Origin of the sequence: Desulfotruncus arcticus DSM 17038 (assembly GCF_900113335.1) — a bacterium.
Lineage (GTDB): Bacteria > Bacillota > Desulfotomaculia > Desulfotomaculales > Desulfallaceae > Desulfotruncus > Desulfotruncus arcticus.
Genome location: NZ_FOOX01000019.1, coordinates 1 through 57,671, shown reverse-complemented (window position 1 = coordinate 57,671; position 57,671 = coordinate 1). Strand labels below are relative to the sequence as shown.

The window sequence follows — 57,671 nt, the reverse complement described above, 5'->3', positions numbered from 1 at the left end:
TTATTAGTATTTGGCAGGGATCTCAATTATATTCAATAATCCAGCTAGAAGTAAAATATTCAGCTTCGTTTAAATAGCTGGTAAAGCTCTGGCATTTATTCCTTTAGTAAATACAACTGTTTATCTGCCATGCCGTAAAACATAGGTACCACCAGGATTTTAGGATACCTTAGCCTTAATCTTTTAGCTTCGCTGATTACAAAATCCACTTCGTTTCCAATCTCAAACATAGGGACAAAATGTGTAAAGTGTTCTTCCGCCCGCTCCAAATCCCAGCCGGCATTCTCTACCAAGCCTTGGACGAATTTTTCTTTTTTGGACATTAGGTTGACCATGCCACAATTATCGTGACCTATTAGCGCTATGGCCTTTACCCCGCCAATGGCAATGGCGTAGGATAATTTAAACTCACTGTACCTTAAATTACCTCCACCCGTACGTAATATGTAGGCAAAATTATCTGGAATATTCAGGTGTTTCCGATAATCCATACACATACCAATTAACAATTCCGCATGCTTGTATTTATCAAAGGAATATTCTAAATTATGATAGCCAAGTAAACTTTCAATGGGAGTACCCCGGTACTCCTCCAAAATACTGTCCCGGGAAGTCACCGGTATCAGGTGTTCCAAGGGTAATTCATTTTTATTGTGCCTTAATTCACTTTTATCGGCATAATTCATTCCCTTTATCCCCTTCCTTGATAATTTAACGATATTAATCCAATTGTGGCAACTCACCTTATTATCCATGGTTGTGACATTTTGTACTAAGTACGTTATTCGACGGCACTCCAATCTAATCCTGCATGAAGATATTTTTTTGTCACTACTGGTTAATTTTTTTTAAATGTTTGTCAAGGACAACATCTGCTTAATCATAGGACTATAGTCCCATCCATTTAAGAATTAAGTCCCATTGTTCCTGAAACTTGAGTCCCATATACTAAAATCGAACCATTTTTAATCCTTGAAAAGGGGTCCATTGAATGAAAATAGTTAATTACACCGAATTGGCGGTAAAGAATATCCTTAATGAGTTGTTTGAAAATTTTAGCGCCAAACCTAATTATTGCGACTGCCAGCTTTGTAAATCCAGAGCGGCGGCAATGGCACTGAACGACCTGCGCCCGCGTTACGTGACCTCGGACGCGGAATTGATGGCCGCCAAGGCCAGTTTCCAATCTCCGTCTGAAAATGCTGCCCTGGTGGCCATTGTTATGGACGCCATTCGCAAGGTTTTAAACGAACCAAAACATAATTTCAAACCGCTGACGCTGGAATAAACACCGCACCTGAGCCATGCTGTTTTATTGAAACCAGGATTTCGCATACTTTGTAGTAATCGGATAGTAGTAGTACTCCCCCGACAGGCTTTTAACAATCGCCACAACAGCAAAAATCGCATAGATAATTCCCAGTATGGCCAGCGGTATAACCAGAAGCAATCCAATCAACAGCAAGCACGAAATTCCCACCACCAGGCCAAGTATTATAGAAATAATGTGCATTGCCAGCGCCTCTCTGGCGTGGTGGTTGACATATTCGTCTTCTTTTCTAAATAGATATATTACCAGCGGAATAATAATCGGCATTCCAATAAACAGTGAACCATGACAAAGAGCGCTAAGCAGCTTGCTTTCTGATGAAACCATTGAACACCTCTTTTGTTATAAGTAAAAAATTAAACACACTAATAAGTAAAGCCACCCGGTTAAAAAATTAACACCGGGCTGTATTTTTTTAACCACCTCCTGCGGCTTTGGTAGTCAGGCATAACAGCTTCAACCTGTTCCCAAAATTGTTTTGAATGGTCGCGCTTTTTCAAATGACATAATTCATGCACAATAACATAATCAATAACTTCGGGTGGAGCCATAACCAGATTGCAATTAAGATTAATATTGCCGCTGCCGGTACAACTGCCCCAGCAAGTTTTCTGCATCTTTATCTTAACTCCGGTAGGATTGACCCCCATAAATCTGGCATAGTTTTGAATTCTTGGCATTATAATATTATTAGCACATAGCCGGTACCATTCCAGCAAAATCCTGCGAGTCTCATCCGCTTTTTCGGCTCCGGTAAGACCGGTTTGGCACGGGACTAGCATTTCCCCGTTCAAAAGCTTAATTGCACCAACCCCCTCGGTCACCTTAAGCGAGTATCTTCGGCCCAGGAAAAAAAAATTATCACCATCACCAAAGGTCCGGGGTAACGGGCATCCGGCCAATTCCGACAGTAAATCAAGCTGTCTGAAGATCCAATCGGCTTTTGATTTTAGAATATGCTTTAAGTTATATGTATGACAATGTCCGGGAACCGTAACCAACACACCTGAGCAAGCACAAACAGTTATTCGGATTGTTTTAGCCCGGCTGCTTTTGATGACGGTAAAAACAACTTCACGGTTACCTATATTCAACTTGGGCAAAAAATCACCAACTTAAAAATCAAGCCCCAAACAGGAAACTTAATTAAGAATAGCGGTATGGCAGGAAAAAAACTGGTTTTTGTCTAATATAATTATATCATTCATTTTGAAGAGAGGGATATTTTTTGCAGGAACTTGTATATTTGAATGGCTGGACAGGCACATTTGATGAAGCGACAATATCTGTCAATGATCGCGGTTTCAACTTTGGAGACGGTATTTATGAAGTCGTGCGGGTTTATGAGAGCCGATTATTTGCCATGGACGACCACCTTGATCGCTTGGAACGGAGCGCCAAGGCAATTGACCTGGATCTCCCCTGGCAAAAACAGGAACTAACTGCCATTACCGAAGAACTACTGGCCGAAAGCGGGATCAGTGAGGCCATGGTATACATCCAGGTGTCCAGGGGGACTGCTCATAGAAATCACATTTACAACGAAGAAATCAAACCCAATATCCTGGTTACGGTAAGATCGGTGCCGGAGCGTTCACCGGCAATGTATCAAAATGGAGTAAAGTTAATTACTCAACCGGAATTCAGATGGCAAATGTGCCATGTTAAATCAATTTCGCTGCTCGGCAATGTTCTGGCCAAAAACAGGGCCCACCGCGCCGGCGCGGCAGAAGCTGTTTTTGTTCATCCGGACGGAACGGTAACCGAGTGTTCCGCCAGCAACATTTTTATTTATTCAAACGGCCAATTGCTCACCCACCCTGCGGACAACAAAATTCTGGCGGGCATAACCCGCAAGCATGTGCTCGCAGCGGCTGAGTCACTAAACCTACCATTTGCCGAGAAACCTTTTAAAATCAATGAGCTGATGAAGGCGGAAGAGGTTTTCTTTACCGGTACTATAGTTGAGCTTGTACCTGTGGTTGAAGTGGACGGGCAGTCCGTTGCAGGAGGCAAACCGGGACCTGTAACCGCAAAACTACATCAGGAATTTACCTCCCTGAGAAAATAAAAAAAACCTAAAAAATGGGGAGGCTTTATATTAAACAGTTTAAAGGGGGGATACATAACCAGCACGGCTGAAGCTTCAGCCATATTGCCAGTGATTCCGGTAGTACCGGGGCCTGACCCCGCACACACCTACCGCAAGGAGTCAGTGGCAGGTAACCGGGGTCAGCCCTCCCTGCACACTCCAGACTCCTGAGTAACTCCAAAAATAATAGGAGGTTATGAAAGAGTGAAACTATTCAAACGCGGTTTTTTGGTTTTAGCTATTTTTTCTCTTTTGGCAATGCTTTTGACCGGCTGCGGCGCCAAGCAGCAGGCCGGGGAAAACAATGAGCAAAGCGAGCAGGCTGAAAAAGTGTTTGTTAATATCGCAACCGGCGGTACCGCCGGCGTTTATTACCCCCTGGGCGGCGCTATGGCTGAAATACTGAACAAAAACATTGATGGGGTTAATGCCACGGCCCAAAGCACAGGAGCATCCGTAGCCAATATCAACATGTTAAAAGACGGCAGCGTACAAATGGCTTTTGTGCAAAATGACATCGCCTATTATGCCGCTAACGGCACCGAAATGTTTAAGGACCAAAAAGTCGAAGGATTAAAGGGCCTTGCCACTCTCTATCCGGAAACTATACAGATTGTGACTCTGGACAAAACCGGCATTAATAGTATCGCCGACCTTAAAGGTAAAAGAGTTGCCGTAGGCGCAGCGGGAAGCGGCACCGAGGCCAACGCCCGACAGATTTTAAACGCCTCGGACATCACCTATGATGATATTACCGTTCAGTATCTTTCCTTTGCCGAAGCGGCGAGCAACCTTAAAGACGGCAATGTGGACGCGGCATTTGTTACTGCCGGTTTCCCGACTGCAGCCATCCAGGATATTGCGGCACAGCATAACGTGGTTTTATTACCTGTGCCTGGTGATGTTGCTGATAAGCTAATGCAGGATTATTCATTCTATACCAAGGTTACTATTCCCGCCGGAACCTATCCCAAACAGGACAGTGACGTGGAAGCTGTATCCGTAATGTCCATGCTGGCGGTAACCGACGCGATGGATGAGCAGTTGGCTTATAATATTGCCAAAGCCATCTACAGCAACCTCGACGCGCTAAAAGCAGCGCACTCGGTGGGCGCTATGATAACCAAAGAAAAAGCTCAGGAAGGTATGTCTATTCCTCTGCATCCCGGCGCCGAAAAATTTTTTAACGAATAAATTCAACTAGCTTATTAGGAGGTGACCGGGTTCCGGAATCTCCGGAACCCGGTTTTATGAAAAATAAAAATAGGCAGCGAACCCGGACGGTTTTTGTAATTACAGCATTGATTTTTTTAGCATTATTGTTCCTGGTAAAGCTGCCGTTTTTGGTTATCCAGAACCAAAGTGGAAAAAACATTCTAACCTTTTCCACTTTAACAAACAAATCTTTTAGCTATAATTATATTCATTCAGTGCAAAAGACACCTTGCGCTGAAAACTTTATCGTATCCAACAACCGGCTTGTGCTTACTTCTACTGTTTATAAATCCCTCGGCGTGGGGCTGCCTTTTTCTCCGGACGATGGTAAGCTAATGAACGACAACGGAAATTTCGTTTTAACCGGATTAAACAGATCTTACCGGGAAATTAATTTCAGGGCCATGCCGGTCGCAGCGCAGGAGCTAATTGTAAAGGGCAAGGAATATCAACTAAACGATTATTTTGCACCGGGAGCTTTAATTAGTGTAAAAATAACAAATTATACTCCGGTGCAAATATTACTGGCAAAAATCTAGACTATAACGGTAGATGGTCCTCCGGTCGAGTGCAGGCACTGTTTACCATAGAAAGGAGGTACCTCTTGGCAGACAATAAAGTAAATCCAAATAACGAATCAATTGACTTGCAAGAATTTATGGCCAAGTACGACCGGGAGTCGGATTACCGACGTCTTAAAGGCGTAATGGCGCGGGTTATCGCCGCCATTGCCATCACCTTTTCCATATTTCAGCTTTACACAGCTTTATTGGGTATTTTGGACGCTCACATCCAGCGTGCCATACACCTATCCTTTGCCCTGGCGCTTGTTTACCTGCTTTACCCAACCCGTAAAAAGTGGCCCCGGGACAAGCTGCACTGGTTTGACTGTTTGCTGGCCATTACAGCGGCAGCCACTCCAATATACATTGTTTACTTTTATAAGGAACTGGTGCTCAGGGCCGGCACGGTTACCACCGCCGACATGGTAGTTGGCATACTGGGCGTCTTCTTAGTTATGGAGGCTGCCAGGCGGGTGGTGGGCTGGCCTATTGTTATCGTAGCCAGTTTATTTCTGGCCTATGCCTTTGCCGGGCCTATCATCCCGGGCATCCTGGCGCACCAGGGCGTTGACACACCGCATTTGGTGGGCCACCTGTTCTTTACTACCGAAGGTATTTTTGGAATCCCCCTGGGAGTTTCCTCAACCTTTATTTTTCTGTTTATCCTTTTCGGAGCCTACCTCGAAAAGACCGGATTGGGCAAGTTTTTTATTGACCTTGCCAATGCAGTGGCCGGGTGGGCCAGCGGCGGGCCGGCCAAGGTGGCCGTACTTTCCAGCGGCTTGATGGGTACTGTTTCAGGCAGTTCTGTAGCTAACGTGGCGGGAACCGGAAGTTTTACCATTCCCATGATGAAAAGCCTTGGCTACAAACCTGAATTCGCGGGCGCTGTTGAGGCGACCGCTTCCACCGGCGGCCAGTTGATGCCGCCGATTATGGGTGCCGCAGCCTTTTTAATGGCTGAATTCGTGGGTATTCCTTACATTGCAATTGTAAAGGCAGCAATCATACCGGCTCTTCTTTACTTCACCGGCATTTGGATCGGTGTGCACCTGGAAGCCAAAAAGAATGGCCTTAAAGGTATTCCCAGGGAGCAACTGCCTAAAATAGGCAGAATCATCATGGAACGCGGACATCTGGCCATTCCGCTAATAGTAATCGTATACCTATTGGTAACCGGGTACACCCCAATGAGGGCGGCCCTTTGGGCCATTCTGCTGGCCATTCTGGCTTCAATGCTGCGCAAGTCCACCCGCATTTCAGCCTATGACGTAGTTAAAGGTTTGGAAAACGGCGCCCGCAGCGCTCTGGGTGTGATTATTGCCTGCGCCACAGCCGGTATTATTATTGGCGTGGTAACCAAAACCGGTCTGGGCCTCAAACTGGCCTCGGCCCTGATCGATCTGGCCCACGGTCAATTACTGCCCACGCTATTCTTTACCATGATATCCTCAATTCTACTCGGCATGGGAGTGCCTACTACAGCAAACTATGTTATTACTTCAACCATTGCCGCTCCGGCGATAATTCAGCTGGGCGTTCCCATTCTGGCGGCTCATTTGTTTGCCTTTTATTTTGGAATTGTGGCAGATGTTACTCCGCCTGTGGCTCTGGCGGCATTTGCCGGGTCCGGCATAGCCCGGGGCAACCCCATGAAAACAGGGGTCAATGCTTTTAAACTGGCCATAGCAGCCTTTCTGGTCCCGTACATTTTTGTGTATTCCCCCGGCTTGCTGATGATTGATACGACAGTCCCCATGATCCTGCTGATAACAGCCACGGCCCTGGTTGGAATGGTGGGGATCGGGTCTGCAGTTTCAGGTTATTTGATTACAACAACCAAATGGTATGACCGGATAATGCTTTTTGCCGGCGGTTTGATGCTGATAAAACCTGGCAGCGTCACAGACCTGATTGGATTAGGCTTGCTTGTCGGTGCTTATCTGCTGCAAGTAATGAGAAAACGGCATAATAAGAAGTTTTCAGTACCAAATAATTTAACTCAGTAAACGGATAGTTTATTAAAGATAAGCATAGCGGGGAAAGGTGAGAGCCTGCCCCGCTATGCTTTTTTAGTAATGCGCTATAGCCATGACAGAAAAAAAAGCCCCCTGATCGAGGACTCAGTATAATTATAAAGAAGACTTGGTTCAGATGGGGTTTTGACCCCAACTGAACCTTAGTCGCACTTATTTCGAGATTACAGGCTGTGCGGAGATCAATTAAATTACCTTATCTCAAAGTTCCAGCCATTAACTCCTATTCCTTTGAAACTGTTGCCAGCCTCATCTTCAATAATACCTCTGGGAATAATAACACTATATTCACCGTCTGCCAAAGCTTTGTCAAATTTAATAACCAATTCATCATCCTTTAGCTCAATATCATCTGGAGTTACTTCATTGTTATCATTGAAAATTGTTATCTTATCTGCATAATCTTCATCATCGTCGGCCCATTGCACATTCTCGTCAAATCTGGCAGTGAGCTCATAAACACTTCCGACAACAACATCATTGTCCCTGGGGTCCAAACCTCTCGAACCATCAATTTTCGGGGCAGTATTATCTTCATCCTCAGCAGTGGTGAAATTCCAATCGCTGTCGTCAATACCTTCAAAACTATTTCCGTCTTTGTCTTCAATGATGTTACGAGGTATATAAACGGTATATTCGCAATCAGTTTCCAGTCCATCAGCTAAATAAATGATCAGTTTCTTGCCGGTTATGTCTACATCCTTAATTTCCACTGTTTGATCATCGGTTTCGTTGGTAATTTCAATCTTGGATTCCACGTCACTTTCGGATTTGACAGCCTGGATATTTTCATCAAAATTTGCCACTAATTGCTTCAGGCCGATTTCAACATCCTTTGCACCGTCCTTGGGGCTTAATCCTGCAATTTCCGGTGCGTTACTATCTTCCTCAAAGGTACTAAAGTTCCAATCGCTGGCTCGAAGGCCTCCAAAATTATTTCCGTCTTCGTCTTCAATGATGCCGGACCGAATATAAACGGTATATTCGCAATCAGCTTCCAGCCCATCAGCTAAATAAATGGTCAGTTTCTTGCCGGTTATGTCTACATCCTTAATTTCCACTGTTTGATCATCGGTTTCGTTGGTAATTTCAATTTTAGATTCCACGTCACTTTCGGATTTGACGGCCTGGATATTTTCATCAAAAGTTGCCACGAGTTGCTTCAGGCCAATTTCAGCATCCTTTGCGCCATCTTTGGGGCTTAATCCTGCAATTTCCGGTGCATCACTGTCCTCATCTTCATCGTCATTGTTGTTTTCCCCATCTTGTGCCGATACAACAATAGCTTTGCGGGTTGGATTAAGCACTAACGTTACATAGTCGCCTTCTTCAATGTCATCCAAATCCGCTGCTTCACCGTCTACAAAAATGGCGGCGTCATCAGCAACCTGAATCATCATCTCGCCGGCATTAGCAGTTAACATAATATAAGCGGGGTCGCTGGGAAGAACGTCCTTAACTTCGCCACTAATATAACCAAATTTGTTATTTAGTGAAAACACGCTCTGGCACTTAAACAGCATCGAGGCAATCTCAGATCTTTTAACCGTATTCAGCGGGCCGAATATATTTCCGGGATAGCCGTTAATAACCTTGTTTTGGGCCATAAAAGCCACGTATTTCTTGGCGTAACCGGGAATTTTACCGGAGTCGGCAAAGGTTAGATTAGCTGCGGAAACATCATCGTTTTGAGCTCGTCCGAGCCAAACCGCCACCTCGTATCTTAAAGCGGGTTTGCTGAAATCAAGCTCCTCTGCTTCCTCCTCAGTAATTATCCCTTTGTCGATGGCCAGGGCCACTGTATCCTTAGCCCAATCCGGGCAATCTGCAGCGGCTTTAAGTGCTGCCTTGCTGGGGTCTCCCCCTTCCAAACCAAGTGCCCTCATCAACATAACCAGGCTCTCACTCCGGCTGACTTCACTTTGCGGGTAATAGTTACCATCGGCGTAACCTTTGATAATTCCTTCCTTTTGCAATGCCGTTACCGGTTCGACGGCCCAGTGGTTCCTGACGTCGTTCATCATCTGAAAATTAATCTTTTTGGCCTGGCCCGGCGGGGTCTTTTTCTGCTTGGCCAGGGCATCAGGAGGGGCGGTTAACACCGACAGTGACAGCACCGCCACCATTAGGACTCCTCCACAAAAATACTTAAACTTACCTTTCAAAAACATCACTCCCCTGTGTTTTTTGGCGCGGTTTTAACCGTCAATTTTAGGTACGCAGGAGACCCGTATTTTGGCAGGTCGCCAGGGGTAACCAATCATTATTTTTTTGAATAGTTTTAATCAGATGGACGAAGAACCCCTTTTCCAACTTGCTTCTAGGAGGTGAATCCGAATACACCCGCCTTTAATACAAGCGGGTGTCAACGGAAAAGGAGTTGATATATTTGTCCGGTCAAGAGTCAACAGCTTCCTGGCGGGATATAATCTCGTTTCCCCTGGGAGGGAGACAGTCTAAGCCAAGGGATTGCGGTTTGACAATGGTTATTGACAAAGGTATGGGAATCGGTGAAACGAGAGATCTGCTGCAAATAAACTATGAGCACATAGATTTTATCAAGCTTGGCTTTGGAACACCGGCGCTATATGCAGCAGGCACCCTGGAGGAAAAGATTCAACTGGCGCGATCTTACGATATTGAGATATATCCCGGGGGTACCTTCATGGAAGTAGCCATTATGCAGAATAAAACGAGAGAATTCCTATGTAAGTGCAAGTCCCTTGGTTTTACGGCCGTTGAAATAAGCGACGGTACAGTTTTTATCAGCCAGGAGGTGAGAGAACAAGCAATTTTCATGGCGGCGGAAATGGGTTTTAGAGTTTTAACCGAGGTCGGCAAAAAAAACAACGGACCCGAATTATCAGTGCATACACTGGCCACCCAGGCTATGAGGGATCTGGAAAAAGGCTCTTACAAAGTAATCCTGGAGGGCAGAGAATGCGGGATAAACGTTGGCCTGTACGACCAAAACGGGCAGATGGCGAGAAAAGATTTAAAGGTACTGCTGGAGTATATAGACGACCCGGCGCTGATTATCTGGGAAGCACCGCTTAAAAACCAGCAGCAAGACCTGATTGAAAAGTTCGGACCTAATGTCAACCTGGGTAATATCCAACCACAGGAAGTCCTGGCAGTAGAAGCCCTCAGAGTGGGCCTGCGGGCAGATACCCTGCAATTTGTAGCCAATCTTGAGGATATGAACATATAAATACCTGTAATTGGTAATACGCAAATCGGTGGTGGCATATATTAACATATAATAACTACTCAGGAGTCAGAATGAAAGAACTCTACTGAATTCTGACTCCTGAATTCTAATTTAAGCGAGGCGAGAGGAATGAACGGAGTTCTCATCTTGGTCGCTCTGCTTCTCATAGGAATCATTGCCCGCTCCAATTTAATTGCCACCGCCGCCTGCGTATTGCTGATAATTAAATTCGCTAACTTAAATTTTATTTTACCCTTGCTGGAAAAAAGAGGCCTCGAAGTGGGCCTGTTGTTTTTGTTACTGGCTATACTGGTACCTGTAGCAAAAGGCGAGATTAGCGAAAAGGACCTTTTAATGACTTTCACTTCGTTACCTGGTGTGCTGGCGCTAATCGGGGGAGCACTGGCAACACATTTAAATGGAGAAGGACTGAAGCTGCTGCAGATAGATCCTGAATTAATTTTCGGGCTGCTGATAGGATCTGTATTCGGCATTGTCTTTTTGGGCGGCATCCCGGTTGGCCCGCTGATGGCAGCTGGCCTGACTGCATTATTTTTGGAAACAATACACCTGTTCAAGTGATCCGGCAAGGTCTAAGGATTTAAGTATCTCCAACAGCACACCGGGAAGCGGCGCTTTAAATTCCAGGTAACGAGTCTCACGAGGGTGTATAAACCCCAGCAGATAAGCGTGTAAAAACTGGCCTGCCAGATCGAAATGGGGCCGTGCCGGACCGTAACGCGCATCGCCCGCCAACGGGTGGCCAATATGTGCTAAATGCACCCTGATCTGGTGTGTGCGGCCAGTCTCCAGGCGCAGCTCCAAAAAAGTGTAATCGCCTGCTCTGCCCAGGACCCTGTAATGGGTAATGGCATTTTTTGAGTTACGACTGGTGACAGCCATCTTTTTTCTATCCCTGGGGTCACGGCCTATGGGTGCGTTAATAATACCCTGATCAAATTGCATCGAACCGTGGGCCAAAGCAAGATAACCCCGGGCGACGGTATGCTCCTTCAATTGATCCGCCAGACGCTCATGGGCCAGGTCATTCTTGGCTGCCATCAAAAGTCCTGAGGTATCTTTGTCAATGCGATGGACAATGCCCGGCCTGAGCACCCCGTTGATGCCTGAGAGATCACGGCAATGATAAAGTAAAGCATTCACCATAGTGCCGTAAAAGTTGCCTTCCGCCGGGTGCACAACCATGCCTCTGGGCTTGTTAATTACTATCACATCTAAATCCTCATAGTAAATGTCCAGTTGAATTTGTTCCGGCAGCACCTGAAGCTCCGTGGGTGGCGGTATTTCCACCGCGATCTCGTCGCCTTCCTTTAAGCGGTAATTGGCCCGAGCTTCTATACCATTGACTTTAACCAATCCCTCACCGATTAATTTTTGAATATATGAACGGCTTAAATTATTACCGGAAGAAGTTACGTAAACATCTAATCGCTGGCCCGCCCTGTTGTTGTCAACATGGTAAATCTCATTATTCCGCACCAGAATCAATCCTTTGCTTTTCCTCTTTATCATTTCGCCAGACATCCAGTATCAGCAGCAGTGCGCCAATAACAATGGCTGTGTCAGCCAGGTTAAAAACCGGCCAAACCCGGAAGTCTAAAAAATCTATCACCCGGCCAATGCGAATCCGGTCAATCAGATTGCCAATAGCGCCGCCGGATATTAAACCCAGCGCTGTGTGGGCCCAAACCCACTCCCCGGGCAAATACCTGTATCCAACCATTATCCCTATTACTACAATAATTGATACCAAGATAAAAAATTCTGTTTTATTGGCCAGCAACCCAAAAGCAGCTCCGGGATTCAAAACATATGTTATAAAAAAAACCGGAGACAGCACCGCAATGGACTGCCCCTGTGCCATGGTGGACGTTATCACGTATTTGGAAATCTGATCAGCCAAAAGTGTTAATATACCGAACGCCACAAACCGCAAAACCGTTATCCCTCCCCAAAGTAACAACTACATGATATAATACCACATGTTACAGGCTAAAAAACCACCGATCAGGTAAAAAGGAGTGGATCTGTTGTTTTACTGGATTCCCGCTATAGCCTGGATGGCTTTTATCTATTACCTGTCTGGAAGGACAGGAGCGGAACTTGGTTCTATTTTCCCTTTTATTGAAGATTTCAACCCGGGCCATATACTGGCCTATTTCATCCTGGCTTGGCTTGTTTTATGGCCTTTACGGATAAATAACTTCTCCCGCCCTTACCTTGCAGCATTTCTTCTATGCCTGTTTTACGGCATCAGCGACGAAATTCACCAGCATTTTATACCGACCCGAACCCCGGATGTATATGATCTGCTCAGGGATCTATCGGGTGCGTCAATAGCCCTTATGATCAATTATTTCTTAGTTGCTAGAAAGAATGGAGAACATGAGAGTGAATAGTTGTATTAATTAACATTCTAAGTTTTCGCAATTTTAAAATTATTAGAAAAGAAGGAATTTCTGAAAATTAAGAAGAATAATTAAGCAATTAATCAGACAAATACACCTAAAAGGAGGGCTATTTTGTTATGCGGGACGTGGTAATAGTCGCGGGTACCCGTACCCCGATTGGTGATTTTGGTGGTTCACTGCGGACGGTAACGGCCGGCAAACTGGCTGTGGTAGCGATAAAAGAAGTAATTAAAAGGGCTGGAATTGAAGCGGGAGAGATCGATGATGTCATCCTGGGTTGCTGTGTGCAGAGCAGTGAGGAGCCGAACGTAGGGCGTACAGCAGCGCTTATGGCCGGCTTGCCGGACAGTGTTACCGGCATGACCATACAAAGGCAATGTGCATCCGGTCTTCAGGCCATTATTTCCGGGTGCCAGCAAATACAGACCGGCGACTCGGAAATCGTCCTGGCCGGTGGTACCGAAAGCATGAGCACCGCTCCTTTTTTACTTAAAAAAGCCCGCTGGGGTATGCGCCTGCAGCACGGGCAAATAACCGATGCGTTATGGGAAACCTTAACTGACCCTATCCATGGCATCTTGATGGGTGAAACGGCAGAACGGCTGGCAGAAAAATATGGAATATCCAGGGAAGAGCAGGATATCATCGCTTTCCGCAGTCATCAAAACGCTTTAAACGCCATTAATAAAGGCTACTTCGCGGAAGAAATAGTCCCGGTGCCGGTGCCCCAACGCAAGGGTGACCCGGTACTGGTGAACAGGGATGAGCACCCCAGGGACGACGTAAACCTGGCCAAGCTTTCCAAGCTGCCTCCCGCTTTTAGAAAAAATGGCACGGTAACAGCGGGTAACGCCTCGGGTCTTAATGATGCCGCAGCGGCAGTTATCATAATGTCCGAAGAAAAGGCACGTCAGAAGGGACTTAAACCGCTGGCCCGAATAGTCAGCCACGCCAGAGCGGGAGTTGAACCCGACCTCATGGGCTACGGTCCGGTGCCGGCCATAAAGAAGGCTCTCCAAAGAGCCAACCTTACGCTGGCTGATATTGACCTGATTGAACTAAATGAAGCTTTTGCCGCCCAATATTTAGCCTGCGAAAAGCTGCTGGATTTAAACCGGGAGCAAGTTAACGTCAACGGCAGCGGAGTCGGGCTTGGCCACCCGGTTGGCTGCACCGGCACCAGGATCACAGTCACCTTACTGCATGAAATGGTCAGGCGCAACGCTCATTACGGACTGGCCTCCCTTTGCGTTGGCGGAGGTATGGGCGTTGCCCTGATCGTAGAAAGGGAGGTATAAACTATGTCAATAAAAATTATCGGAGTTATTGGGGCTGGCACCATGGGCGCCGGGATCGCCCAGGTTTCGGCAGCTGCCGGTTATGATGTGGTTATGAGAGATGTCACCGAAGAATTCGTTAATCGCGGCAGGTCCGTAATTGAAAAAAACCTGGCCCGCAGTGTCAGCAAACAAAAAATGAGCCAGGAACAGGCAGATGCTTTAATAGGCAGGATCAAGTGCACAACCAAATTAGACGATCTGGCTGAATGCGACTTTGTTATCGAAGCTATTATTGAAAAAATGGCATTGAAAAAAGAACTCTACAGCGAGCTGGATAAAATCTGTAAGCCCGAAACAATCTTTGCCTCCAATACCTCCGGTTTAAGTGTTACGGAAATGGCTGCGGTAACAACCAGGCCCGGTAAATTCATCGGCATGCATTTCTTTAACCCGGTACCGGTTATGAAACTGGTTGAAATCATTAGGGCTGCGGAGACAGACGATGAAACAGCAGCGGTTACCCGGGAACTGGTCCGCAAAATGGGCAAAGAGCCGATAATGGTTAACGAAGCGCCATTGTTCGCCGTCAACCGCATTCTTGTACCAATGCTTAACGAAGCCATGTTTGTCTTAATGGAAGGGGTAGCCTCAGCAGAAGATATTGACAAGGGCATGCAACTGGGCGCCAACCATCCCATTGGCCCCCTGGCTTTGTCAGATCTGATCGGCCTGGACACCCTGCTGATGGTTTGCGACACATTGTATAATGAAACCGGCGATTCAAAATACCGCCCTTGCCCCCTGCTGCGTAAACTGGTCAGGGCGGGACACTTAGGCAGAAAAACCGGCCGTGGTTTTTATAAGTATTAAGTCAGGAGTCAGGAGACAGGAGTCAGGAGTAATTAATGAGAGAACGGTTTATCGTCTCGAAGTGTTTTAGAATTCTGACTACTGAATTCTGAATACAATTTAATTTATTAGTTATATCCAGGAGGGAAGATAAATGGAGGACAATCAAAGGCTAAACCCTCAAGAGAATGATTTTTCCCCGGTTGCCAGCCACAGGTTTGCTATGCGACAGTTGGAAAATGCTTTGTATGAGCATTCCGATGTTGAAGAGGTGGCAGCGTTTTTCATTCCCGAGGAAAAAGGTCACGAGACACTTGTAGCATTTATCGTACCACGTGATGATGATTTAACTGAAGAGGCGATCATGCAATTTTTAACCCAAAGCGGGCAATTGGAACAGGAAAACTTGCCCGGAGCTGTAAAATTTGTTCCCAGAATTCCCAAGTCGCCAAGCGGAAAAGTACTTAAGCTTAGACTACTGGAAGATATCTGTACCTGATTACTCACTTCCCTAAAGTCCGGTTAAAAAAACCTGCGAAAAATCGCAGGTTTTTTAATTTTTAATGATTACCCGGGCAAAATATAAAGGACCGGGGGGTGTAAATTGTCCCGGCCTAAATATATGCAAAGTCTGCGGCCAACCACAGACTAAGGAGAGTTAGCCTTGGAGACTGCATGCGTGCTTTGTAACTCCTTGGAGACCATCGCCATTGAGTGCCATTGTGGCTCAATTATGCGGGATAGCGGTCCGGTAGCGGATTATAGCGGTCCTTACAGCCCTTATTTTAACATGAGCTTTGAAAATAATTGCTGCTATCACCTTTTTACTTGTCCCGCATGCGGCTGTGACCGTGTTATAGCTATTCCACTTGTTGCCCTCTAAGGTAATATTAAACTGTGGAATATCGGTCTATTATTGCCTCTATCTTTCACCTAAAAACATTTCCGGCATAATATAAATATAAAGTTGTTGGTGAAAGGGGGACAATAATAATTGTCTAATGGAATAACTAAAAATCCCTACATCCTGTTCTTAATCTTTATTCTGTTAATTCTTAGTACTGATAAGAGCGCCGATGAAAAACTCGGTTTTCTCAGAGGCATTGTTGATCAAACGTCCCGGTCTTTAAGCACGCTAAGGGAAGGCATTAATTCCATGCAAATGAGCTTTGAGCATGCTCATGCGCTGTTTACGGGTTCTGCCGAAAAAACAGGTGAAACCGAATAAGTATTATCCATGAATAAGAGCCGGCAGACACTTGGTACACACCCAGATGCTTTTACCTTCCCTACGGCAGGGCAAAACCGGCACCTGGTCTTCGTTACGACCGCAATTAAAACATACCTGGGGAAGATAGCTCCCCGGGTTTTGTTTTACCTGCTCCTCAACTGCACTTTCGTCAAAATCAGGCGCTTCTCTGGTTTCAACACTCAGTGCACCCTGTGGACAGGTCCCAATGCAAAAGCCCGCGCCATCGCATAAAGCTTCATTTTTCACCTTGGCCTTGCCGTTTTCAATAGTAATAGCTCCTTCCACACAGGGGCTTACGCAAACCCCACAGCCGTTACATTTTTCTTCGTCTATTTTTACTATTTGTCTTCTGGCCATCTGAATCACCTCACAAATATTTTGCACTTTAATTATATGTAATATTGGAGGAATTTAAAGTTAGCCATCTCGCAGCATAAGTGTGATTTTAATCACGCTCGCAGGAAATAATTAAGCACTTTCAGTACGGCTTCAATTACGTCTTCTGCGTCATTGTCGGTCATTGCCGGGTAAAGCGGCAAGGTTAAAAGTTTGTGATAAAGGTCTTCGGCCTTGGGGCACAGACTGGTGTCCAGCGTGCAAATGTCAGGGTGGCCGATCCATAAATAATATGGATGCAGAAACACAGGCAAGTAGTGCACACCCACCTCAATATTTTCAGTTTGCAAAGCGTCGAATATTTCCCTTCGTGATACCTTTAAATATTCCGTGCGCAAAGCCATAACGTAATAATGCCAGGTCGAACGTCCGCGGCTGTTTTGTTCCGGCAGGAATATGGCAGGATGACCGGAAAACGCCCGGTTGTACCTGCCCGCAATATTGGCGCGCCTGCCAATAAATCCATCAGCTCTGCTTAGTTGAGAAACACCCAGCGCCGCCTGCATCCCGGTCATACGGTAATTATAGCCCCGGTCCTGCATTTCCACAGTCCAGGGACCTTCCGGCTTAACTTGCCTTTGGGAATCATAAATCATCCCGTTTTCCCGGAACATGGTCAGCCATTGGTAAAGTTCTTCCGAATCAGTTGTCACCATCCCACCTTCCCCGGTATAACAATTCTGCGGTGAGCTAAAACTAAAAACAGTAAGGTCACTAATAGAACCGATCTTTTGGCCTTCATATTCACCACCCAAAGCATGGGCGGCATCTTCTATGATAACAAGATCCTTCGCCCGGGCCAGTTCCTGCAGTGCGTCCAGTTGGCACGGATTACCGGCGTAATGCACAGGTATCAGCGCTTTGGTGCGGTCACTAATCTTCATTGCAACCATCTCGGGATCTATATTAAAGGTAGCGGGATCTATATCAGCGAAGGTATGTATCCCCCCCTGGTAAAGAATACAGTTTGAAGTTGACGGGTGAGTAAGGGGTGATGTAATTACCTCTTCCATATGCCCCACGGCGGCGGACATCAGGGCAATGTGCAGCCCGGCTGCACCGGAAGAAACCGCCACAGCGTACCTGGCGCCGGTATATGCAGTCATTGCCTGCTCAAACAGGGAAACCGCTTCACCGCTGCCAAGTTTTCCACCACGCAGGACTTCCGTTACTGCGTTTATGTCATTATCGTTTAATACTGATTTGGCCATGGGCAGCACTTTTTCCCTTACCGGCCGTCCTCCTGCTACTGCTGGCTTATTTTTCATTATATTGGCTTTTTTCAGCCGTTCCCCCCCAAAACTTTAATATATTCTAACAAAGGCAAATATTTTTATGTTTAAGGTAATGCTAATACTATATAAGCATAATTATTTTAGTTATAATCATCGGGAGCATTATATTATGATCAAAAAATATTTATTTATCGCTTTCGCTTTAGCCGGCTCCCTTCTTTTCATGAGTATTTTCGGCAGCTTTAAATTAAATATTGACGCGCTGCAATTCAGGGTAGCCGTCCAAGCCTATGGAGGAGGTTACACCGAAGTGGCAATCCCTCCGCTAGGCACTGTTCGCGCTAAAACCCATGCTACCCCGGTACTGATAAATATACGCCTGGATAATATCGATCCCGAAGCTTTAAAGAATTTGCTGGGTGAGCTTCCGGAACGAAATGAGCTGATACAGCGCGGCAAAACCGCCCTAAAAAAGGCGGCTGTTTTGTTTGTTTTAAAACTGTTTTTTCTGGCGGTAATAGGCGGCGCCTTTGGTGTATATATCTTCCGCCCGGGAACCCCAAAAAAATACGCCGCCGGATGTCTGGCCGGACTGCTGCTGGCGGCCTCCCTGATGACCGGAACCTATTATTCGTATAATACAGAAGCTTTCCGAAATCCACAATACCAGGGTGTATTGCGGATGGCACCCTGGATGGTAAATTTGGCCCAGGAGACCGTTGGGAAATTGGAAACCCTTAGCGAGCAAATGAAACATATCGCCTCAAATCTTAACACACTTTATGCGCGAGTTGAAAGTCTTCAGCCCCCTGACGGGCATGAGTTTGACTTTCAAATACTACATATCTCGGATTTGCATAATAACCCGGCCGGGATTGATTTCGCGCTAAGGATAGCTGAATTATTTAAGGTTGATATGATCATTGATACCGGCGACATCAGTGACTTCGGCACCCCCCTGGAAGCAGTGCTGCTGGACCGTCTAACCCGGGTTAAAGTTCCTTATCTATTTATTGCAGGCAATCATGATTCACCAACTATTGTGGAAAAAATGGCATCACTGCCCCAGGTCAGAGTTATTAACGGGCTAATCAGAATCAACGGCATTTTATTTTATGGCGCCCCTGACCCGGCTTCGTCAAGCACCTCTGTCATTCCACCGGACCTCAGCGCCATCCCCCGCTTTTCCAGACAAATTGAAGCGAAACTGGAGCAGGTGCCCGGCGGAGTCGATATATTATTGCTGCATAATAACAGGATGGCTTATTCCCTTGCCGGAAAGGCGCCCCTGATACTATTCGGGCACAACCACCAGCTAGCGGTAGAACAAGTTCAGGGCAGCATCATGGTCGATGCCGGAAGCACCGGTGCAGCCGGTTTAAGAGGCCTTCAGGCCTTTAAAGTTCCTTACTCGGTGGCACTGTTGCGGCTAAAGCAAACAGAAAACGGAAGGCCGGTAACAATTTCTGTGGATTCCATCTCCGTTGGTAATCTGGAACAAGGATTTACCCTGGAACGCGAAGTATTTAATCAAGACAGCACCAGTGAACAGCAGCAATAAATAATACGTCTCAACTATTCAGCATCTATAACTACATAAGAGCCAGGAGTCAGAATAATAGAACCATGTTAAGGCATTCTGACTCCTGAATTAAAGCTTGTCCATCCATGTTTGATTTATTGTTCCATTTTTTGCTATTGCACCGCTGTAAAACCTATTCAGCTGCCATCCATCACTTACCGGATGGAGATACTTTTCACCGTATACGTCACGCACGTCAAAGTAAAAAATTCTGGTGTGTCCGAGCATAACCAGTATGTCCTTCCCGGGGTATGCGGCAGCGGCTTCAAGGGCTACCTGCTTGCTTTGCTCAACGGCCTGCTTTAATATGTCGTCATTTAAACCAGCCACCCAATTTAAATATTTTAAGTTGTCAATAGCACCAAAAAGATACATCAGTTCCGGCCCTTCACCGGCATAGGTCTGCTGCTCCCGTACGAAATATCTGACATGGTAATCCGAGGATATTATCTGTCCGTATTTATCATTTAGATTTGCTTCAAGTTCCCGGTATGAGGGGGAACTGTCTGTAAATGGCATAATCTGGTTGCCGTTAATCAAACCATTAATGGAAGTGTCAATAAAATACGCCCTGAATATAAGGGTTGCTACCTCCGCCCTGGTGATACCACCATTTGGCCCGAAATCTCCGCCGGGATACCCCCTGACCAGATTGTTTTGCAGTGCCCAAGCTATTGGCAGTCTGCTATCATCGTTAATTTTGTCGTAATCTCTGAAATTTTCCTGCAAGAGCCGGGGATCGGCCTGGTGATAATCCGCTTTTACAGCCTTAACCAGCGCAGTTACAACATCCTGCCTGCTGGCATTATCGTTCGGCCTGAACAAAACCTGACCATTGGTTTGCGTTATGCCGGGGAAATACTGTTGAACCGCTTCCGCGGCAGGGCCAAACCATGCGCCCGCCGGCACATCCGGGTATACACCTTGTAGTTTTTGTGGTTTTAAGCCGGCAACAGCTGCCAGCATAACGGCAAATTCGGGTCTTGTAACCGCTTGATCGGGTTTAAAGGTCCCATCCGGGTAACCGCTGAAAATCCCATGACCGGCTAAGTTGCTGACAGGCTTATAAGCCCAGTGTCCAGTACCCAGATCGGAAAAGACATTTTTATGATCTGCCTGATCGGATGTGTTCGCTAATGCAGGTAAACAAAGAGTGGAAAATTGATATGTAACTGCAAGCAATAAAGTCATTAAAAAAGATAGCGCCCTCTTTTTCAATAACGTCACCTCCCTAAATACATTTAATTAAATTGACGTATGAGAACCAAATTTTGTTTCAATTTTTTAGTCGATTGATTGTACTATATCATGAAATACATGTCCAGATTGCAGGTATTTATCGATAAAACCAGAAACAATATATAACTAACAGGAGTCAGAATTCAGGAGTTAGAATGAGAGAACGGTTTATTATCCCGAGGTGCTCTGAATTCTGAATACCTAATAGTAACAATAATCTTCAAATTTATAATACCAAAGGGAAGGTTACTATAATAGCATTTGAATAACATTTGTATACCTTCTCCAAATTTTATAAGGAGAGTGATTTGATTGCCCATCGCACAAAAAATAGAAGGTTTTTTATCCTCTTCCTCCTGGATTCGCCGCATGTTCGAGGAGGGTGAGAAACTACGCAAAATTTATGGTGCAGATAAGGTTTACGATTTTACTCTGGGTAACCCGGACGTTGAGCCACCTGAATCGTTTCACCGTGAATTACTTGAAATCGCCGGTAAACCGGTCCCGGGAATGCACAGGTACATGAGCAACGCGGGATACGTTGAAACGAGACAGGCAATTGCCGGTGTTCTTGCTGAAGAAACCGGCAAAGCCGTTACCCCCGAGCATATCATTATGACTTGCGGCGCCGGCGGCGGATTGAACGTTGTGTTGAAAACGCTGCTTAATCCCGGGGAAGAAGTGGTTGTTCCAACCCCGTATTTTGTCGAATACCGGTTTTACGCAGACAATCACGGAGGTAAAATAAAAGAAGTTGCCAGCGGGAATGACTTTCAGCCTGATCTGGCTGCCCTGGATAACGCTATCGGGCCGCAAACCAGAGTTGTGCTGATCAACTCACCCAACAACCCGACCGGTGTTGTCTATTCTGCTGAAACCCTGGCTGCCATAGGCAGATTGTTGGATAAAAAAGAAAAAGAGCTGGGGGCTCCCATCTACCTGATTTCCGACGAGCCTTACGCTAAAATTGTTTACGACGGGATTACCGTGCCCAGCGTTTTCAATTATATCAAAAATTCAATCATTGTAACTTCTCACAGCAAGGACCTGGCCCTGCCGGGCGAACGAATCGGCTACATCGCCATTAATCCGGATATTCAAGATGCCCCACTTCTTTTTGAAGGCTTTGTGTTTTGCAACCGAACCCTGGGGTTTGTCAACGCTCCGGCATTAATCCAACGACTGGTGACTCCCCTGCAGAGGGAACGGGTTGATGTAAATGAATATCGTGCCAAAAGAGACCTTTTATACAATCATCTTACAGGGCTTGGCTTTGATGTTGTAAAACCCATGGGCGCATTTTACCTGTTCCCCCGCTGCCCCATTGAAGATGATGTGGAATTTGTCCGCACTGCTCAAAAATACAACCTGCTGCTGGTACCCGGCAGCGGTTTCGGAAAACGCGGTTACTTCAGACTTTCTTACTGTATGAACATGCAAATTATCCGCAATTCACTGCCGGCATTCGAGCAGCTGGCTGCTGATTATACCCTTGAAGCTTAAAAACCATACTTTTTCTTCTTGGTCGTCAAATTATTGGGTGGGGTCTTATAAGGATTTTCCCGCAGGGCCTCACCCTCTTTGTCTTTGTCCCACAGCCCTTGCGGTGATTCCTCTTGCACCAGCTCATGTTTATAAGTCTTTTTATTATCTTTCATTATTCATATCCCTCCTTGATGATGATATCTTATTGTTCCTTCAGTTTTAACAATCCATACCACAATAAAAAAGCGCGCGTCACTTTGAGGTCAGGCTTACACCCCCGACCGCTTAAAAAATAAACCCCGGTTTAATGCCGGGGTTTTGCTGGCTGGTTGATATTAATCTTCCTCTTCAGTTAACATAATGACTTTTTCATTCATGTGCATATTCAGCTGTTGCAGCACCCTTTCCAGTGAATCAGCATCCTTTAAAGTAAAACCGTTTTCCCACCGTTCTATGAGGTACTTAATAAAATCAAGGTACCCGGTTATCATAGTTAATGTATACAGGTCCTTGAATCGGTTGTTTGCTTCCGGCTGACACCTGTTTTCAGGGCTATTCTTGTGCGAAAGCGTAAAGTTGGATAAAGTCTCATTGTCCCTGGTCCAGGTAAGTATTCCTTCATGGACAAAGATTTCCTCTCCGCAAACGTCGCAAATGAACCTGGACATTGGCATCCTCCCCTCAGAATAAAAGACATGATAGCTTAACTATGATATAATATATCACAACATCAACAAGGTAACTAGAACCTATAAATGCATGATGTAAACTTTTTTTCCTGTTAATTTTCCGGAGGTAATAATGAGATCCTGGTATATTGAAGACGCCGGGGGTGGCTGTAGAGCTTTTTCTGAAGTTCTGGTGCTTGTTAGCGAAGATCCGTGTTTAATTTATCAACGCTTAATGCCCTTGACCTGGAACAATGACATAACCTTTGAGGAAATGGCCCGCCTGATAGTGGTGGAAATGATGATAGAAGCTGAAGCGTCCCATAATGATTACTTTTATGTTTGCTCCGGAAACATTTTTTACGGGCTGCATAAATGGCTCACCGAAAACGGCTATAACTGGGAAACGACTAAAATGGACGGTCTGGCCCACGATGTAGCGGAAAGCGCATTTCAAAAACAGCTTTTATTAGCCGGCTTTCCTGCAGGTATTAAACTGGAAGAGCGAAATTACAGGGATTTTTATCGAACGGTTGAATCATGGATTAAGGAGGATCCCACCCGAAAGCGTTTCTTTAAGGATATGACTGTTCGGCGCAAGCCGGAGCAATTCCGTTACATATTGAAGGGGAATTCCAGTCACACCCGTAAATGTGCAAAATGTCAGAAAAAGATTTCCGCTTTCAGTCCCATTGTACAATATAGATGCCGTGAAAACGGCAAGAAAAAAAACCGCTATTACCATCCCGAATGTTCACCGTACAAACCGCATAAGAATAAGCTGGAGGAAGCCCACTTTTTATGGATGGGCAGCGTGGTTTCGGGAGTAGTGCTGCCGCTCAGAAAAGCTGCACCCTGCAGTGTATGCGGGCTGGAATTACTGCCGGGCACCAGAGCAGTACACGCAGGCAACGGTAAAAAGGTAATTTGTGGACACATTGAATGTTTTAACTATGTTAACAAAGAAGAATTAAACGGTTAGGATTAATGCCGGACCAAAATTAAGATAATCGGCGCTGGCAAGGTAAAAGTTAACGCCCCAGGCCCGGTCGGGCAGTCGATACCTGCAAGCCCGGGCATGAAGATGGCCATAGATCACGGTATCTACTTCATATTTTTGAAACAACTCAATGAAACCTGAATAGTCATGTTTCTCATTGGTAGGCATATAATGCATCATCGCAATTTTCCGGCCGGAACCCGCACTTTGCAGTGAATTTTCCATTCTAAGCAATTCCCGGCGGTATATTTTTTCGTCCTCCTCTTTAAAAAAAGAACCGCCGGGACAAAGCCATCCCCGGGTTCCGCAAATATTAACCCCGTTTTTAATTTCCACATGATCGTTTTGGATCATGGACATATTGGGTGGTACTGCCGACCTAATCCGGGAAATACTCTGCCACCAGTAATCATGGTTACCCTGGACGCAGATTATTCTTCCCGGCAGCAACCCCATGTAACTCAAATCGGCTTGAGCTTCCTCCAGGCGCATTGCCCAGGATATGTCGCCCGGCACCAATACCACATCTTGATCGGAAACATTTCGCGTCCAGTTTTCATAAATTATTTTAGCGTGCAGATGCCAGCTAGGCTCTATATCTTCCATCGGTTTGTATTCCTCATAATTTTCCCAGTTTAATACGTTTACCTCATGTTTAAATGACAGGTGTAAATCACCTATGGCAAATATATTCAATATATACCCTCCTGAATAAACTATAAAGAAGACTTGGTTCAGGTGGGGTTTTGATCCTACCTGAACCTTAGTCGCACTTATTTCGAGTTTATCGCCGCTTAACTCCCGCTGTAGAGGCGGGAGTCTTAGCGGCGGTTAATGAGATAACTCACCTGTAAGGTGGTGACTGATTTGAACGAGTATAAACTAATCACGGTAGTGCAAACCAAGGAATATGTTTATATTCGTATCTTTGTTAACGAAACACTGGTTAACCCGGAAGGTCTGATCAAATTAAAACATAGCGAATTGGACCAGTTGTTTCGGGACTTGTTTAAGGGCTCAAAGGGAAAGTGCATTCGACTTAAATACATCAACACCTAACTTGTTTATCTTCGCACAGCCTGTAAAACCCCGCCCGAACCAAGTCTTATTTATTGTTTCGACCGACAGGATATTTATTCCTGCCCTGCCCGGATATTGGTTTATACACTACTTAGGAGACAGGAGTCAGAATTCAGGAGTCAGAATGAGAGAATGGTTTATCGCCTCAAGGTATTAAGAATTCTGACTGCTGAATTCTAAGTACCTAAATATAAATAATAAATACTTGTTAAATTCATCAGGCACAAAAAAACCTCCCGCTATCCGGAAGGTTTCTGGCATTATTCTGACTCCTGACTTCTGTCTCCTGATTAGTTACAATGTCTTTTTATATACTCGATGTGTTTTGATGACAGTTCCGCCCATCAATGGCCTGATAACTTTGGTTTTCACATCTTGATTGCTGGAGGCCACCTGTGATGCCTCACCCCTGGTATAGCCAAGTTTGCGGCAGCTTTTATATAATTCACTTAAAATTGCTTTGGGTATTCCCTTTAGCCTGAACTCAGGAACAACGCCACCTATAGCCAGCCTTATATACCCATCCTTGCCCTGCTTTGGCCTCACGTAAGGTATGGAAATTAACATGGCGGCCGGTTTGCCTTTGACTTCAGCTATCAGGAAACAGCCCGGCGGGACATGAGTTGACATGCCCATCAAAAAGCCTTGTGCTTCCTGTAAAGTCATGGGGATGTAGCCAAATATATCAGACATGGCACGATTGTTAATTTCTTGCACAATCTTGGCTTCTCTAATAAACCGGGCATAGTTTATAGGTCTAATCACTAATCCCGGCAAATCAATTTTCCTGGTTAGTTTTTCAGGGAGCACCTCCGGAAGCTCCCACTTAAAGGAATCCAGTTCGTGTATTTGTTCTACCCCCGCAGCTTCTATAATTTTTTGATAATACGGCGGGTTATAAGGTATTTCCTCACGCGTCTCATGTTCAAAACCTTTAATCATTATGCCAACTTGCTGATTTGAGTTTAATGTAGCAGGACCAATCATTTCTGTTTGGCCTTGCTCTTTTAGCCAACCTGCAGCCGCGTCGATAAGAGCCCGGGCAGCATCAACACTATCTATACACTCGAAGCACCCCCAAAATCCTTCCCAGTTGCGCGGATTTAAAGTATCTATGGTTGCGCTTATCCTCCCAACAGGCCTACCATCAAAAATGGCCACAAAATTGGCGTATTTTAAATGCTGCAAAGTTGGATTAGACATAGGATCAAATCGCATTGCTGTATTAAAGCTGTTAACAGCAGACGGTACCGATTCCTTACCATAGACAAGTGAGGGAACACTTAAAAAAGCCCGTTTTTCGGCCAAGCTTGCCACTTTTTTAATTTCGGGTTTCATACCTTACCCCCATTTTTGACTAACCTTGCGGTCAGTTCCATTATCCTTTATACCTGGCAAAAATAATTCCCCAGCAGTTAATATCCAGGCTTGCTTACTTTCCATGTTATTCAACAAACTAAAAAAAGTTAACATTAAATACTTTACAAAATTTTTTACCTTTATTGTTAATCTGTAACATCTTAATATTCCTTGTTATATATTGGTAGTAAAGAGGAGGGATATTTTAATGGGATATGGATTTTATCCGCCTGCTGGACCTCCAGCAAAGGAAAAAGCCCCCGGCAAACCCAAAAAACCAGGCAAAGCGCCCAAGGGTAAGCCAACTAAAGGCAAACCTGTTAAAGGTAAACCTATTAAAAACTGGAGAATGTTAGCCAAAGAAGCCGGCAAACCAAACCAAATGCCCGGCATGGGACCTGGCACAGGATGTGGGCCGACTGACCCTTGCCACCCTGGCGTTGGCTATGGCCCCGATTACGGTCCTGGTCATTGCCCTGGTTATGGCCCCGGTTACTGTCCCGGTTACGGCCCCGGTTACGGTCCCGGTTATGGACCAGGCCCGGGTATGGAACCAGGTTATGGACCAGGCTACGGCCACGGACCAGGCCCTTGGATGGGACCCTGGGGATTTTACGCTAAGAAGAAAGCTAAAAAGAAATAATTCGGTGTCTGATCAAAATACCCGGGTATATTACACCCGGGTATTTTGAGTTCAAACTATAGACATGAATGATATTTTTGCATGAGGGTTCCGGTTAATTTACCGGTCCTGCCATCGCCTACCCGGTGCCGGTCAATCGAAACCACAGGCATAATACCCATTAACGAGTTGGTAATGAAGCATTCTTCAGCCTGCAGCAGGTCGGCATAATTGAAATCAGCCTCAATACAGCGACAGGCCGGACCGGCTAATTTATCAATAACCAATCCACGGACGATGCCGGGCAGCAAACCCGCCTCAACGGGTGGAGTTATTAACTTGTTTTCAATTACAACAAAAACATTGCTGGCTGAACATTCGGCTGCATTACCCTGTGTATTTAAAAACAGGCACTCGTCAAATCCCCTGGCTCCGGCCTTTTTACGTGCTATAAGATTCTCCAGGTAATTTGCTGTTTTATGTCTAACCAGCGGTGATTTTTCATTACGGGGGTAATCCGCCGTCATAATAAAAAATCCCTTTTCATATTGTCCCGCGTGATAGGGCACACCTGCCCGGATAGCCAGGATTGTCCTGCCTGGTTTATCATCACTGGAGCCTGCTGTTACCGCAAGTCGCAAAACCCCTTCGCTAATACCTGATTTACTTACTGCTTCCTCGCACATCACAGCAAGGCTATCTATACCCTCAGGTATGAATAATCCCAGTTCAGCAGCGGAACCGGACATTCGCTGCAGGTGCAGCTGTAAAAAATCAGGCCTGCCTCCCTTTACCAAAATCGTTTCAAATAAACTGAAGCCGTATAATAACCCGGCATCAACGGCATCAATTGTTAAACTTGCTTCCGCTGCCGGTTTGCCGTCAATAACATAATATATACTCATTTTCCGCTCCTTTTACTACTAAAATCCATTACAGCTATCTTCCAGGCCCAACGCCCTCACTAAAGCCCTGGCCTTATCCAGGGTTTCTACGTATTCTTTGTGAGGGTCGGAGTCAGCCGTGATGCCGCCCCCGACCTGGAAAAACAGTTTACCTCGCGCAGCCAGAATCGTCCTGATGACTATATTCAAGTCAGCGCGCCCGTCAAAGCCAAGGTAACCAATGGAGCCGGTATATACACCCCGGCGAACCGGTTCCATCTCCTCAATAATCTCCATGGCCCTAATCTTTGGTGCTCCCGTAATGGATCCCCCGGGAAATGATGCGGCCAGCAGATCTGTTACGTCATAACCGGGGGCCAGACGCCCTTCAACAGTTGAAACCAGGTGAAAAACCGTGGCATACTCCTCCAAACGGTATAGTTCCGGCACCTTAACGGTGCCGATTTCACAAACCCTGCCCAAATCGTTGCGCTCCAAATCCACTATCATCATTAGTTCCGCCCGATCCTTTTCACTTTGTAATAATTCCCGGCGTAACCTGCTATCTTCCCCCGGAGTATGGCCACGAGGCCTGGTCCCTTTTATTGGCCGTGTTTCCACCCTGTTGCCGTCAACCTTTAAATAACGTTCGGGTGATGCTGATATTATCTCAAATTCGCCGCAGGACAAAAATGCCGCCATGGGAGCCGGGTTAATTTTCCTCAATCTCCGATATAATTCCCAGGCATCAACAGTTTGACCGGTACAAAAACGCTGAGACAGGTTAACCTGAAAAATATCACCGGCCGCAATGTACTCTACTGCCCGCCGCACCATATTACGGTATTCACCGGGAGAGAAGTTGGAAACAAGCTGGTTTTCTCTATTTTTTTCTGTTTTTGTTCCAATAAAGTCTGCTTTACTTTTTGGTTCCGTTAAGGCTTGCTCAATTTCCTCCAACCGGCGGGCCGCCCTGAATTCGGCTTCAGAACCCTGTTCGGGCAGGCCCGTGGATATCACCGTAATGAAACCGGTGATTACATCAACCGCTACAACTGTATCATAAAAACCAAGAAACAGATCAGGCATTGCTAAATCATCAGCTGCCTGTTCGGGCAACCTTTCAAACAGCCGGCCCAAATCATAACCAAAATAACCCACTGCCCCGCCATTAAAAGGGAACAATCCATTTTCACGCGGCACGGTGTATGTCTTGAACAGGTGTTTAAGTTTCTGCAGGGGAGAACCGGTAAAATTTGCAACTTGATCACCCCGGGTTATGGTAATGTTTTGCCCCTTACTGCTCATTACTAAAAACGGATCAACGCCGATAAATGAATGCCGGCCCAGACCGTTGACAATCATGCCTGTATCCAGTAAAAACGGAAATGGTAATTGACTTAAACGTTCAAATATATCAAGGGAATCCAACTGGTACTTAAGTTTTTTATAGATAGGCAATTTAACCGGCACACCGTATGTCCCCTTTCAAATTAATAAAGAAGTTAGCCAATATCTTTTTGCCATAAACCGTTAATATTGACTCAGGATGAAATTGCCAGCCCTCTATAGGCAGGTACCGGTGCCTTACACCCATAATTTCACCACGACCGGTACTGGCAGTAACCATGAGGCAATCAGGCAAGCTTGCTTCCTCTAATATCAGTGAATGGTAACGGGCTACCGGCATTGGGCTTGGTAATCCATTATAAACGCCGCTTCGGTCATGGTATACCAAGGACGTCTTGCCATGCATCAGCCTGGCAGCTCTGATAACCTTACCTCCTAAAGCCTGTCCGATAGTCTGGTGGCCCAGGCATACTCCCAGTATGGCAAACTTCCCCGCCAGTTGCCTCACCAATTCCAGGGATATCCCAGCTTCGTCAGGAGTGCACGGCCCGGGAGAAAGCACAATGCATTCCGGCTTAAGCGCTTCTATTTCCGGTATGGAAATCTTGTCGTTGCGATAAACTTTAACTTCCCTGCCCAATTCCGAAATGTATTGATAAAGGTTATAAACAAATGAATCGTAATTATCGATTAATAGAACCATTTTTATTATCCCCCCCATAAAGAAGACTTGGTTCAGGTGGGGTTTCGACCCCATCTGAACCTTAGTCGCACTTATTTCGAGCTTACAGCCTGTTAATCCCCGACCTAAGAGGGCGGGGTTTTACAGGCTGTGCGAAGATAAAAAAAACCAGCACAAAAAGGCTGGTTCTCACCCCATCGGTCTCCGAGTCGTCTCTTCAACACCATCTCAGCTATCTTAACTAATCATATCTCCGCTCAGCTTGCAATTGTCAAAAATATGTTAATATAACCTATCCGGTTTTGTCAACCAATTTACTTTACTATCATAAAGGCTATTGGCCTTTTGACTGCGCATTATTTCTTTTCGAAGATAATTAATTACTATATGATCGGTAGGGAACGCCAACTGCGGAACCTTGTGCAGGTCAAAATAGCCAACCGCGTCCAGGTCGTCGCCGGCCACAGGGCTGCCTTCCCTGACCCTGGCCAAAAACCAAATGCCAACTGTGTGGTTTTCCGGGTTGTGAAAGTTTGACTGCACTGTAAAAACACGAATCAAATCGATGTCCAAACCAGTCTCTTCCTTGAATTCCCTGGTAACAGCATCATACACATCTTCTTCATATTCCACGTAACCGCAGGGAATGCACCATAGTCCCTGGTACTGGCCTTCCTTTCTGCGGCCCAGTAAGATCTGGTTTTTATCGTTTAATACAATGGCAGCCACTCCAACCACCGGGTTTTCAAACAAAACATAGGTGCATGAGACACAGGTTAAACGCGGTATTCCCTGGTAATAACGGTAATCAAGCTTTCCACCGCATTTGGGACAATAAAAAAACCTTTGCCTAGTTTTGCCTGACACTGCCAACCATCCCCCATAAAGAAGACTTGGTTCAGGTGGGGTTTTGCCCCCACCTGAACCTTAGTCGCACTTATTTCGAGTTTATCGCCGCTAAGACTCCCGCCTGTAGAGGCGGGAGTCTTAGCGGCGGTTAACGAGATCAAACAAAATTACGGGTAAACTTGGCCGAAAAAGCGTCAGCCACCCCGACAATTCTTTCCTTTCCCCGTAATGTACTCAGCCAGCGTTCGGGAATTGCCTCATAACCATAATATGCACCGGCTAAACCACCCATAACGTTACCTGCGGTATCTGTATCGCCACCGAGGTTAATCACTCTTACCAGCGCTTCTTCAAAAGTATCTGTTTGCAGAAAGCATTGCAGTGTCGCCCCCAGGGTATCAAGAGCTTTACCTTCCGGTATAATTTTGGCGGCGCCTGATTGCACTGCTTTAACAACATACCAGAAAAAACCCTTCGGATTAATATCCAACCGCGCACACTGTTCGTCCGTAAACCGGAGTGCATTTGTGAATAATTCCCTTTTATTACCTTTTTCACAGACAGCCTTTCCCACCAGATAATTATAAAATATGCACGATGCTGAGCTTTCCCGGCTTTGATGGGTCATAGAAGCAATATCCACAGACCAGTACGCCATATCGCGAGGGGTGTTCCAATACGCAAAGGTAACCGGCAAAGTGCGCATCAAAGCACCATTGCTGTCTAATTTGTTCAGTGATTTGGCGGTCATGCGCGCCGCTTCCTGCCAACTGCCGCAACGAAGATAGTTTTCGAAGGAGCGTTTCGTAGTAGTACCGATATCCCTGGGATTAGAATAATACCAGCGTAAAAACCTTCTACCTATTTCCTCAATGGGATAAACCGGGTTAGCCAGGATACCTTCGGCAACCATAATTATCATTTGGGTATCATCAGTATATTCACCGGGGTGAAGATCCAGCCAGCCCCCACCGAGAATTTCGGTAACCGTACCGTAGCGGTTGTATATTTCTTCACCGCTCATATTCTCCAGTGCTCCACCAAGTGCGTCACCCACAGCGGCTCCCCAAAAAGAACCTTGTATATAGTCATTCATTTAATCATCCACCTATAAATTTGTTATTCCAAATCAATAATCAATTCTACATTTATCTTAAATTGCCCTGCTAAATAAAAAAACACGCCCTTAATCAGTTCCATTAGCGCGTACGTTTTAATGCTTTTATCTTTACTTCTAGCCATATCTGCTTCAGTATCGTTGCGAAGCAAAAAACCCGGCCCTGTTCACTTCAGGCCGGGTGCTGCATTGCTTCTACCAGGCAAAAAGATTTAGCGGTTACCCCGTTTAAATGGCTCAGATCGTTTACCATCGATTCTGTTTCATTTTCCGTGGCCTGTACTGTGAGGGTAATGATTCCCCTTTCTTTGGTTGGGTCCGGAATTCCCGAGCGGCTTAATATCTGCGAACCGTACTTGGTTAGTACCTGCTGGACATCCGGGGCGTGGCAGGCTCTGTTCTCTACCAGAATTCCGACAATGCAAATATCTTTGGACATAATATTCCCCCAAAGTAATGTAGTATTAAGATATTATGCCTAAAATTTTAATGGTTATACAAAAAACAAACCCCTACTCCGTTTAGTAGGGGCTTGTTTATAACAGCATGGTTTTGCATTTAGCCGCGTTAAATTTAATTAAACCCGGGCAACCGTTAGCCCAACGGTAAATACATTTACTGCATTTATCACACAGGCTTACTGCTCTATTATTAGATGCCATAACGACACCTCCTTAATAAAAATAATTTAATAAACATTATAAAATTATTTTACAATAAATATATTCTTTTTGGTTAACACACTATAAAAATTATGTTACATTTTTGTTAATTTAAACATCACAAATAATAAAGAAGACTTGGTTCAGGTGGGGTTTTGACCCCACCTGAACCTTAGTCGCACTTATTTCGAGTTTATCGCCGCTAAGACTCCCGCCTGTAGAGGCGGGAGTCTTAGCGGCGGTTAACGAGATAAACTCCTCGTTTTCAGCGAGGAGCATTAAAAATTTTTAAGTTTATTAAAACAGGGAAATCCGCTTTTTTTGTTGAAGTCCTTGTTTGAGGTGACTCTGATGAATATTGAAGCCATAATAGAAAAAAACAAAGAAGAAATCTACAAGCTAAAGCAGCAATTGGAAGCAACCTCTGACTCCAGGGAAAAACGAATCCTCAAACGCCGTTTAGCGCAACTGCAAATAGAGCAGCTAAAATACTTAAATAAATTAGGCTGAAAGCAATTTTGGGATTAACCCGGCGTGACCGGGTCATATACTTTCCTTTTCCTTTTAAGAGAATTTAACATTATTTAAATCAAGTTTCATAATATGTGCAGCAGCAACCATCTTTGCGTTAAGAACATCCGGTGTTTGTATTGGTGCCAACTCGGCTTGTTTTTTAACTGAAGCATCACCATTGATGCAATTGAAAATTTCATCGCTTAAGGTCTTTCGACTCTCGTCATATTGAGCAAAGCTAATGGCAGCTGAGAAAACATCCCGTAATAGATTTTTCTCCATTTTCGGATCAAATTCCGGAAGGTATACCCGGTTCCCCCTGTATATTTCTATTAAAGCAGCCAACAAATATTGGGAGTCATTGTTTTTAGCCATATCATTCATTTTAATCCCCTCCTAATCAATTTTTTTATATTTTATGCCAAATCCAGTTTCACCAGATCGGCGGCAGTGCGCCAGGCAAGGTCTTCAAAAGAATCACTGTCCGGGCAAACTTGCTCTAACAAATCATACAAAATTTTAACCGGATAAGCCATGCCCATGGGATAATCACTGCCAAAAACTATACGCTTACTGTAATTACCTATTAGTTTTTGCATTTGCTCGGTTAGTTTAGAACCGGGCCGGCAAAAAGAAAGCGTATTGGTTGCATCCAAAAAAAGGTTTGGGTACTGTTCCAGAATCCCGTCCCACTCGGACAAGTGCATGTCACCAAATAGCATGTGCGAAGCGATAATTTTTAACCGCGGGAACCTGGAAAGTAAGGATAAAAACTCATCTTTCAAAGATTCCCTGCCGTAAAATTTTGAAAACCCCGTATGAATGTTAACAGGACACCCCGTTTCCTGTAAAACCTGATAAACAGGCAGCATCCCGGGATCAAGAATTTTAAATTGCTGTACATAAGGATGAAATTTAAATCCCGTTAATTTCAAGTTTTCTAAAGAATCCCGGATAATCTCCTCTTTATCTTCATCCCCGGGATGTAAAGATGCAAATGGAATCACTTCGGGATGCCTATCTGCAAACTCTCTCTGCCAGCGGTTGATCTCCCGGCTTTCTCCCGGCTGCAGCGGGTAAAAATAATTAATTATGTAGTCCGCGCCTGCAGTTTTCATATGCTGCAGCAATTCACCGGCAGGTGTTGTCAGGTCCAACTGTTCATACTCCTTTACTGCCCTTCTGATCCATTTGATGCCTCCTTTTACTCTATAAGGAGTCATTAAGTGCGCATGACTATCTATAAAATATTTTGGCTTCGACAACTACAGGTCTCCCTTCCGGCTCGCTCCACTACATTAAATTCTACGCAAATCAATAAAATCCTGGGATTTTTTCTTAGGGCAGTCCTTCGGGCACAGGTACCTATGCTTATCTATCATTGCCAGGAGCAAAGCGGCATGGCAATTTCTTCTGCCGCCGGTCGTCTGTAGCCGGTTGTCTGGGATAATAAGAAATATGAGCAAAAGAGCCCTTGGATTAACTCCAAGAGCTCTTTAAAATTAAGTCCGGCAGCGACCTACTCTCCTACCCCTCGGGGCACACGCAGGGACAAACCCAAGTACCATCGGCCCTGAAGAGCTTAACTTCCTCCTCGCAAGTCGAATTTCCTAAAAGGGTTTTTTAACCTTCATATGACCTGCTTTCCATATCATAAGAATGCTATGACACTATAATTTATAAACTGACCTGGCTTTTACCAATTTTGTTGGTTTGCTCTTTTGCATTATCTTCAACATGCTGAAAATACTCTGTAATATATTGCAAATGGTACCTTTGCTGTGATTCCGCTGGAACCTTCTTAGTGAGTGGACTTAGCACATATAGCAATATTATGGCAATTAACCATCCAGCTACAGCTCCATGCACACCGAATGGGGCAGATACTCCTCCTAAAACAAATAAGCTCGCAAAAACTGTGCCTACAACAGCTGCAATTATTGATGCTATTGGGGTTATCCAAGCTAATTTGGGGAAACATGGGGGTGCAATAAAGCACCAAAACAGTATACCAGCTAAAAACGCGGATATTCCCACGAGAGCCACAATAGAGTCAGGCTGCAGAGCGGCTGCAAATGCACATATACCTCCTACTACTAAGACAAATACCCTACTAAATTTTACCTCTTCTTCCGGGGTTATAGCTCTTTTTATAATCCGTTCATAAAAATCCTTATAGAACACATTACTGGTTGCTATTAAGGCTGAATTGGCAGTGCTAATACTCGCAGCGGCAACAGATACTCCGTAAATTACCCCTAACCAGGGAAATGTTTTAAATATAGCAGTTGCCGGTACCAAATCTAATTTCACATCCATTGCCGGGTAAATAACAAACAACATCAAACCCACCATGGGCATCAAGAACCAGGCGGTAAGGTTGGTAAGAGCATTACCAATACCCACACCTTTGCGACAGTCCCTTTCTGACTTGGGAGTGATGGCCCTGGTAAAAAACATGGGCAAACCAACAAAACACATACCCCATGCAAAAGCGTAAGTTATAGCATATACTGGTGTCCAAGTACCAAGACTGCCTGGGAATGTTATGTGTTCTGGCGTATTAAACAAGGTGCCGGGAAAACCAGCTTGCACTGCCAATGGCGTAAATAGAGCGAAAGTACCTATGGCTACAATGAAAAATAAACTACCTTGAAATGCATCAGTCCAAATTAATGCCCTCAGACCCCCAATAAATGTATATGCCACAACGACGGTCAGGGCAATTAGAACGCCAGTCGTAACCGATATCCCAGAGAGAACATTAAATAGCAATCCTACTGCCATCAGTTGGGCAACGATATAACCAATTTGAGCCAGCACTGAAATTATTCCAATAATATATCTTTGTGTATTTTTAAAATTAAAATAATCCTGTGCCAAATCACCAATAGTTTGAATGGGTACCTGTCTGCTAAAGAACCATACTCTGGGCGCATAAAAAACCCACCACAATATATATATACTTGTCCAAATCCAACCTAGCCAAAGAAAAGATAATCCGTGGCCGTAGACAAACCCCACTGCACCCATCATGGTAAATGAGCTCGACGTAGCGGCAAAATTAGTTAAACCTTGGAGTATTGAATTAACACCTTTTCCAGCCATATAATAGTCAGCGCTATTTTTAAATCCCCTTCTGTATGAAATATAACCTAGCAATACGTTAATGGATAAATAACATATCATAGCTATTATGAAAGCCAATTTCCTCTCACCTTTCATTTTGTTCTCTACTTTTTAAAACAAAAATACATGGCTATGCCAAACGATAGAAACATACAAGGAATATTCCACATCATAATTCCCGGACTGCTATTGGGAAAAGTACCACTAGGCAGCGCAATAGGGACAAAAAGCAACCCGATTGCAATTGTAGCTATTAGAATTAATAATAAATTGCGTCCTCGAACCTCCATTATATTCACCTCCTTATGGCAATTCTCAACTACGTAAAAACCAGACAGATTGAATTAAAATATTTTAAATCGGTTCAATTATTTCTACAGACAAAAATATTTGACTGTTTATAACGATTAGATAATATTTAACACAATTATTTAAATCACACCTTTCGCTTTTAACTTTTGAATTTGATCCGTGGTTAAAATCGAACCTAAAATATCTTCTGTGTGCTCGCCAGGGTTAGGCACCTTACACATACGGGAAAACTCCACATCATTCATCTTCACGGGAAAAGGAACATAATAGTTTAATTGAGAGGCCACTTGCATCTCGCGGATGACACCCCGTTCTAAAAAATATGGATTCTGCACTAAATCCAAAATTTCTGAAACCGGTTCGGCTGTAATTTCATTTTTATAAAAAAGTTCAAGCCAGTATTCAATTTCTTTCGTTGCCAGAACATCATTTATACGTTTATTAATTAAACGACAGTTTTCTTTGCGCCACTCTATAGAATTAACAATCGAATCCGTCAGCCATTCCCTAAAACCTAAAAGCTCACAAAGACGAGACCACTTTTTATTTTCCAGAGCAGCTAGAGTAAAATAGCCATCTTTGGCTTTAAACACCCCATAACCGCCATAACTAAACAATTTCTTCTCTTTGCCGGCTTTTGTTAAAAAATACTGTATAATCGATGGGCTAACCCAGGCCAGTGTGGTATCAACCATTGCAACATCGATCTGGCGTCCAACCCCAGTCTTATAGCGCAACATCAATGCTGATAAAATAGCGACCACAGCATACATAGACGCCGCCAAATCGGCAATCCAAACGCCGGGCTCAGAGGGCAGCCCATCCAACTCACCACTTAAAGCTAAGGTACCAGCAGCGGCCATGGCGTTTACATTATGTAATGGTTTATCACCCACCCCGGTGGATGAGCCATAACCGTTAATGCTGCAATAAATAATTGATGGATTGGCAGCCCGAATTTTCTCATAATTAACCCCGAGCTTAACAGCCCGTGATGGCAGGTAGTTATGAATTAACACATCACTTTTGCTAGCTAGAGAGTACAGAATATCTCTTCCTGCTTTTTCTTTAAGATTAATAGTGACGCTTTTTTTACCTTGATTTGCTGATATAAAAGTTGCCGTTTCTAGTATCCGCTGCGCATCACCATTTCCAGTGCGCTCAATTTTAATAACCTCGGCACCCAAATCACCTAACATCATTGCGCTAAAGGGGGCTGGAAAATAACTGGATAAATCTAATACTTTAAAATTTTCAAGTGGTAACAAAATAACACTCCTTTGATATAAGCTTGTTCTAAAATAGCCGCAATATATTTGCTGTAGTCACCAGCAAATCTGAAAATAATAATTAGTCAGACAACTCAAGCTCGTAACGCGGTAAATGTTTGGTGGCAATAAAAAATATCGGTTGCAAAAGTGTTACCAAATAAAAAAACCCGCTTAATAAGCGGGAATTTAAAGACACCTATTTTATATGTCCGAAATACCGCACACAAAGCGTCTGCCCAGTCAGACACACGAGTGAAATTCCGTACATACCCGTGAATTTAATTCTTCTTTATACGCTAACTTGGCTTTCTCCAACTGTTTGGGGATGTTCTTTGGCATTATCCGCAACATGTTTGAAGTACTGTGGTATATACTGGGCATGGTACCTTTGCTGTGAATTCATTGGAACCTTCTTTGTAAGCGGACTTATTACGAATAAGAGGACCATAGTTATTAACCACCCCGCTACCGCTCCATGCACACCAAAAGGAGCAGGCACTTTTCCCAAAACAAATATGGAGGCAAAAATTGTACCTACAATAGCCGCTATTATTGATGCTGTTGGGGTTACCCAAGCTAATTTATGGAAGCATGGGGGTGCGATAAAGCACCAAAATAGTATCCCGGCTAAAAATGCGGATATCCCTACGAGAGACACAATAGAGTCAGGCTGAAGAGCAGCCGCAACTGCACAAATGCCCCCAACTACTAAAACAAATATTCTACTAAACTTTACTTCTTCTTCTTGGGTAATGTTATGTCTTCTAATCCGTTCATAAAAATCTTTATAGAATACATTACTGGTAGCTATTAAAGCTGAATTTGCAGTGCTCAGGCAAGCTGCGGCAACGGCTACTCCATACACTATTCCTAACCACGGGAATGTTTGAAATATGGCAGTTGCTGGTACCATATCTAATGATACATTCATTGCCGGGTAAATCACCAGCAGCAACAAACCCACTATGGGCATTAAGAACCAACAAACTATGTTGGTAAGACCGTTACCAATACCCACACCTCTACGACAATCCCTTTCTGACCTGGGTGTTATAGCCCTGGTAAAAAACATAGGTAGACCCATGTAACACATGCCCCAGGCAAAAGCGTAAGTTATAGCATATACTGGTGTCCAGGTGCCAAGTGCTCCTGGTAGTGTTAAATGTTCCGGCATATTAAGCAAGACACCGGGAAAACCAGCCTGTGTAGCCAATGGCAAAAATAGAGCAAAGGATCCTATGGCTACAATTAAAAAAATAGCACATTGTAATGCATCAGTCCAAATTACCGCTCTTAATCCTCCAATATAGGTATATGCTATAACAACAACCAGGGAAATGAGAACGCCAGCGGTAACTGATATACCGGAAAGTACATTAAATAATAACCCTACAGCCATTAGCTGAGCAACAATATAACCAATTTGAGCCAGGACTGAAATTATTCCAACAATATATGTTTGTATATCTTTAAATTGAAAATAATCTCGTGCCAAATCACCGATAGTTTGAATGGGCACCTGTCTGCTAAAAAACCACACTCTAGGCTGATAAAAAACCCACCATAAAGTATATATTGTAGACCAAATCCAACCCAACCAAAGAAAAGCTAATCCATGGCCGTATATAGATCCTACTGCACCCATCATCGTAAATCCACTAGATATAGTAGCAAAAGTAGTTAAACCTTGCAGGGTTAAATTAACACCTTTCCCAGCCAGGTAATAATCTGCGCTATCCGCAAATCCTATTCTCTGAGAAATAAAGCCTAATAGAATATTAGCAGCCAAAAAAACTGCCATAGCTATTGCAAAACCCACTTTTATCTCACCTTTCTAATTTTTTATTCGTTACTTCTTAAAACAAAAATACATAGCTATACTAAATGATATTAAGGCACAAGGAATGTTCCAATAAAGGATTCCGGGAGAGCTATTGGGGAAAGTACCACTTGGGAGTGCAATAGAAATAAAAGACAAACCGATTGCAATTACCGCTATTAAAACTAATACTAAATTAAGACCTCTAACTTCCATTTTAGTCAAACCCCCTTTCATGCTAAATTTTTTCATGGGAATTAATACTTTATTGCCAAATATTATGTAAACGGTTTATGTTAATTGTAGGGAATTTCTAAATATAAATGGCACAATTTTTTTTATAATCTCACTTATTTGATTGTTCTAATTAGTTAGACAATATTACTAGATGCAAAAGTAATGCCAAATAAAAAGCCCGCTTAATACGCGGGAATTTTTTGAAAATTCGTATCTCCTATTTTATTTGTCCGATATACTCGACATTATGTGTACGTTCATTCGAACACCTGTATGCTGTTGCGCACACATCTTCTATCCAAAACCATATTTTCGTAATTTTTCATATAGTGTGGAACGGCTAAGCCCCAATTTTCGGGCGGCAAGAGCTTTATTACCAGAAGCTAGTTCCAGAGCTTCTATAATAACCTGTTTTTCAGTTTCAACCATTGCAGTCCGGTAATCTTTGGAACGGTTATTCTTATTTATTGTTTCATTAGATAATATATTAGATTTTACATTGGGCTCCACATTAAATTCCACACTAGATTCCGGGGCCAATAACATCGAAAAGTCGTTTTTATCCAACCGCTGTTTTTCCTTTGAAATAAGATTCATTACCCTCTCAATTACATTTTCCAATTCTCGAACATTGCCAGGCCAAGCATACTTTTTAAGCAATTCAGCAGCTGTGGTTGTTAAACCACTAATATTTCGCCCCATAAAATTATTAAATTTTTGAATAAAGTGATCTACCAAGAGAGCAATATCATCCCTTCTTAACCTTAGCGGAGGAATAGTAAACGTCACTACGTTAAGGCGGTAATATAAATCCTTTCGAAAACTACCTTGCTGCACCAAGTCAATCAAATTGTTGTTAGTAGCGGCAATAATTCTAACATCAACTGTTCTGGTTCTCGTTCCTCCTACCCGTTCAACCTCACGATCCTGAATAGTACGTAATAATTTACCTTGTAAAATTAAAGGCATATCTCCAATTTCATCAAGAAATATCGTGCCGCCATTAGCCAGTTCGAATTTTCCCGGCTTGCCTTGACGTCCAGCACCTGTAAAAGCACCAGGTTCATAACCAAAAAGCTCTGACTCAGCTAAATCAGATGGAATGGCGGCGCAATTTACCTTCACAAAAGGTTCCCTGGACCTTGGGCTGGCATTATGTATAGCATGGGCGAAGAGTTCTTTGCCGGTGCCGCTTTCGCCCAAAATTAGAATATTAGAAATCCCATGAGCTGCTTGTCTACATTCTGCTTTTAACTTAAGCAGGTTTTCGTCTTGCGTGATAATACTATCAAAATCGTACCTGGTTCCGTTGTACTGATGCAGCTGGTTTTTATAATAATCAAGCTGGTTCTTAAGGTCATCAAGCTGTAAAATTACTTCTCGCAATTGATCCAATTGACTAACTGTGATTTTCATGACACTGCCTTGAACTTTATCACCATATTTCATTGGCACAACAGAAACTATTGCGGGATGATCAGCAACATAGCAGGCTTCAGTTTTATTTAACTCCCGGGCAAGGCGGCAAATTACCTGGTCTTCTACCACCGAAGCAATCGGTTTATATAAGAGTTCCATTAGCGATTTTCCTATTAAGTCAGAGAATGCTTGATTAGCTAACATAATAACGCCATTAGGATCTAACACTACAATACCGTCGTATGCCAGATCAAGAACTGTTTGAAGAGTTGATTGTAATTGTTTTGTACTATTAAGCTCCTCAGACATTTTCTCAACTTCAGTCATGTCATGAATGATAAAAATTACACTCTCAACTTTACTTTGGTTTAATATGGGAACAGAACTTACAATGGTGTATAGACGAAGTACGCAACCATTTAAGCATTTGATGCAAAGAGTCAAAATGTTTGTCCGCTTGAAAATAAATAACATTATCTTGATATATGCAGTCTTTGATTTTATGTTCAAGATTTTTTCCCTTTACCAGGTTATCATAAAGATTTGAACGTGTAAAAATACCTAATAACTGATTATTTTCATTAACCACAGGAATCCCATTTGACTTATTTTTTCTAAAAATATCAATTGCATTTCTAGCTGTGTTATCAAGCCTAAGTGAGACCGTAGTATGCTGCATTATCTCCTTTGCGTACATGTTATCACTCCCACAGTAAGTAACCCCAAACACCAGATGATTGTCAAACCTCATTTTGGCTAAATATCAAAGGGTTCCCCTGGGATAGTTGTATAAAAAAGCCAGCCACCAGGAAGAGTAGCTGACTGAATAATACTACATAATCCTCTTCTATTTTTATTAATTCTTAGCTAAGTTTCTTCCAATAATAAAGCGTTGTATCTCGTTGGAACCGTCAAGGATTTGTATGGCTTTGGCATCCCGCATCATCCGCTCCACCGGATATTCCTGCATATATCCATTACCCCCGCAGATTTGTACGGCATCAGTGGTTACTTTCATCCCTACATCTGCAGCAAAACATTTGGCTTTAGCCACCATAGCTAGTGTCTCCCGGGTTATCTTTCCACCTTCCAGGTCCACCCGGGCATTGGTCATGCGGACCAGACATCTGGCTGCTTCTATAAGAATGGCCATATCCGCAATCATGAATTGAATGGCCTGAAATTCGATAATCGGTTTACCAAACTGTTCTCTTTGCTTGGCGTATTGTACAGCATAATCCAGAGCAGCCTGAGCATTCCCCAAGGCAAAAGACGCGGCACCCCAAGCACGCATACTATTGACCACGAAATTTAGTATATACCAACCGTCCCCTTCTTTACCCAGCCGGTTTTCCTCAGGCACAAATGCATTTTCTAAAAACATATCAGCCGTAATCGAACCATGGAGCCCCATTTTCTTTTCCACTTTACCAAAACTAAGGCCTTCGGTTTCCTTCTCTACTACAAAGCACGAGATTTCACGATCTTGGTTAGTTTTAGCAAAAACAAGGTATAAATCCGCCACAATAGCCAGAGTAATGAAACACTTTTGTCCATTAAGCACATACCCACCCTCAACTTTCTTGGCGTAAGTTTTTAGTGAGTGGGCATCTGATCCGGCATTGGGCTCGGTCAAGCAAAAAGCACCAAGCTTGGGGCCCTCATTGAGCCGTGAAAAGAAGCGATGTTTTTGTTCTTCGGTACCCATTATGTCAATAGTCCGGATTACTGAGTTTGTAGACAGAAGCATTGGTCCAATGCATGTTAGCCCCCGGGCAGCTTCCTCAATCACCAGGGACATGGTCAAGGCATCGGCCTGTATCCCACCGTATTCTTCCGGCATTGCCATCCCTAAAATATTATTTTCATAAAGCACCTCGGCAATATCCATGGGAAACTCATCTGCATGATCTATTTCTTGTGCCCGGGGCATAATTTTTTCAGTTGCTATTTTTCTTACCGTGTTTTGAATCATTAATTGTTCTTCAGTAAGTTCAAACATGTCATATCTCTCCTTTTTACTAATTTATTTTTCCTGTAATCACAGCTCAAATATTTTACTTATTTTCCTGTTGTAGCTTGCCCTTAACATCCTCACGCAAGATAAACTTTTGAATTTTACCCGAGGCGGTCCGTGGAAGGCTATCCACCAGTTCTAAACGCTCAGGGTACTTAAATTTGGCTACATTCTTCTCGCTAAAAAACGCTGTCACTTCTTTTAATGTTAATGTTTCATCAACTTTATGAGGTACTATGTAGGCACAAGACCGCTCACCAAGCCTTTCGTCAGGCATGGCCACAACACCCGCCTCGCGTATTTTGGGATGCTGCAGCAAAATATCTTCAACTTCGCTGCTGCTGATATTCTCGCCACCACGGATGATAATGTCTTTCTTTCTGCCCGTGATCCTTATATATCCGTCATCATCCATGGTGCACAGGTCACTGCTGTAGAACCATCCTTCATCATCCAAAAAGCGTGCTGTCAATTCCGGTTCCTTAAGGTAGCCTACGAAGACGTTTGGCCCACGGGACGCCTCCTCTCCCTCAACCCCTGCCGGGACCGGGCGCCGCGATTCATCAACTACCCGCATTTCTACACTGGGCACGGCTATACCATCCGTATTAATAGTTCTCTCCGGGGGGTCGTCCGGGCGTACAAAGGCATGCGGTACGCTCTCAGTGGAACCGTAACCGCTTAATATTTTAAAACCTACTTTTGAAGCTTCTTCAACCATATGCCTGGGTATCGGAGCCCCGGCGCAAACAAAAAGTCGAAGTGAAGAGATATCGTATTTGTTTTGTTTTAATTCACGCAGTATATCGTAGACAAAAGGTGTAGCCCCCATGCTGCAGGTACATCTTTCATTCTCAATTAGATTAAGGCTTTGATCCGGTTTAAATATATCTTGAATGACACTTTTAGCACCAAACATAAATGGCATAGTCACACCGTGGTGAAAACCGGTGGCATGGCCCACAGGTGCGGGCATTAACATAACGTCAAAACAGGTGAAATTTAACCTGGCGGCAAAAGCTTTTTCAGAGGCAATTATGTTATTATGGGTAAACATCACGCCTTTCGGAAATCCCTCTGTGCCGGAAGTAAACAAAACAGCTGCCAGATCATCTGCGCCCCGCAAAACATTACCGGCCAGCGGGGAGAATTCTTTTATCACCCTGCCTAAAGTAATACCCACATTAACCTTTTTTTCTTTTTCGACTATAACCACTTCCCTCAGGCTGGGGATTTCGGGCGCCAGCGAACGGACCATGGCCGGATAGTCAAAATTTCTAAACTCAGCCGGGATAAACAGTACCTTTGACTCACATTTATTTAAGATATACGACAATTCTTCGATACGATAATTTGGCAGTACAGGGTTAGCGACTGCCCCTGCTTTCAAACAGGCCACATAAACTACGGTAAATTCAGCCCAACCGGGTAATTGGAAAGATACAAAATCACCTGGCCCCACCCCTGCCTCTTTAAGAAAAGCTGCTACCCTGCCAGCAGCTTCATCAAGTTCAGCGTAAGTATAGCTGGTTCCCTGCAGATCTATTACCGCTACCTTTTCCGGGGAACTTAATACCGCCATCCTCCAATAATCGGCTAGAGTAGCATCACCCCAATACCCTTGTTTACGATAATCATCCCTTCGAAGTTCAATAAATTTGTTACCCCAAGTCAATCCTTATCTCCCCCTTAACTGCTCTTTTAACCACTTACCGGGCGACCTTTTATGTGTGACTGAATGCTCCCCAAAAGCCCACCATCAACAGGAACAGCCTGGCCAGTCATGTACGATGCTTCTTTAGATACAAGAAAGGCAACAACACCGGCAATTTCATCAGGCTTACCTATTCGATTCATAGGTATAAGGGCAGACCGCGCAGCATGGATTTCCGGGTCAGCGAGAAGGTATTCATTCAGAGGTGTTCTTATAATACCCGGACAAACGGCATTCACCCGTACGTTATACTGTGCCCATTCAAGGGCCATCTGCCTTGTAAGCATGATCACCCCTGCTTTACTACTGCTGTATGCTCCCATTCCTGCATACGGCTCTATTCCCGACATGGAAGCTATATTAACAATTGATCCCCCCTTGTTTTTGAGAGCCCTTATAGCAATTTGACTGCACAAAAAAATTCCTTTTAGATTAACATTAATAACCCTATCCCATTGCTCTTCCTCAAGGCTTTCCAAGCCCCCGGGCATTGTTATTCCGGCATTATTCACTAGAATATCGAGCTCCCCAATTTCTGTATTCACCCAGGCAAAGGCTTCCTCCAACATGACTCTGTTAGCCACATCTACCTGGTAGAAAAAAACTTTTCCTTGTTTTTCTAATTGCTGCAGCGTCTCATTAAAAACCTTATTCCGCCCCAATACACACACCCGGGCACCTTCACGCACCAACCTCTCAACGATCGCCTGCCCGATACCCCGGCAACCGCCGGTAACTACCGCATACTTATCCTTAAGCAATCTACCACCCACCCCGTCATCCTTCTTTTATACATTGCGCATAACTTCCTTGGGAGAATTAATGTTTTGCCACTCTGACTATTTAGACTATTTAGAACATATAAAAGCAAGAAATATGCCAATATATTCACCTAGCGTTTAGACAAATAAATCCTAGTTACACTATGTGAAAAAAAATGTCCAGAAGTCCGGATGCCAAGACGTTTTTTCCTGATATCCGGACTGCTGGACATTGGTGTTAAACTTGCATATACAACTAAACATACCTTCAAACCGCTATTATGCACACTTTGTTTTGTTGTGTATGCCTAATTAAATTAAACATAGCTTCTGATTAATGTACTCGATTTATAACTCACCGTGCTAAAAAAAAGTCTCCTTCTTGTTAAGCAAGAAAGGAGACTTTTTTAATAACATTTTTATTTATCTATAGAGTCAATCCGGAAAACCGATTCATTAACAAACTAGTCAAATAGACCATTTTTCTCGATGAGAACCCTGCCAGCAGTAAGACGCTGAACTGTACGGGGGCCCTCTTCAAACCATAGGGCCCTAGCATCCCGATACATCCTTTCTACGGGGCCATACGGATTTTCTTCGAAGTAGCCAATACCCCCAAAGATTTCCAAACAAGAGTCGGAAACTGTACGTACGGTGTCAATACCAAACAGTTTACACATAGAAGCTTTCATCTCGATATCTTCGCCACGGTCGTATTGCCTGGCACAATCCAATAGCATACAACGGAGAGCATGCGTATGAGTGCCCATATCCGCGATAGTTTGCTGAATAGCCTGACGAGAAATTAAAGGCTTACCAAAAGTAACTCTATCCTTTGCCCTAGCGATAGCCAGCTCAAGGAATCTCTGAGAAAGACCTAAGCAGTTAACGCCGATTGACGCACGGGAAATAGCCAACGCCTCCTTGAAGATATCAAGACCATCACCCTCTTTACCCAAAATGTTAGTCGCAGGGATTTCACAGTTTTCCATAATTACATGTCCGTGGCCGGCTCCACGGCAGCCCATCATATGAGGCATCGGCTCCACGCGGATGCCAGGGGTGTCACCTTCGACAATAAACGCGCTAAGACCGCCTTTTTTTCTTTTGGATTCATCAGTTACGGCTAGAATATAGAAAGCATCTGTAATGTCTGTAAAGGAAATCAAGGTTTTTCTGCCATTCAGTACATACTTATCACCTTTTTTTACAGCCGTTGTGCGAATATCTGCACCAGAGCCACAACCAGGCTCTGTTAATGAAAAGGTAATAAAGTAGTCTTCGGTGGCCATCATAGGTAACCATTTAGCTTTCATTTCTTCATTACCATGGTCGTGAAGGATATGCCAGTCGAGACCGTTTACGTTATGCAGGTACATTCTAATGCTACCGGGCCCGCGGCTGATTTCCTCGAGAACCTGGAAATACTGTTCAACATTGAGGCCCATGCCGCCATACTCTTCGGGAAGGCGCAATCTGTATAAATTATTAGCACGGCAAATGTCCCACAATTTTTCAGGGAACACATGAGTCTTTTCCATTTCCGGAACCAATGCTTCCAACTCAGTTTCTACAACCTTACGGGTCTTTAACCTTAAATGCATTAACTCTTGATCTGTCAATAACATAGAATTAGTCCCCTTTCAGTATTTGTTATACGTTAGTAAGCCCTTTGGACACCAAGCATATTTTTACTTTTCACAAAAAAATTATCAACTCTAAGATTTTTCAATGTTCTGAAAACACTAACTAGCAATTAATATGCCAATACCTTGGCCGAACACCAATAAAAATAACTTCGCAGTAAATGGAGTTCAGGTACTAAGTACTGCCTATTAATTGATGCTTATTGTCCAGCAGTCCACGTAACCGGACAATTCTATCCAAGAATATGGACACAGAAGGTATTCGATTAACCCTTTTCAAGTCATAATTTAGCAGAATCATACAGTAGCTTATATGGACTTATTTATTCATAAGAATAAAATCCTTTTTTCGTTTTTTTGCCCCATTCCCCCTTGGTAAATTTTTCAACTACCAGCGGCGAAGGCTTGTCTTGGGGGTCGCGCGTTTCCTGGTAACGTTCCATGGCCTTATAGTAAGCAAGGTCAATTCCTGTTAGATCCATTAAACGGAATGGTCCCAATGGATGTCCTAAGGCATTAGTTACTGCAATGTCGATTTCCTCCGGGCTCGCGACCCCTATATCGGTCAGGAACAGCGCCTCGCGATTGATCGCGGTCAATATCCTGTTTACCACAAAACCATAGATTTCTTTTTGGATTAAGATACCTATTTTGCGCATTTTTTTACACAAACCCATGGTTATTTGGGCTGTTTCTGCCGAAGTATGCGGCCCCTGGACCACTTCAACAAGTTTCATAACTAGGGCAGGATTAAAGAAATGCATGTTACAAACTTTGTCCGGTCGCTTGGTGACATCAGCAATCTTCGAACTAACAATATAGGAACTGTTAGTAGCCAATACCGCATGGGAAGGAGCAATTTCATCCAGAGCAGTAAATAGCTGGCGTTTAATAGCAATTTTTTCAACAGCAGCCTCAATAATAAAATCGGCATCTCCGGCAGCTTCCTCTAGATTTTGTGTAAAACGAAGATTAGCCATGGCCTGGTCAGCTTGATCTTTAGTTAATTTTCCCTTGGCAACCCGCTGTGGCAAATATGTACGGGCAAAGCCCTCCGCTTTGTTTAACATATCTTGACTGATATCAGTGCAGTTTACTTGATACCCTGCCAGAGCAGCACACACAGCAATCTGGTGACCCATATTGCCGGCCCCGATAACACATATTTTTTTAACGTCTTCAACTATCATAATCACGTCTCCTCGCACTCACTTTATCATTCTTTAGTGTTATTAATATATTAAGCAAAGAACATACCACTTAAAAAACCAGCTCCTAATTATAAAAATAGCCTAACCGCGCCTGTACATTGACAGGGGATTAGGCTATTGGTTAACCCCTTTTAAGACGATCTAGCGTTTCAAAAGGCTAGTCCAGTTCAATAGCATGTTTTTTGATTTTCTCATAGAAACTGGATCGGCTTATACCTAGCAGCTTAGCAGCCTTTGCTCTGTTACCGGCACATTCGGTTAGTGCCCAGCGAATTAACTCAGATTCCTGTTGCTGCAGGCTTTCTTTCAGTATTGTTTTCTCCATATTATTATTATCTTTAGCCAACGTACTTTCAGTGTTATTTTGCTCTTGTTCCAAGACATCACTGAAGTCGGCCCAAGTGAGCCAGCTGTTTGCTCCCAAGCTTATGGCCCTTTCAATTGCATTTTGAAGTTCCCTAATATTTCCGGGCCATGAGTAACGCTTAAAAGCTTCAAGTACATCAGGAGTTATACCTTTAAAGTTTTTATTTAATATACTGTTATACTTTGACAAAAAACTGTTGACTAGCGGTTCTATGTCTTCTTTTCTTTTCCTTAATGGTGGTATCGGTAAATATATCACATTTATTCGGTAGAACAAGTCCTGACGAAATAGTTTTTGATAAACAAGGAGCCTTAGGTCCTTATTTGTGGCAGCGATAATTCGTATATCTACCGGTATGGTATTGGTTCCTCCAACAATTTCGATTTCACGATCCTGAATAACTCTTAGAAGCTTACTCTGCAGCTGTAGAGGCATATCTCCAATTTCGTCCAAGAAAATTGTACCGCCGTTTGCCAATTCAAATTTGCCCGGTTTTCCTTGTCTTGCTGCTCCGGTAAAAGCCCCGGGTGCATAACCAAACAACTCTGATTCTGCTAGCTCTGCGGGAATAGCTGCACAGTTTACTTTGATAAAAGGTTCTTTACACCGGCTACTCGCATTGTGGATAGCGTGAGCAAATAATTCCTTACCAGTGCCACTTTCACCAATAATTAAAACATTTGATAAACATTCTGCGGCTTTTGATGCTATTCTTTTGACCTTGGTCATTTCACTGTTTCGCTTAGTAATAATTGAGTCTAACGTATAACGAGTACCATTTAGTTTAAATAATTCGTCTTTATAATAGCTCAGACTATGTTTAAGCTTCTCAAATTCCCTCATTACATCTTGAAGCTGATCCAAATGCCGGTAAATAACACGCAGGACACCTCCGGACACCTCCGGTGCACCCTTTAGCGGAATATACGATACAACTGCCGATTGTCCATTTATTTCTTCTATTTTATAATCTTTTTGATTTTTTGAAATAGAATCAAACTGCTTTATTATCGTACAAGCCCTTTGGCCTATTAAGTCTTGACTACTTTTTTTACTTAGCTGCTCAAATGAACGATTGGCAAGAATTATTTTTCCATCATTATTTATAACCAATAGCCCTTCATAAGCTGTGTTTAATACAGTTTCCAGTGTACTTTGCAGTCTTTTAACACTCTCAATCTCTTGCGCCATTCGCTCAATTTCAGTTGCATCATACAGTACTACTATATGTCCGCAAATAGGTTTTAATGAAACAGGGCTTGAAGTAGCTAAGATGCTGGAGGCATTACGTCTAATCTTTTGTGGTTTATTACTGTCCAAATTGATTTCCGGGATAATCATTCCTAGATCTTGCCCAACGACCTCAGTGGATTGTATACCTAATAAATTTTCAGAGAACTGGTTGCATACTGTAATTAAATTTTCATCATTTACTGCTAAAATTCCAGTGGGAACAACCTTCAATATAGAGTAAATTTGATCGTATAGTTTCTGCATTTCCTTTAAAAAGGCTTTGATTACATCTGCCTGAGTAACAACACCGACTGGCCGGCCATCATTGTTGATTACAGGAGTTTCCTTCACCTTGGAGTTCATTAACCAGTCCCGTATTTGTGAAAGATTTGAATACTGTTTATCTTGGGGTAAAAAAACCACCTTATTCCTTGGTATATAACAACCTTTAATTGGATCTTCAAGGTTTTGCCCTCGTAACAAAGCATCAAACAAATTTGAAAGTGTCAGCATTCCAATTAAAATACCATCATCATCAACAACAAAAATAGCATTCAACTTATTATTTCGAAAAAGCTTAATTGCCTCGCCTATTGTTTGTAAGGAGGAAATAGTAGCAATTGAAGTATTCATTATTTCTTTTAACTGTAGCATACGTTTTTACCCCCCTAGAATACCGAGTTAATTAATCATTTACCTAATTGTGATCGTTTTCTCCACACTTAACTTCGCTAGTAAATAACCAATTTCTAATTAGTATAAATATTTCGACAAAATTGTGTCAAATCCTCTGAAGCATGTAGTTATTAAAATTAAGTTTTTATAATTAACAACAAGCGGGGGCCGAACGGCCCCCTGCTGGATCATATTAAATATTCCTTTGAATGAAGTATTATCACCGAACACTCACTTTATCATTCAGGCAAAAACTCGTAGATTATTTGCCCATCAGGCAGCTTATTAACCATTGCTTTCATAAGCATGCCGACTTTCAGGGCTTCCTCCTGCACATTGCTTGCCACCCTGCCAAAAGCTTTTATATCACCGTAATCTACCAGGCCAAGTATATAAGGCACATCAGATTCAAAACCGGCAGGACCATAATTAACCTTGGTAAAACTTATCAAATTCCCGGTTCCTTCAATCTTCACCCAGTCCATTTCACTGCCCAGGCAATGGGGACAGTCGGCCCGGGGCGGGAAAAAAACTTGGACACATTTTTTGCACTGTGTGGCCCGCAATTCGCCTTTATCCAGATAGTCAATAAATGCTGCTACCTTGGTCTGCGAAGTAAAGCTTTTCCTACCGAACCGCTCAAAGCCCATTTTTCCTACCTCCCCAGGATAATAACGTTACCATAAATACCAACACCACCGATATTATGCACCAATCCCAGCTCTGCTCCCGGGACTTGGATAGCCCCAGCTTCCCCGCGGAGTTGCAAAACAATAGTCCGTATCTGGGATCCCCCTGTTGCACCAATGGGATGTCCTTTAGAAAGCAGCCCCCCATCCACATTAACCGGGATCTTGCCGTCAATATATGTTTCGCCGTTACGGATCAGTTCAACTCCCTTACCTGGCTCTGCAAAGCCAAGGTTTTCATAAGCCATAAGCTCAGCTATGGTAAAACAGTCGTGTACTTCAGCAACATCAATATCCCGGGGTCTCACTCCGGCCATCTCGTACGCCTGCTGAGCAGCTAGCCGGGCACAGTTGAGGCCGCTTAGTGCATCACGGCCTGCAAGGTTCATCGGTGCTGTAGCAGCTCCTAACCCCATTACCCATACCGGCTGATTGGATATTCCCTTGGCTTTATCCGCGTTGGCCATAATCACACAGGAAGCACCGTCGGCATTAGCACAGCAGTCAAATACTTTCAGAGGGCTGGAAACCACACCTGCATCTAAGGCCTGTTCCAGCGCTACCTCTTTCCGGTAAACTGCCTTGTTGTTAAGCACGCCGTATTTGGACGATTTAACCCTGATTAAGGCCAGATCCTTTTCCGTACTGCCATATTGAGTAAAATGGGCTCTAGCATGCATGGCATAGTATGCCGGCATCATGGTGCCAAAGGGTGATTCCCATATAATGTCGGCTCCCCGGCCCATACGTTCCTGTGATTCTGCCGAAGTTATTTCGGACATCTTTTGGAAGCCAATCACCGCCACGACATCATGCAGCCCGGATTTTATCAGAGAATAAGCCACCCTTACGCCGGATGTGCTTGATGAACATACGTTTTCTATAACAAATGTTGGCTGCGGGTTAAGACCTAGATATTCAGCAATAAGTCCTGAGGGGCTACGCTGTTTGTCATATTCGGGGGCAGAGCAAACTACCGAAGCACCGATATCCGCAACGCTCATTGCCGCATCCTGCATAGCCTCTCTGAAAGCTTCAAAAGCCAGCTCTCTGATAGAGCCCTGATAGCCGCGGACAAAGGCACTTTGCCCCACTCCAATTACGGCCACGTCCTTTGGCATTTTATACCCTCCTTTAAGAAGGCACGCCCAATCGGTTTCTCTTTTTGCGCACCTTTTAGTTTTAATTTTTTTATGACCCGACCCATTATAAATCGAGGGCTCCTATGTCAAACTTGCAACACGGCCAGGGAAACATTTTATTTCCTTATATCCCCCTCCGGATCTAAGGCTCGTAGACAAATCAGTTCCTCCTTGGAAGGTAATGGCAATACCATTACATCATTACTAACGACCAAATCCCAACCGCACCCGCTTTGCACCTCTTTTATAACCGTATCTAGGCTTTTGTCCTCCGGGACAAAACAACCCACTAGTGTAAATGGCTCACCGGCACTATTTCGCCGCATGATAGCTCTATCAGTAACAATTGTCCGCATCTTGTCACCATTGGCTGTAACAAAAGATACCTGGTCAACTAAACGCTTCGGTAAATGTGTAATTACAATTACTACTTCACCAGCGGCCGAAGCAACATCATTCGAACCTCCACCGCTTGTCAAAAAGAGGTTTTTCTCTGGAATCTTGGTGGAATTGATATTGCCATACTTATCTACTTGCGCCGCACTCAGAACACCAAGGCATGGGCCAACTTCACTACTGACCAGGCACCCTAGGACATCAACAAAATGTGTTTGCATTTTGCTAGTAGGAATATTCGCATAATTAAATATATATGAGTCGCCCAACCTGGGGTAATAGCCATAAAACCCAGTTTCAGTCAGCAGTTCCCATGGCATTGAATCATCTTTACCGAGATATTTCGCCAACCAACTGGCTAAATGTGCTGACCCGATACCTGCTAACAGAGAAGAAAAAGCTCCTGAAGCAATTTTTTCACCAATAACCCGTGCAGCATTAATAATCAACAATTCATTAGATGTTACAGGTTGATCGTTATCAATATCCGTTATTTCAACTGCAGCATAAATATCGTTGTTCTTTGCAGCGTCGCGTAATTTCTGTAGCCTATTATCCCCAATCATTTCCAGATAAGATTCGTGCGAATTATTTATCACCCATTTCTGCATCCAAGCATCAAGACTTTCCGGGCTTGAAGCTGCCGCCCTAAACTGGCGGCGAGCTTCATAATCTTCACTATAACCAAAGTCTTGCAAAGCAGGAATTCCTTCAACAGACATACCCTGAGGATGAGCGCCAAAGGGAACTACGGATACACTTTTCACCAAGTGCCCGGGAACTTTTACATAATTACTTAATTTACGGATTTCAGATGTGGAAACAATTTTTTCTACTGTAACGATAACTCCCTGCCTGGTAGCGTAAGCTCCCCACATATTTTCACCAAAAGGAGGACCAATTACAGTATTGCCATAAGCATCTGCCGCAACCCCATGAACAATGGCCAGGTCGGGGTTTAAAGCGCGTACCACTGCAGTTTCCTTACCCGAGAAAGGATCAGTAATCACCTTAAAGGAATCATGATTATCATGCAGCAAACCACTACCGAGCAAAGACTTGGTAGTGATATAGGGTATATGCAGTGCCCCGGCTAATAGCCCCAAGGTTAGCGTAAGATTAGTCCAACATTCATAGGTTATTTGTCCGTTTTTAATCGCTCTTTGAAGAAAACGGTTCGGCGCCGGCGCCGGGTAGGTATCCCCTATAAAACCCGCAACAACCTTGTCAACGAGCCCGGCCCATGTCAACATAATTCCGTATTCCAATATACCGGCCCCTGTTAGAGTAAAGTGCATTGGCTGCTGCTGAAACTGGCGTACGATTTCCATAGCAACTGCATGAGCCCTGGAATGTGCAAACACAAAATGCAAATCCATACCTGGCTTAATATACTTTTTAACAGCTTGTTCTATAGGGATAATCTTATTGTGCCCCTCTTCCTCAGGTATCCGGGCATAATGACTATTTAACACTATACCACCACCTTCGGTTTTAGCCATACATCGTCAATCCGCCACTCACACTTATAGTCTGACCTGTAACATAGTCTGCTAAGTCTGAGGCAAAGTACAGCGCTGCCCCGGCAATATCATCAGGCGAAGCAACTCGTCTTAACGGAATGGCCCTCTCCAAAGCCTCCCTGATTTTCTGCGGTTGTCCCCTGTACAATGGGGTATCCGTGGGACCAGGGCAAACACAGTTAACTTTGATATTAAATTTGGCAACTTCACGGGCCAGTGACTTGGTGAAGGCTATCACTCCGCCTTTGGCACCGGCGTATACAGTTTCGCCGCTGCTGCCGCCTCTGCCGGCGTCACTGGCAATGTTGATTATCTTTCCGGCCTTGTTTTCCATCATGCTGTCAAGTACAGCACGTGAGCAATATACTACTGATTTATAGTTAATGTCGATTATTTTATCCCAGTATTCCAGTGAGTTCTTCCAGAAGGGCTCAATGATATCCCAGCCCACAGTATTTACTAATACACTGATCTGACCCAGATTCTCCTGGAATTCTTTTACCATCGCTGTCACTGATTCGAAATCCGTGACATCTGTAGGAACCGCTACACATTTGCGGCCAAGCTGTTCGATTTCTGCACGGGTTGTCAGCAAGGTTTCCGGGTTTTTGTCTGCTATACTTAAATCAGCGCCGTAAGATGCAAGTTTTAAAGCAATGGCCTTGCCAATACCCTGACCTGCCCCGGTAACGATGATATTGGTACCATCTAATCGCATTTGTTTTCCTCCTTTGGTTATAAGCCTTTGAACTTTGGCGACCGTTTATCAAGAAAGGCCCTTAGACCTTCACTGGCGTCTTGTGTAACAAATAACTCTCCTAATCCACGCACGTCACATAATAAACTTGAGTCTCTTTCCATTTCCTGAGCCGCGTTTACACACCTTTTAATTTCCGCAACTGCTACCGGTGCCTGCCGGGCCAAGTCCCGTGCTAATTCCATGGCTCTATCCATTAAGTTTTCCGCTCTGCAAATTTCTTCGACCAAACCCAGGCTTAAGGCTTCCTGGGCAGAAAGGGCGTTTCCTTGCAGCATTAAACGAAGTGATTTCGTTCTGCCAATTAGCCGAACAATCCTTTGAATACCTCCGGCGCCCGGCAGTAAACCAAGTTTTATTTCCGGCAAGCCCATGGTTGCTGTTTCCGCTATAAACCGAAAGTCGCAGGCAAGCGCCAGCTCTGTGCCACCGCCCATGGCGTGACCATTTATTACTGCAATGGTTGGCTTGGTCATGTCTTCCAAGGTTGAATTCGCAAATTGGAGCCGCCGGTCAAAATCCAACATCTCGCCCAGGTCCTTGGTTTCGGTTATTCCTTTCATCATGGCGATATCGGCGCCGGCTACAAATACTTTACGTGCACTGGTGATTACAACAGCTCTTACTTCAGGGTCGTTTTTTAGGGCTAAAAATGCCGCCGTCAACTCTTTGGCCAATTCATTATTTAAGGCGTTTACTGGAGGTCGATCCATAGTGACGCAGGCAATGTGGTCTTTTATGTTTATAGTTAATAATTGAAATGCACTCATAAATGGCCCTCCTAAATCTGAAAAACAATAATTAATCAGTAAACTTAAAGACTTTGCTGGCAGTTCCGTATAATAACTGCTCTTTTGCTTCCGGGCGCAGTCCCAGATCGTCGATTTGTTTTAAGCAGGTTGGCCAATTAAGAACGGGGAAGTCTGTGCCAAACATTACTTTACCAATACCCCGTTTGGTGTTAAGATAGCTTACCAGGCCTTTATCCCAGTATTTGGGGCCATGGGCTGTGGTACCAATGTAAATATTCGGGTGTTTCCAGGACATGGCGATTAGTTCTTCACACCACGGCCAACCGGTATGCGCTGCTACTATCTTCAATTCCGGGAAGAAGAGGGCGATATCATCCAGCAGTATGGGGCGTCCCATTTCACTGGGCATTGCTTCCGCAGAGTGACCGATTTGCATTACCACAGGAACATCCAGTTCTACGCATTTGGCATAGAAGGGGAAGTATCTTTTATCATTAACAGGTATGCCAAAACCATAGGTGTGCAGGTGGGCGCCGACAAAGCCGAATTCTTTTACAGCCCTTTCCAGTTCCCGCACTCCATCCATTCTCTCTTCATGGTTAATTCCATGGAGGCCGTATAATCTTGTAGGATAGTCCTTGATGGTATTATAGATTTCTTCGGTTTTAAAATCCCATTGCATAACTTGTCTCATGTAAGACTTAATTTTACCTGTGGGGATGAGCACTTTATCTACTCCATACTTGTCCATATCCGCAATGAATTCTTCCGGGGTTCTGCCTGCAATATCCAGGCCCCACCATTTAGCTACCTGACCCTGTTCAGGATCATCAATATAAGCTTTTTTCATGAGTTCTGCGGTAAATGGCTGGTGCCAATAATCAATAACTTTAGTCATATTTATCCTCCTTTAATAACTTTATTCTTTTTCATACCCTAGCAAGGGGCATGCCATATCTGCTGTATATCAACCCCAAAAATCGCATTTATCATATACCACTGTAACATACTTGTTCGTACATGGTTTAGCAGTTAAACTTTGAGTGTTTTTATTTTATAAACGGGTGTCCTAAAAAGCATCTTTTCAAAAATCATATATGTAGTACAGTCCGGATTACCGGACGGTGCTGTCCGGATTGACGTGCACTGGACAGTTTAGCACAGCAAAAACATAAACCCATTGCCAGCTCGCAGCTGATATGCCCTCGTAAGCATGCACTACCACAGCACAAAAAGAGCCCTTGGATATAACTCCAAGAGCTCTTTAAAATTAAGTCCGGCAACGACCTACTCTCCCAGGGACAAGCCCAAGTACCATCGGCCCTGAAGAGCTTAACTTCCGTGTTCGGGATGGGAACGGGTGTATCCTCTTCGGTATGGTCACCGGAAAACTTATATATACACTTTTTAAGGTATTCCTTCAAAAATGCACAGCGATTTTTTAAAGCATTAGGTAGTCTACTTGTCGCCTATTTAAGGTCAAGCCCTCGACCTATTAGTACCGGTCCGCTAAACACATTGCTGTGCTTACACGCCCGGCCTATCTACCTGGTAGTCTGCCAGGGGTCTTACTGGATTAACTCCATGGGAAACCTTATCTGGAGGGGGGCTTCGCGCT

General features: G+C 44.0%; 60 protein-coding genes and 2 rRNA genes. 17 read left to right on the top strand and 45 right to left on the bottom strand.

Features of this window, described 5'->3' with window-relative positions; genetic code table 11:
* Positions 1-95 precede the first annotated feature (95 nt).
* Complete coding sequence (locus BM056_RS20585; protein WP_092474100.1) at positions 96-635, bottom strand: carbonic anhydrase; 540 nt, start codon at positions 633-635, stop codon at positions 96-98.
* A gap of 356 nt (positions 636-991) precedes the next feature.
* Between BM056_RS20585 and BM056_RS20580 the strand changes: the two genes are divergently transcribed.
* Positions 992-1,288 carry a late competence development ComFB family protein gene (locus BM056_RS20580; protein ID WP_092473995.1) on the top strand — a complete coding sequence of 99 codons (297 nt, stop codon included), beginning with the start codon at positions 992-994 and terminating at the stop codon, positions 1,286-1,288.
* 24 nt (positions 1,289-1,312) lie between these two features.
* Here the strand turns inward: BM056_RS20580 and BM056_RS20575 are convergent, their stop codons facing one another.
* On the bottom strand, positions 1,313-1,657 hold the full coding sequence (locus BM056_RS20575; RefSeq protein ID WP_092473993.1) for a DUF4870 domain-containing protein: 345 nt from the start codon (positions 1,655-1,657) through the stop codon (positions 1,313-1,315).
* Positions 1,658-1,716: 59 nt separating this feature from the next.
* Positions 1,717-2,424 (bottom strand): M48 family metallopeptidase, encoded by a 708-nt coding sequence (locus BM056_RS20570; protein ID WP_165613639.1) that lies wholly within the window; start codon positions 2,422-2,424, stop codon positions 1,717-1,719.
* 134 nt (positions 2,425-2,558) lie between these two features.
* Between BM056_RS20570 and dat the strand changes: the two genes are divergently transcribed.
* The 4 genes from dat (at position 2,559) to BM056_RS20550 (ending at position 7,209) form a co-directional block, all read left to right on the top strand.
* A complete protein-coding gene (dat, locus tag BM056_RS20565; RefSeq protein ID WP_092473989.1) occupies positions 2,559-3,401 on the top strand; it encodes a D-amino-acid transaminase in 843 nt (280 codons plus the stop codon).
* Between the two features lie 225 nt (positions 3,402-3,626).
* Positions 3,627-4,616: a TAXI family TRAP transporter solute-binding subunit gene (locus BM056_RS20560; RefSeq protein WP_238456574.1), complete on the top strand. Its 990-nt coding sequence runs from the start codon at positions 3,627-3,629 to the stop codon at positions 4,614-4,616.
* Positions 4,617-4,672: 56 nt separating this feature from the next.
* Positions 4,673-5,176: a DUF1850 domain-containing protein gene (locus tag BM056_RS20555; RefSeq protein ID WP_092473987.1), complete on the top strand. Its 504-nt coding sequence runs from the start codon at positions 4,673-4,675 to the stop codon at positions 5,174-5,176.
* Between the two features lie 65 nt (positions 5,177-5,241).
* Positions 5,242-7,209, top strand: a complete 1,968-nt coding sequence (locus BM056_RS20550) for a TRAP transporter permease (RefSeq protein WP_337833533.1) — start codon at positions 5,242-5,244, stop codon at positions 7,207-7,209.
* Between the two features lie 218 nt (positions 7,210-7,427).
* Here BM056_RS20550 and BM056_RS20545 read toward each other — a convergent pair whose 3' ends face one another.
* The gene (locus BM056_RS20545; RefSeq protein ID WP_165613638.1) at positions 7,428-9,401 is read right to left on the bottom strand and encodes an Ig-like domain-containing protein; all 1,974 of its coding nucleotides are present in this window, start codon (positions 9,399-9,401) and stop codon (positions 7,428-7,430) included.
* 224 nt (positions 9,402-9,625) lie between these two features.
* Here BM056_RS20545 and comA point away from each other — a divergent pair, with 224 nt between their 5' ends.
* Together comA and BM056_RS20535 are read left to right on the top strand one after the other, a co-directional pair.
* Positions 9,626-10,447 carry a phosphosulfolactate synthase gene (gene comA / locus BM056_RS20540; protein WP_092474095.1) on the top strand — a complete coding sequence of 274 codons (822 nt, stop codon included), beginning with the start codon at positions 9,626-9,628 and terminating at the stop codon, positions 10,445-10,447.
* A 129-nt stretch (positions 10,448-10,576) separates the two neighbouring features.
* Complete coding sequence (locus tag BM056_RS20535) at positions 10,577-11,029, top strand: DUF441 domain-containing protein (RefSeq protein WP_092473983.1); 453 nt, start codon at positions 10,577-10,579, stop codon at positions 11,027-11,029.
* On the opposite strand, the gene BM056_RS20530 is transcribed toward BM056_RS20535, so the two are convergent.
* Positions 10,997-11,980: an RluA family pseudouridine synthase gene (locus BM056_RS20530; RefSeq protein WP_092473981.1), complete on the bottom strand. Its 984-nt coding sequence runs from the start codon at positions 11,978-11,980 to the stop codon at positions 10,997-10,999. The genes BM056_RS20535 and BM056_RS20530 overlap by 33 nt on opposite strands.
* Entirely contained in the window at positions 11,937-12,395 is a 459-nt protein-coding gene (gene lspA, locus BM056_RS20525; protein ID WP_337833534.1) for a signal peptidase II, read from the bottom strand. Before lspA ends, BM056_RS20530 begins: the two co-directional genes overlap by 44 nt.
* A 103-nt stretch (positions 12,396-12,498) precedes the next feature.
* Between lspA and BM056_RS20520 the strand changes: the two genes are divergently transcribed.
* The 5 genes from BM056_RS20520 (at position 12,499) to BM056_RS20495 (ending at position 16,236) form a co-directional block, all read left to right on the top strand.
* Positions 12,499-12,867 carry a VanZ family protein gene (locus BM056_RS20520; protein ID WP_238456573.1) on the top strand — a complete coding sequence of 123 codons (369 nt, stop codon included), beginning with the start codon at positions 12,499-12,501 and terminating at the stop codon, positions 12,865-12,867.
* 128 nt (positions 12,868-12,995) lie between these two features.
* A complete protein-coding gene (locus BM056_RS20515; protein ID WP_092473976.1) occupies positions 12,996-14,177 on the top strand; it encodes a thiolase family protein in 1,182 nt (393 codons plus the stop codon).
* A 3-nt stretch (positions 14,178-14,180) separates the two neighbouring features.
* Complete coding sequence (locus tag BM056_RS20510; RefSeq protein ID WP_174549986.1) at positions 14,181-15,029, top strand: 3-hydroxybutyryl-CoA dehydrogenase; 849 nt, start codon at positions 14,181-14,183, stop codon at positions 15,027-15,029.
* Positions 15,030-15,162: 133 nt separating this feature from the next.
* Positions 15,163-15,507 (top strand): AMP-binding enzyme, encoded by a 345-nt coding sequence (locus BM056_RS20505; protein WP_092473974.1) that lies wholly within the window; start codon positions 15,163-15,165, stop codon positions 15,505-15,507.
* Between the two features lie 495 nt (positions 15,508-16,002).
* A complete protein-coding gene (locus tag BM056_RS20495; RefSeq protein WP_092473970.1) occupies positions 16,003-16,236 on the top strand; it encodes a hypothetical protein in 234 nt (77 codons plus the stop codon).
* A gap of 3 nt (positions 16,237-16,239) precedes the next feature.
* Here the strand turns inward: BM056_RS20495 and BM056_RS20490 are convergent, their stop codons facing one another.
* Positions 16,240-16,617 carry an ATP-binding protein gene (locus tag BM056_RS20490; RefSeq protein ID WP_092473968.1) on the bottom strand — a complete coding sequence of 126 codons (378 nt, stop codon included), beginning with the start codon at positions 16,615-16,617 and terminating at the stop codon, positions 16,240-16,242.
* Positions 16,618-16,709: 92 nt separating this feature from the next.
* A complete protein-coding gene (locus BM056_RS20485) occupies positions 16,710-17,924 on the bottom strand; it encodes a DegT/DnrJ/EryC1/StrS family aminotransferase (RefSeq protein ID WP_092473966.1) in 1,215 nt (404 codons plus the stop codon).
* A gap of 136 nt (positions 17,925-18,060) precedes the next feature.
* On the opposite strand from BM056_RS20485, the gene BM056_RS20480 reads away from it, so the two are divergent.
* The gene (locus BM056_RS20480) at positions 18,061-19,452 is read left to right on the top strand and encodes a metallophosphoesterase family protein (RefSeq protein ID WP_165613637.1); all 1,392 of its coding nucleotides are present in this window, start codon (positions 18,061-18,063) and stop codon (positions 19,450-19,452) included.
* 90 nt (positions 19,453-19,542) lie between these two features.
* Here the strand turns inward: BM056_RS20480 and BM056_RS20475 are convergent, their stop codons facing one another.
* The gene (locus tag BM056_RS20475; RefSeq protein WP_092473962.1) at positions 19,543-20,691 is read right to left on the bottom strand and encodes an S-layer homology domain-containing protein; all 1,149 of its coding nucleotides are present in this window, start codon (positions 20,689-20,691) and stop codon (positions 19,543-19,545) included.
* A 333-nt stretch (positions 20,692-21,024) separates the two neighbouring features.
* On the opposite strand from BM056_RS20475, the gene BM056_RS20470 reads away from it, so the two are divergent.
* Positions 21,025-22,215, top strand: a complete 1,191-nt coding sequence (locus BM056_RS20470; protein WP_092473960.1) for a pyridoxal phosphate-dependent aminotransferase — start codon at positions 21,025-21,027, stop codon at positions 22,213-22,215.
* Here BM056_RS20470 and BM056_RS26370 read toward each other — a convergent pair.
* Entirely contained in the window at positions 22,212-22,370 is a 159-nt protein-coding gene (locus tag BM056_RS26370) for a hypothetical protein (RefSeq protein WP_165613636.1), read from the bottom strand. The two genes, BM056_RS20470 and BM056_RS26370, sit on opposite strands and share 4 nt — an antisense overlap.
* A gap of 162 nt (positions 22,371-22,532) precedes the next feature.
* Entirely contained in the window at positions 22,533-22,865 is a 333-nt protein-coding gene (locus BM056_RS20465) for a hypothetical protein (RefSeq protein ID WP_092473958.1), read from the bottom strand.
* A gap of 133 nt (positions 22,866-22,998) precedes the next feature.
* On the opposite strand from BM056_RS20465, the gene BM056_RS20460 reads away from it, so the two are divergent.
* On the top strand, positions 22,999-23,847 hold the full coding sequence (locus tag BM056_RS20460) for a hypothetical protein (RefSeq protein ID WP_092473956.1): 849 nt from the start codon (positions 22,999-23,001) through the stop codon (positions 23,845-23,847).
* On the opposite strand, the gene BM056_RS20455 is transcribed toward BM056_RS20460, so the two are convergent.
* Entirely contained in the window at positions 23,836-24,561 is a 726-nt protein-coding gene (locus tag BM056_RS20455; RefSeq protein ID WP_092473954.1) for a metallophosphoesterase, read from the bottom strand. The two genes, BM056_RS20460 and BM056_RS20455, sit on opposite strands and share 12 nt — an antisense overlap.
* A 171-nt stretch (positions 24,562-24,732) precedes the next feature.
* Here BM056_RS20455 and BM056_RS20450 point away from each other — a divergent pair, with 171 nt between their 5' ends.
* Entirely contained in the window at positions 24,733-24,924 is a 192-nt protein-coding gene (locus tag BM056_RS20450; protein WP_092473952.1) for a hypothetical protein, read from the top strand.
* A gap of 315 nt (positions 24,925-25,239) precedes the next feature.
* On the opposite strand, the gene BM056_RS20445 is transcribed toward BM056_RS20450, so the two are convergent.
* From BM056_RS20445 to BM056_RS27360, 10 genes are all read right to left on the bottom strand, one after another.
* On the bottom strand, positions 25,240-26,283 hold the full coding sequence (locus tag BM056_RS20445) for a GNAT family N-acetyltransferase (protein WP_092473950.1): 1,044 nt from the start codon (positions 26,281-26,283) through the stop codon (positions 25,240-25,242).
* 373 nt (positions 26,284-26,656) lie between these two features.
* The gene (locus BM056_RS26365; protein ID WP_165613635.1) at positions 26,657-26,884 is read right to left on the bottom strand and encodes a hypothetical protein; all 228 of its coding nucleotides are present in this window, start codon (positions 26,882-26,884) and stop codon (positions 26,657-26,659) included.
* A gap of 119 nt (positions 26,885-27,003) precedes the next feature.
* Positions 27,004-27,831 (bottom strand): aminotransferase class IV, encoded by an 828-nt coding sequence (locus BM056_RS20435; RefSeq protein ID WP_092473947.1) that lies wholly within the window; start codon positions 27,829-27,831, stop codon positions 27,004-27,006.
* Positions 27,832-27,849: 18 nt separating this feature from the next.
* Positions 27,850-29,283 (bottom strand): aminodeoxychorismate synthase, component I, encoded by a 1,434-nt coding sequence (pabB, locus tag BM056_RS20430; protein WP_092473945.1) that lies wholly within the window; start codon positions 29,281-29,283, stop codon positions 27,850-27,852.
* Positions 29,273-29,863, bottom strand: a complete 591-nt coding sequence (locus tag BM056_RS20425; RefSeq protein ID WP_092473943.1) for an anthranilate synthase component II — start codon at positions 29,861-29,863, stop codon at positions 29,273-29,275. Before BM056_RS20425 ends, pabB begins: the two co-directional genes overlap by 11 nt.
* Before the next feature lie 261 nt (positions 29,864-30,124).
* The gene (locus BM056_RS20420; RefSeq protein ID WP_092473941.1) at positions 30,125-30,709 is read right to left on the bottom strand and encodes a nucleotide triphosphate diphosphatase NUDT15; all 585 of its coding nucleotides are present in this window, start codon (positions 30,707-30,709) and stop codon (positions 30,125-30,127) included.
* A gap of 139 nt (positions 30,710-30,848) precedes the next feature.
* Entirely contained in the window at positions 30,849-31,787 is a 939-nt protein-coding gene (locus tag BM056_RS20415) for an ADP-ribosylglycohydrolase family protein (RefSeq protein ID WP_092473939.1), read from the bottom strand.
* 23 nt (positions 31,788-31,810) lie between these two features.
* Positions 31,811-31,933 (bottom strand): hypothetical protein, encoded by a 123-nt coding sequence (locus BM056_RS27365; RefSeq protein ID WP_274377571.1) that lies wholly within the window; start codon positions 31,931-31,933, stop codon positions 31,811-31,813.
* 47 nt (positions 31,934-31,980) lie between these two features.
* A complete protein-coding gene (locus BM056_RS20410; protein ID WP_092473937.1) occupies positions 31,981-32,247 on the bottom strand; it encodes a TM1266 family iron-only hydrogenase system putative regulator in 267 nt (88 codons plus the stop codon).
* Between the two features lie 97 nt (positions 32,248-32,344).
* Positions 32,345-32,470 (bottom strand): hypothetical protein, encoded by a 126-nt coding sequence (locus tag BM056_RS27360; protein ID WP_274377570.1) that lies wholly within the window; start codon positions 32,468-32,470, stop codon positions 32,345-32,347.
* 351 nt (positions 32,471-32,821) lie between these two features.
* Between BM056_RS27360 and BM056_RS26360 the strand changes: the two genes are divergently transcribed.
* Complete coding sequence (locus BM056_RS26360; RefSeq protein ID WP_165613634.1) at positions 32,822-32,980, top strand: hypothetical protein; 159 nt, start codon at positions 32,822-32,824, stop codon at positions 32,978-32,980.
* A gap of 54 nt (positions 32,981-33,034) precedes the next feature.
* On the opposite strand, the gene BM056_RS20405 is transcribed toward BM056_RS26360, so the two are convergent.
* The 23 genes from BM056_RS20405 to BM056_RS20300 form a co-directional block, all read right to left on the bottom strand.
* The gene (locus BM056_RS20405; RefSeq protein ID WP_174549985.1) at positions 33,035-33,367 is read right to left on the bottom strand and encodes a hypothetical protein; all 333 of its coding nucleotides are present in this window, start codon (positions 33,365-33,367) and stop codon (positions 33,035-33,037) included.
* 32 nt (positions 33,368-33,399) lie between these two features.
* A complete protein-coding gene (locus tag BM056_RS20400) occupies positions 33,400-34,248 on the bottom strand; it encodes an amidohydrolase family protein (RefSeq protein ID WP_092473935.1) in 849 nt (282 codons plus the stop codon).
* A gap of 412 nt (positions 34,249-34,660) precedes the next feature.
* Positions 34,661-36,091 carry a sodium:solute symporter family protein gene (locus BM056_RS20395; RefSeq protein ID WP_165613633.1) on the bottom strand — a complete coding sequence of 477 codons (1,431 nt, stop codon included), beginning with the start codon at positions 36,089-36,091 and terminating at the stop codon, positions 34,661-34,663.
* 125 nt (positions 36,092-36,216) lie between these two features.
* The gene (locus BM056_RS20390; RefSeq protein WP_092473931.1) at positions 36,217-36,402 is read right to left on the bottom strand and encodes a hypothetical protein; all 186 of its coding nucleotides are present in this window, start codon (positions 36,400-36,402) and stop codon (positions 36,217-36,219) included.
* 141 nt (positions 36,403-36,543) lie between these two features.
* Positions 36,544-37,692 (bottom strand): CaiB/BaiF CoA transferase family protein, encoded by a 1,149-nt coding sequence (locus BM056_RS20385; protein WP_165613632.1) that lies wholly within the window; start codon positions 37,690-37,692, stop codon positions 36,544-36,546.
* Between the two features lie 292 nt (positions 37,693-37,984).
* The gene (locus BM056_RS20380; RefSeq protein ID WP_092473927.1) at positions 37,985-39,514 is read right to left on the bottom strand and encodes a sodium:solute symporter family protein; all 1,530 of its coding nucleotides are present in this window, start codon (positions 39,512-39,514) and stop codon (positions 37,985-37,987) included.
* 30 nt (positions 39,515-39,544) lie between these two features.
* Positions 39,545-39,730: a hypothetical protein gene (locus BM056_RS25890; RefSeq protein WP_131820803.1), complete on the bottom strand. Its 186-nt coding sequence runs from the start codon at positions 39,728-39,730 to the stop codon at positions 39,545-39,547.
* A gap of 315 nt (positions 39,731-40,045) precedes the next feature.
* Positions 40,046-41,497, bottom strand: coding sequence for a sigma-54 interaction domain-containing protein (locus tag BM056_RS20375; RefSeq protein WP_165613631.1), 1,452 nt, complete (start codon positions 41,495-41,497; stop codon positions 40,046-40,048).
* A 31-nt stretch (positions 41,498-41,528) separates the two neighbouring features.
* On the bottom strand, positions 41,529-41,849 hold the full coding sequence (locus tag BM056_RS20370) for a CBS domain-containing protein (protein ID WP_165613630.1): 321 nt from the start codon (positions 41,847-41,849) through the stop codon (positions 41,529-41,531).
* A 177-nt stretch (positions 41,850-42,026) separates the two neighbouring features.
* Positions 42,027-43,172, bottom strand: coding sequence for an acyl-CoA dehydrogenase family protein (locus BM056_RS20365; RefSeq protein ID WP_092473921.1), 1,146 nt, complete (start codon positions 43,170-43,172; stop codon positions 42,027-42,029).
* Positions 43,173-43,227: 55 nt separating this feature from the next.
* The gene (gene fadK / locus BM056_RS20360; RefSeq protein WP_092473919.1) at positions 43,228-44,862 is read right to left on the bottom strand and encodes a medium-chain fatty-acid--CoA ligase; all 1,635 of its coding nucleotides are present in this window, start codon (positions 44,860-44,862) and stop codon (positions 43,228-43,230) included.
* A 26-nt stretch (positions 44,863-44,888) separates the two neighbouring features.
* Positions 44,889-45,674 carry an SDR family NAD(P)-dependent oxidoreductase gene (locus tag BM056_RS20355; RefSeq protein ID WP_092473917.1) on the bottom strand — a complete coding sequence of 262 codons (786 nt, stop codon included), beginning with the start codon at positions 45,672-45,674 and terminating at the stop codon, positions 44,889-44,891.
* A gap of 452 nt (positions 45,675-46,126) precedes the next feature.
* Entirely contained in the window at positions 46,127-47,290 is a 1,164-nt protein-coding gene (locus BM056_RS20350; RefSeq protein WP_092473915.1) for an acyl-CoA dehydrogenase family protein, read from the bottom strand.
* Between the two features lie 341 nt (positions 47,291-47,631).
* Positions 47,632-48,498, bottom strand: coding sequence for a 3-hydroxyacyl-CoA dehydrogenase family protein (locus BM056_RS20345; RefSeq protein ID WP_092473913.1), 867 nt, complete (start codon positions 48,496-48,498; stop codon positions 47,632-47,634).
* Between the two features lie 178 nt (positions 48,499-48,676).
* The gene (locus tag BM056_RS20340; RefSeq protein ID WP_092473911.1) at positions 48,677-50,773 is read right to left on the bottom strand and encodes a sigma-54-dependent Fis family transcriptional regulator; all 2,097 of its coding nucleotides are present in this window, start codon (positions 50,771-50,773) and stop codon (positions 48,677-48,679) included.
* Between the two features lie 260 nt (positions 50,774-51,033).
* The gene (locus tag BM056_RS20335; protein ID WP_092473909.1) at positions 51,034-51,444 is read right to left on the bottom strand and encodes a Zn-ribbon domain-containing OB-fold protein; all 411 of its coding nucleotides are present in this window, start codon (positions 51,442-51,444) and stop codon (positions 51,034-51,036) included.
* Positions 51,445-51,449: 5 nt separating this feature from the next.
* Positions 51,450-52,604 (bottom strand): thiolase domain-containing protein, encoded by a 1,155-nt coding sequence (locus tag BM056_RS20330; RefSeq protein ID WP_092473907.1) that lies wholly within the window; start codon positions 52,602-52,604, stop codon positions 51,450-51,452.
* Positions 52,605-52,741: 137 nt separating this feature from the next.
* On the bottom strand, positions 52,742-54,523 hold the full coding sequence (locus BM056_RS20325; protein ID WP_092473906.1) for a CoA-transferase: 1,782 nt from the start codon (positions 54,521-54,523) through the stop codon (positions 52,742-52,744).
* Positions 54,516-55,262: an SDR family NAD(P)-dependent oxidoreductase gene (locus tag BM056_RS20320; RefSeq protein ID WP_092473904.1), complete on the bottom strand. Its 747-nt coding sequence runs from the start codon at positions 55,260-55,262 to the stop codon at positions 54,516-54,518. The genes BM056_RS20325 and BM056_RS20320 overlap by 8 nt, the downstream gene beginning before the upstream one ends.
* A 17-nt stretch (positions 55,263-55,279) precedes the next feature.
* A complete protein-coding gene (locus BM056_RS20315) occupies positions 55,280-56,071 on the bottom strand; it encodes an enoyl-CoA hydratase/isomerase family protein (protein ID WP_092473902.1) in 792 nt (263 codons plus the stop codon).
* A 31-nt stretch (positions 56,072-56,102) separates the two neighbouring features.
* Complete coding sequence (locus BM056_RS20310; RefSeq protein WP_092473900.1) at positions 56,103-56,951, bottom strand: amidohydrolase family protein; 849 nt, start codon at positions 56,949-56,951, stop codon at positions 56,103-56,105.
* A gap of 376 nt (positions 56,952-57,327) precedes the next feature.
* A 5S ribosomal RNA gene (gene rrf, locus BM056_RS20305) occupies positions 57,328-57,441 on the bottom strand.
* An 87-nt stretch (positions 57,442-57,528) separates the two neighbouring features.
* Positions 57,529-57,671, bottom strand: a 23S ribosomal RNA gene (locus BM056_RS20300); the annotation flags it as partial.

Bases quoted from the DNA above. Each gene is read 5' to 3' on its own strand.
- BM056_RS20580 (WP_092473995.1), top strand. From the start codon at position 992: ATGAAAATAGTTAATTACACCGAATTGGCGGTAAAGAATATCCTTAAT.
- BM056_RS20575 (WP_092473993.1), bottom strand. From the start codon at position 1,657: ATGGTTTCATCAGAAAGCAAGCTGCTTAGCGCTCTTTGTCATGGTTCA.
- BM056_RS20555 (WP_092473987.1), top strand. From the start codon at position 4,673: ATGAAAAATAAAAATAGGCAGCGAACCCGGACGGTTTTTGTAATTACA.
- BM056_RS20535 (WP_092473983.1), top strand. From the start codon at position 10,577: ATGAACGGAGTTCTCATCTTGGTCGCTCTGCTTCTCATAGGAATCATT.
- BM056_RS20530 (WP_092473981.1), bottom strand. From the start codon at position 11,980: ATGATAAAGAGGAAAAGCAAAGGATTGATTCTGGTGCGGAATAATGAG.
- BM056_RS20515 (WP_092473976.1), top strand. From the start codon at position 12,996: ATGCGGGACGTGGTAATAGTCGCGGGTACCCGTACCCCGATTGGTGAT.
- BM056_RS20510 (WP_174549986.1), top strand. From the start codon at position 14,181: ATGTCAATAAAAATTATCGGAGTTATTGGGGCTGGCACCATGGGCGCC.
- BM056_RS20505 (WP_092473974.1), top strand. From the start codon at position 15,163: ATGGAGGACAATCAAAGGCTAAACCCTCAAGAGAATGATTTTTCCCCG.
- BM056_RS20490 (WP_092473968.1), bottom strand. From the start codon at position 16,617: ATGGCCAGAAGACAAATAGTAAAAATAGACGAAGAAAAATGTAACGGC.
- BM056_RS20485 (WP_092473966.1), bottom strand. From the start codon at position 17,924: ATGAAAAATAAGCCAGCAGTAGCAGGAGGACGGCCGGTAAGGGAAAAA.
- BM056_RS20480 (WP_165613637.1), top strand. From the start codon at position 18,061: ATGATCAAAAAATATTTATTTATCGCTTTCGCTTTAGCCGGCTCCCTT.
- BM056_RS26370 (WP_165613636.1), bottom strand. From the start codon at position 22,370: ATGAAAGATAATAAAAAGACTTATAAACATGAGCTGGTGCAAGAGGAA.
- BM056_RS20465 (WP_092473958.1), bottom strand. From the start codon at position 22,865: ATGTCCAGGTTCATTTGCGACGTTTGCGGAGAGGAAATCTTTGTCCAT.
- BM056_RS20460 (WP_092473956.1), top strand. From the start codon at position 22,999: ATGAGATCCTGGTATATTGAAGACGCCGGGGGTGGCTGTAGAGCTTTT.
- BM056_RS20445 (WP_092473950.1), bottom strand. From the start codon at position 26,283: ATGAAACCCGAAATTAAAAAAGTGGCAAGCTTGGCCGAAAAACGGGCT.
- BM056_RS20435 (WP_092473947.1), bottom strand. From the start codon at position 27,831: ATGAGTATATATTATGTTATTGACGGCAAACCGGCAGCGGAAGCAAGT.
- BM056_RS20425 (WP_092473943.1), bottom strand. From the start codon at position 29,863: ATGGTTCTATTAATCGATAATTACGATTCATTTGTTTATAACCTTTAT.
- BM056_RS20415 (WP_092473939.1), bottom strand. From the start codon at position 31,787: ATGAATGACTATATACAAGGTTCTTTTTGGGGAGCCGCTGTGGGTGAC.
- BM056_RS27365 (WP_274377571.1), bottom strand. From the start codon at position 31,933: ATGGCTAGAAGTAAAGATAAAAGCATTAAAACGTACGCGCTAATGGAA.
- BM056_RS20410 (WP_092473937.1), bottom strand. From the start codon at position 32,247: ATGTCCAAAGATATTTGCATTGTCGGAATTCTGGTAGAGAACAGAGCC.
- BM056_RS27360 (WP_274377570.1), bottom strand. From the start codon at position 32,470: ATGGCATCTAATAATAGAGCAGTAAGCCTGTGTGATAAATGCAGTAAA.
- BM056_RS26360 (WP_165613634.1), top strand. From the start codon at position 32,822: ATGAATATTGAAGCCATAATAGAAAAAAACAAAGAAGAAATCTACAAG.
- BM056_RS20405 (WP_174549985.1), bottom strand. From the start codon at position 33,367: ATGAATGATATGGCTAAAAACAATGACTCCCAATATTTGTTGGCTGCT.
- BM056_RS20395 (WP_165613633.1), bottom strand. From the start codon at position 36,091: ATGGCTGGAAAAGGTGTTAATTCAATACTCCAAGGTTTAACTAATTTT.
- BM056_RS20390 (WP_092473931.1), bottom strand. From the start codon at position 36,402: ATGGAGGTTCGAGGACGCAATTTATTATTAATTCTAATAGCTACAATT.
- BM056_RS25890 (WP_131820803.1), bottom strand. From the start codon at position 39,730: ATGGAAGTTAGAGGTCTTAATTTAGTATTAGTTTTAATAGCGGTAATT.
- BM056_RS20375 (WP_165613631.1), bottom strand. From the start codon at position 41,497: ATGACTGAAGTTGAGAAAATGTCTGAGGAGCTTAATAGTACAAAACAA.
- BM056_RS20370 (WP_165613630.1), bottom strand. From the start codon at position 41,849: ATGCAGCATACTACGGTCTCACTTAGGCTTGATAACACAGCTAGAAAT.
- BM056_RS20365 (WP_092473921.1), bottom strand. From the start codon at position 43,172: ATGTTTGAACTTACTGAAGAACAATTAATGATTCAAAACACGGTAAGA.
- BM056_RS20350 (WP_092473915.1), bottom strand. From the start codon at position 47,290: ATGTTATTGACAGATCAAGAGTTAATGCATTTAAGGTTAAAGACCCGT.
- BM056_RS20345 (WP_092473913.1), bottom strand. From the start codon at position 48,498: ATGATAGTTGAAGACGTTAAAAAAATATGTGTTATCGGGGCCGGCAAT.
- BM056_RS20340 (WP_092473911.1), bottom strand. From the start codon at position 50,773: ATGCTACAGTTAAAAGAAATAATGAATACTTCAATTGCTACTATTTCC.
- BM056_RS20335 (WP_092473909.1), bottom strand. From the start codon at position 51,444: ATGGGCTTTGAGCGGTTCGGTAGGAAAAGCTTTACTTCGCAGACCAAG.
- BM056_RS20330 (WP_092473907.1), bottom strand. From the start codon at position 52,604: ATGCCAAAGGACGTGGCCGTAATTGGAGTGGGGCAAAGTGCCTTTGTC.
- BM056_RS20325 (WP_092473906.1), bottom strand. From the start codon at position 54,523: ATGGCTAAAACCGAAGGTGGTGGTATAGTGTTAAATAGTCATTATGCC.
- BM056_RS20320 (WP_092473904.1), bottom strand. From the start codon at position 55,262: ATGCGATTAGATGGTACCAATATCATCGTTACCGGGGCAGGTCAGGGT.
- BM056_RS20315 (WP_092473902.1), bottom strand. From the start codon at position 56,071: ATGAGTGCATTTCAATTATTAACTATAAACATAAAAGACCACATTGCC.
- BM056_RS20310 (WP_092473900.1), bottom strand. From the start codon at position 56,951: ATGACTAAAGTTATTGATTATTGGCACCAGCCATTTACCGCAGAACTC.